The sequence below is a fragment of the Gemmobacter lutimaris genome, assembly GCF_003570715.1.
Taxonomy (GTDB): domain Bacteria; phylum Pseudomonadota; class Alphaproteobacteria; order Rhodobacterales; family Rhodobacteraceae; genus Gemmobacter; species Gemmobacter lutimaris.
This window is the reverse complement of sequence record NZ_QXXQ01000003.1, coordinates 56032-112148: the sequence shown is the minus strand read 5'-3', so window position 1 is coordinate 112148 and position 56117 is coordinate 56032. Positions and strand designations below refer to the sequence as shown.

The 56117-nt window shown below is 64.4% G+C and carries 53 protein-coding genes and 2 pseudogenes (1 of these 55 running past the window's edge); 26 read left to right on the top strand and 29 right to left on the bottom strand.

The window, feature by feature from the left end; translation table 11 throughout:
- The 3 genes from D2N39_RS07055 to D2N39_RS07045 all read right to left on the bottom strand — a co-directional run.
- Positions 1-526, bottom strand: the 5' portion of a protein-coding gene (locus D2N39_RS07055) for a DNA translocase FtsK (RefSeq protein WP_119134078.1). 2942 nt of this gene lie to the left of the window's left edge; 526 of the gene's 3468 nt are visible here — the first part of the coding sequence; its start codon is at positions 524-526; the stop codon falls past the left edge of the window.
- 8 nt (positions 527-534) lie between these two features.
- Positions 535-1713, bottom strand: a complete 1179-nt coding sequence (locus tag D2N39_RS07050) for an aminotransferase class I/II-fold pyridoxal phosphate-dependent enzyme (RefSeq protein WP_119134077.1) — start codon at positions 1711-1713, stop codon at positions 535-537.
- A gap of 128 nt (positions 1714-1841) precedes the next feature.
- The gene (locus D2N39_RS07045; RefSeq protein ID WP_119134335.1) at positions 1842-3170 is read right to left on the bottom strand and encodes an amidase; all 1329 of its coding nucleotides are present in this window, start codon (positions 3168-3170) and stop codon (positions 1842-1844) included.
- Between the two features lie 84 nt (positions 3171-3254).
- On the opposite strand from D2N39_RS07045, the gene D2N39_RS07040 reads away from it, so the two are divergent.
- Entirely contained in the window at positions 3255-4481 is a 1227-nt protein-coding gene (locus D2N39_RS07040; RefSeq protein ID WP_119134334.1) for an FAD-dependent monooxygenase, read from the top strand.
- Between the two features lie 3 nt (positions 4482-4484).
- On the opposite strand, the gene D2N39_RS07035 is transcribed toward D2N39_RS07040, so the two are convergent.
- The 3 genes from D2N39_RS07035 to D2N39_RS07025 are packed head-to-tail and all read right to left on the bottom strand — an operon-like array spanning position 4485 to position 6244.
- Positions 4485-4667, bottom strand: a complete 183-nt coding sequence (locus D2N39_RS07035) for a Trm112 family protein (RefSeq protein ID WP_119134076.1) — start codon at positions 4665-4667, stop codon at positions 4485-4487.
- Positions 4664-5308 carry an LON peptidase substrate-binding domain-containing protein gene (locus D2N39_RS07030; RefSeq protein WP_119134333.1) on the bottom strand — a complete coding sequence of 215 codons (645 nt, stop codon included), beginning with the start codon at positions 5306-5308 and terminating at the stop codon, positions 4664-4666. Before D2N39_RS07030 ends, D2N39_RS07035 begins: the two co-directional genes overlap by 4 nt.
- A 27-nt stretch (positions 5309-5335) precedes the next feature.
- Positions 5336-6244: a thioredoxin family protein gene (locus D2N39_RS07025; RefSeq protein WP_119134075.1), complete on the bottom strand. Its 909-nt coding sequence runs from the start codon at positions 6242-6244 to the stop codon at positions 5336-5338.
- A gap of 113 nt (positions 6245-6357) precedes the next feature.
- Here D2N39_RS07025 and D2N39_RS07020 point away from each other — a divergent pair, with 113 nt between their 5' ends.
- The 3 genes from D2N39_RS07020 (at position 6358) to D2N39_RS07010 (ending at position 8923) form a co-directional block, all read left to right on the top strand.
- Entirely contained in the window at positions 6358-6996 is a 639-nt protein-coding gene (locus D2N39_RS07020; RefSeq protein ID WP_119134074.1) for an SGNH/GDSL hydrolase family protein, read from the top strand.
- 146 nt (positions 6997-7142) lie between these two features.
- Positions 7143-7421, top strand: a complete 279-nt coding sequence (locus D2N39_RS07015) for a hypothetical protein (RefSeq protein WP_147373456.1) — start codon at positions 7143-7145, stop codon at positions 7419-7421.
- A 38-nt stretch (positions 7422-7459) separates the two neighbouring features.
- Positions 7460-8923: a multicopper oxidase family protein gene (locus D2N39_RS07010; protein WP_119134072.1), complete on the top strand. Its 1464-nt coding sequence runs from the start codon at positions 7460-7462 to the stop codon at positions 8921-8923.
- Between the two features lie 6 nt (positions 8924-8929).
- Here the strand turns inward: D2N39_RS07010 and D2N39_RS07005 are convergent, their stop codons facing one another.
- Entirely contained in the window at positions 8930-9943 is a 1014-nt protein-coding gene (locus tag D2N39_RS07005) for a C45 family autoproteolytic acyltransferase/hydolase (RefSeq protein ID WP_119134071.1), read from the bottom strand.
- Positions 9944-10043: 100 nt separating this feature from the next.
- On the opposite strand from D2N39_RS07005, the gene radC reads away from it, so the two are divergent.
- The gene (radC, locus tag D2N39_RS07000; RefSeq protein ID WP_119134070.1) at positions 10044-10814 is read left to right on the top strand and encodes a RadC family protein; all 771 of its coding nucleotides are present in this window, start codon (positions 10044-10046) and stop codon (positions 10812-10814) included.
- Here the strand turns inward: radC and D2N39_RS06995 are convergent.
- The 3 genes from D2N39_RS06995 to secA form a co-directional block, all read right to left on the bottom strand.
- Positions 10786-12309, bottom strand: coding sequence for a phosphate ABC transporter substrate-binding/OmpA family protein (locus tag D2N39_RS06995; RefSeq protein WP_119134069.1), 1524 nt, complete (start codon positions 12307-12309; stop codon positions 10786-10788). The two genes, radC and D2N39_RS06995, sit on opposite strands and share 29 nt — an antisense overlap.
- Before the next feature lie 14 nt (positions 12310-12323).
- A complete protein-coding gene (locus D2N39_RS06990; protein WP_119134068.1) occupies positions 12324-13325 on the bottom strand; it encodes a hypothetical protein in 1002 nt (333 codons plus the stop codon).
- Between the two features lie 103 nt (positions 13326-13428).
- The gene (secA, locus tag D2N39_RS06985; RefSeq protein WP_119134067.1) at positions 13429-16140 is read right to left on the bottom strand and encodes a preprotein translocase subunit SecA; all 2712 of its coding nucleotides are present in this window, start codon (positions 16138-16140) and stop codon (positions 13429-13431) included.
- Positions 16141-16329: 189 nt separating this feature from the next.
- Here secA and D2N39_RS06980 point away from each other — a divergent pair, with 189 nt between their 5' ends.
- The 4 genes from D2N39_RS06980 to D2N39_RS23100 all read left to right on the top strand — a co-directional run bounded on the left by D2N39_RS06980 (position 16330) and on the right by D2N39_RS23100 (position 19317).
- Positions 16330-17175, top strand: coding sequence for a peptidylprolyl isomerase (locus D2N39_RS06980; RefSeq protein WP_119134066.1), 846 nt, complete (start codon positions 16330-16332; stop codon positions 17173-17175).
- A 19-nt stretch (positions 17176-17194) separates the two neighbouring features.
- Positions 17195-18592, top strand: coding sequence for a bifunctional glutamate N-acetyltransferase/amino-acid acetyltransferase ArgJ (gene argJ / locus D2N39_RS06975; protein WP_119134065.1), 1398 nt, complete (start codon positions 17195-17197; stop codon positions 18590-18592).
- 80 nt (positions 18593-18672) lie between these two features.
- Positions 18673-19071, top strand: coding sequence for an 8-oxo-dGTP diphosphatase MutT (gene mutT, locus D2N39_RS06970; RefSeq protein ID WP_119134064.1), 399 nt, complete (start codon positions 18673-18675; stop codon positions 19069-19071).
- A 108-nt stretch (positions 19072-19179) separates the two neighbouring features.
- A complete protein-coding gene (locus D2N39_RS23100; RefSeq protein WP_054301359.1) occupies positions 19180-19317 on the top strand; it encodes a hypothetical protein in 138 nt (45 codons plus the stop codon).
- A gap of 67 nt (positions 19318-19384) precedes the next feature.
- Here the strand turns inward: D2N39_RS23100 and infB are convergent.
- The 5 genes and pseudogenes from infB to rimP all read right to left on the bottom strand — a co-directional run.
- A pseudogene (gene infB, locus D2N39_RS06965) lies at positions 19385-21346 on the bottom strand (translation initiation factor IF-2); the annotation flags it as partial.
- A gap of 189 nt (positions 21347-21535) precedes the next feature.
- Positions 21536-22009: pseudogene (locus tag D2N39_RS23675) on the bottom strand (translation initiation factor IF-2 associated domain-containing protein); the annotation flags it as partial.
- Positions 22006-22653 (bottom strand): RNA-binding protein, encoded by a 648-nt coding sequence (locus D2N39_RS06960; protein WP_119134062.1) that lies wholly within the window; start codon positions 22651-22653, stop codon positions 22006-22008. The pseudogene D2N39_RS23675 and the gene D2N39_RS06960, both read right to left, overlap by 4 nt.
- 14 nt (positions 22654-22667) lie before the next feature.
- Positions 22668-24284 carry a transcription termination factor NusA gene (gene nusA / locus D2N39_RS06955; RefSeq protein WP_119134061.1) on the bottom strand — a complete coding sequence of 539 codons (1617 nt, stop codon included), beginning with the start codon at positions 24282-24284 and terminating at the stop codon, positions 22668-22670.
- Between the two features lie 17 nt (positions 24285-24301).
- The gene (rimP, locus tag D2N39_RS06950; protein ID WP_119134332.1) at positions 24302-24913 is read right to left on the bottom strand and encodes a ribosome maturation factor RimP; all 612 of its coding nucleotides are present in this window, start codon (positions 24911-24913) and stop codon (positions 24302-24304) included.
- Between the two features lie 265 nt (positions 24914-25178).
- Here rimP and D2N39_RS22820 point away from each other — a divergent pair, with 265 nt between their 5' ends.
- Positions 25179-27050 carry a calcium-binding protein gene (locus D2N39_RS22820; RefSeq protein WP_158589784.1) on the top strand — a complete coding sequence of 624 codons (1872 nt, stop codon included), beginning with the start codon at positions 25179-25181 and terminating at the stop codon, positions 27048-27050.
- A gap of 25 nt (positions 27051-27075) precedes the next feature.
- On the opposite strand, the gene tspO is transcribed toward D2N39_RS22820, so the two are convergent.
- A complete protein-coding gene (gene tspO / locus D2N39_RS06940) occupies positions 27076-27555 on the bottom strand; it encodes a tryptophan-rich sensory protein TspO (RefSeq protein ID WP_119134060.1) in 480 nt (159 codons plus the stop codon).
- Position 27556: 1 nt separating this feature from the next.
- Complete coding sequence (pip, locus tag D2N39_RS06935) at positions 27557-28540, bottom strand: prolyl aminopeptidase (protein ID WP_119134059.1); 984 nt, start codon at positions 28538-28540, stop codon at positions 27557-27559.
- Between the two features lie 50 nt (positions 28541-28590).
- On the opposite strand from pip, the gene ubiG reads away from it, so the two are divergent.
- Both ubiG and D2N39_RS06925 read left to right on the top strand, forming a co-directional pair.
- A complete protein-coding gene (gene ubiG / locus D2N39_RS06930) occupies positions 28591-29325 on the top strand; it encodes a bifunctional 2-polyprenyl-6-hydroxyphenol methylase/3-demethylubiquinol 3-O-methyltransferase UbiG (protein WP_119134058.1) in 735 nt (244 codons plus the stop codon).
- The gene (locus tag D2N39_RS06925) at positions 29322-30275 is read left to right on the top strand and encodes an Lnb N-terminal periplasmic domain-containing protein (protein ID WP_119134057.1); all 954 of its coding nucleotides are present in this window, start codon (positions 29322-29324) and stop codon (positions 30273-30275) included. The genes ubiG and D2N39_RS06925 overlap by 4 nt, the downstream gene beginning before the upstream one ends.
- A 3-nt stretch (positions 30276-30278) precedes the next feature.
- Here the strand turns inward: D2N39_RS06925 and D2N39_RS06920 are convergent, their stop codons facing one another.
- From D2N39_RS06920 to D2N39_RS06890, 7 genes are all read right to left on the bottom strand, one after another.
- Positions 30279-31121, bottom strand: coding sequence for a calcium-binding protein (locus D2N39_RS06920; protein WP_119134056.1), 843 nt, complete (start codon positions 31119-31121; stop codon positions 30279-30281).
- 60 nt (positions 31122-31181) lie between these two features.
- The gene (gene mgrA / locus D2N39_RS06915) at positions 31182-32213 is read right to left on the bottom strand and encodes an L-glyceraldehyde 3-phosphate reductase (RefSeq protein ID WP_054301368.1); all 1032 of its coding nucleotides are present in this window, start codon (positions 32211-32213) and stop codon (positions 31182-31184) included.
- A 68-nt stretch (positions 32214-32281) separates the two neighbouring features.
- Positions 32282-32584 (bottom strand): DUF4387 family protein, encoded by a 303-nt coding sequence (locus D2N39_RS06910; protein ID WP_119134055.1) that lies wholly within the window; start codon positions 32582-32584, stop codon positions 32282-32284.
- The gene (locus D2N39_RS06905) at positions 32577-33935 is read right to left on the bottom strand and encodes an acyclic terpene utilization AtuA family protein (RefSeq protein WP_119134054.1); all 1359 of its coding nucleotides are present in this window, start codon (positions 33933-33935) and stop codon (positions 32577-32579) included. The genes D2N39_RS06910 and D2N39_RS06905 overlap by 8 nt, the downstream gene beginning before the upstream one ends.
- A gap of 3 nt (positions 33936-33938) precedes the next feature.
- On the bottom strand, positions 33939-35459 hold the full coding sequence (locus tag D2N39_RS06900) for a tripartite tricarboxylate transporter permease (RefSeq protein WP_119134053.1): 1521 nt from the start codon (positions 35457-35459) through the stop codon (positions 33939-33941).
- Positions 35460-35469: 10 nt separating this feature from the next.
- Positions 35470-35910, bottom strand: coding sequence for a tripartite tricarboxylate transporter TctB family protein (locus D2N39_RS06895; protein ID WP_119134052.1), 441 nt, complete (start codon positions 35908-35910; stop codon positions 35470-35472).
- Positions 35910-36875, bottom strand: a complete 966-nt coding sequence (locus D2N39_RS06890) for a Bug family tripartite tricarboxylate transporter substrate binding protein (protein ID WP_119134051.1) — start codon at positions 36873-36875, stop codon at positions 35910-35912. Before D2N39_RS06890 ends, D2N39_RS06895 begins: the two co-directional genes overlap by 1 nt.
- Positions 36876-36992: 117 nt before the next feature.
- On the opposite strand from D2N39_RS06890, the gene D2N39_RS06885 reads away from it, so the two are divergent.
- The 10 genes from D2N39_RS06885 (at position 36993) to D2N39_RS06840 (ending at position 46768) form a co-directional block, all read left to right on the top strand.
- Positions 36993-37658, top strand: coding sequence for a response regulator transcription factor (locus tag D2N39_RS06885; protein ID WP_119134330.1), 666 nt, complete (start codon positions 36993-36995; stop codon positions 37656-37658).
- Positions 37655-39046 carry a sensor histidine kinase gene (locus D2N39_RS06880; protein WP_119134050.1) on the top strand — a complete coding sequence of 464 codons (1392 nt, stop codon included), beginning with the start codon at positions 37655-37657 and terminating at the stop codon, positions 39044-39046. The genes D2N39_RS06885 and D2N39_RS06880 overlap by 4 nt, the downstream gene beginning before the upstream one ends.
- On the top strand, positions 39016-40038 hold the full coding sequence (locus D2N39_RS06875) for an ABC transporter substrate-binding protein (protein ID WP_119134049.1): 1023 nt from the start codon (positions 39016-39018) through the stop codon (positions 40036-40038). Before D2N39_RS06880 ends, D2N39_RS06875 begins: the two co-directional genes overlap by 31 nt.
- Positions 40039-40170: 132 nt before the next feature.
- Positions 40171-40770, top strand: coding sequence for a DUF4893 domain-containing protein (locus D2N39_RS06870; RefSeq protein WP_119134048.1), 600 nt, complete (start codon positions 40171-40173; stop codon positions 40768-40770).
- Positions 40771-40919: 149 nt separating this feature from the next.
- Entirely contained in the window at positions 40920-41762 is an 843-nt protein-coding gene (locus tag D2N39_RS06865) for a glycosyltransferase family 2 protein (RefSeq protein ID WP_233557077.1), read from the top strand.
- Complete coding sequence (locus D2N39_RS06860; RefSeq protein ID WP_119134047.1) at positions 41759-42082, top strand: lipid-A-disaccharide synthase N-terminal domain-containing protein; 324 nt, start codon at positions 41759-41761, stop codon at positions 42080-42082. Before D2N39_RS06865 ends, D2N39_RS06860 begins: the two co-directional genes overlap by 4 nt.
- Positions 42063-43490, top strand: a complete 1428-nt coding sequence (locus D2N39_RS06855) for an ArnT family glycosyltransferase (RefSeq protein WP_158589783.1) — start codon at positions 42063-42065, stop codon at positions 43488-43490. The genes D2N39_RS06860 and D2N39_RS06855 overlap by 20 nt, the downstream gene beginning before the upstream one ends.
- The gene (locus D2N39_RS06850) at positions 43483-44298 is read left to right on the top strand and encodes a phosphatase PAP2 family protein (RefSeq protein WP_119134045.1); all 816 of its coding nucleotides are present in this window, start codon (positions 43483-43485) and stop codon (positions 44296-44298) included. The genes D2N39_RS06855 and D2N39_RS06850 overlap by 8 nt, the downstream gene beginning before the upstream one ends.
- 99 nt (positions 44299-44397) lie before the next feature.
- A complete protein-coding gene (nspC, locus tag D2N39_RS06845; RefSeq protein ID WP_119134044.1) occupies positions 44398-45492 on the top strand; it encodes a carboxynorspermidine decarboxylase in 1095 nt (364 codons plus the stop codon).
- A 40-nt stretch (positions 45493-45532) separates the two neighbouring features.
- On the top strand, positions 45533-46768 hold the full coding sequence (locus D2N39_RS06840; RefSeq protein WP_119134043.1) for a saccharopine dehydrogenase family protein: 1236 nt from the start codon (positions 45533-45535) through the stop codon (positions 46766-46768).
- A gap of 37 nt (positions 46769-46805) precedes the next feature.
- On the opposite strand, the gene holA is transcribed toward D2N39_RS06840, so the two are convergent.
- From holA to D2N39_RS06820, 4 genes are all read right to left on the bottom strand, one after another.
- Positions 46806-47807 carry a DNA polymerase III subunit delta gene (gene holA / locus D2N39_RS06835; protein ID WP_119134042.1) on the bottom strand — a complete coding sequence of 334 codons (1002 nt, stop codon included), beginning with the start codon at positions 47805-47807 and terminating at the stop codon, positions 46806-46808.
- Positions 47804-48289 carry an LPS assembly lipoprotein LptE gene (lptE, locus tag D2N39_RS06830; protein ID WP_119134041.1) on the bottom strand — a complete coding sequence of 162 codons (486 nt, stop codon included), beginning with the start codon at positions 48287-48289 and terminating at the stop codon, positions 47804-47806. The genes holA and lptE overlap by 4 nt, the downstream gene beginning before the upstream one ends.
- Complete coding sequence (leuS, locus tag D2N39_RS06825) at positions 48276-50834, bottom strand: leucine--tRNA ligase (RefSeq protein ID WP_119134040.1); 2559 nt, start codon at positions 50832-50834, stop codon at positions 48276-48278. The genes lptE and leuS overlap by 14 nt, the downstream gene beginning before the upstream one ends.
- Positions 50835-50968: 134 nt before the next feature.
- Positions 50969-51520, bottom strand: coding sequence for a DUF3576 domain-containing protein (locus D2N39_RS06820; protein WP_119134039.1), 552 nt, complete (start codon positions 51518-51520; stop codon positions 50969-50971).
- A gap of 277 nt (positions 51521-51797) precedes the next feature.
- Here D2N39_RS06820 and D2N39_RS06815 point away from each other — a divergent pair, with 277 nt between their 5' ends.
- Entirely contained in the window at positions 51798-52694 is an 897-nt protein-coding gene (locus D2N39_RS06815) for a porin (RefSeq protein WP_119134038.1), read from the top strand.
- Between the two features lie 132 nt (positions 52695-52826).
- Positions 52827-53480, top strand: coding sequence for a YggS family pyridoxal phosphate-dependent enzyme (locus D2N39_RS06810; RefSeq protein WP_119134037.1), 654 nt, complete (start codon positions 52827-52829; stop codon positions 53478-53480).
- Positions 53481-53483: 3 nt separating this feature from the next.
- Here the strand turns inward: D2N39_RS06810 and ribA are convergent, their stop codons facing one another.
- Positions 53484-54587, bottom strand: a complete 1104-nt coding sequence (gene ribA / locus D2N39_RS06805; RefSeq protein WP_119134036.1) for a GTP cyclohydrolase II — start codon at positions 54585-54587, stop codon at positions 53484-53486.
- A 155-nt stretch (positions 54588-54742) separates the two neighbouring features.
- On the opposite strand from ribA, the gene D2N39_RS06800 reads away from it, so the two are divergent.
- Together D2N39_RS06800 and D2N39_RS06790 are read left to right on the top strand one after the other, a co-directional pair.
- Positions 54743-55429 carry a response regulator transcription factor gene (locus D2N39_RS06800; protein WP_119134035.1) on the top strand — a complete coding sequence of 229 codons (687 nt, stop codon included), beginning with the start codon at positions 54743-54745 and terminating at the stop codon, positions 55427-55429.
- A 350-nt stretch (positions 55430-55779) separates the two neighbouring features.
- Positions 55780-56094: a hypothetical protein gene (locus tag D2N39_RS06790; protein ID WP_119134033.1), complete on the top strand. Its 315-nt coding sequence runs from the start codon at positions 55780-55782 to the stop codon at positions 56092-56094.
- Positions 56095-56117 lie beyond the last annotated feature (23 nt).

Genomic DNA, 56117 nt, shown 5'->3' with positions numbered 1-56117 from the left:
ACGCGACGCCCGACAGAAGCGACATCACCTTCAGCCCGAAGGTCGCCTTCACCGGAGCGACGCCCAGCATCGCCCCCAGCACGGTATCCCCGAACAGCCCGCCGATACCAAAGGCATGCGGCCAGTCGGCCCCCGGCACATGGGTCGCTGCGAAGACCGAGGCCATGGCCACCGCGATCAGGGCAAAGACCACGCGGCCCGCCGCACGTTCCGCCCCACGATGCAGCACGAAGCGCATGCCCCAGGCGAACAGGATCAGCGGGATGGCCCAGGCGCCCTTGCCGGTGATGATCATCAGGGTCGAGGCGATGGCCGCCCCGATCCCGCCCAGCCAGTTGCGCACTGGCTGATCGGTCGCGACCATCCAGCCCGGATCCTCGGGCGAATAGCTCAGCAGCATGACAGTAAACAACAACGCGACGGCGATCAGGCCCAGCCCGATCAGCTCCCGCGCGCGGCGCTCCAGCGCGGCCTGGGTGTTCGGGTCCACCAGCGGATCACGTTGACGCATCTGATACAAAGCCATCTGCCACCTCAGCCGTAAATGCAGTCGCGCAGCTTCGTCAGGCCGCGTTCCGTTTCGTCTTTTGGCGCCACCAAGGCGACGCGGATATAGGGCTTGCCCGGATTCTGCCCGCCGACATCGCGCGACAGATACGCCCCCGGCAGCACCCGCACGCCCGTCTCGGTCCAGAGCTTCAGCGCCGCCGCCTCGCCATCTTCGACCGGCAGCCACAGGAAGAACCCGCCTTCGGGCGATTGATAGCCCTGCATGCCGCCAAAGATGCTGTCGGCCAGCGCGAATTTTTCCTGATACAGCGCGCGCGAGGCGGCCACATGTGCCTCGTCACTCCAGGCGGCTTCCGCCACGCGCTGCAAGGGCAGCGGCAGCGGGGCGCCGGCAAAGGCCCGCAGCTTGCGCAGCCGTTCCATGCTTTGCGGTCCGGCAGCCGCGAAGCCCGAGCGCAGCCCCGGCAGGTTTGACCGTTTCGACAGCGAATGGAAAGCCACCACCCGTTCAGGGTCCGCCCCTACCTCGGCCGCGACCTCAAGGATGCCGGGCGGCGGGCTGTTGCGCCAGATCTCGGAATAGCATTCATCCGCGAAAATCTGGAAATCATGCTTCTCGGCCAGCGCGAGCAAGGTTTTCCAGTAGTCGCGGCTGGCCACCGCGCCCTGCGGATTGGCGGGCGAACAGATATAGGCGATTGTCACCCGGTCCAGAAGATCCGGAGAAAGCCCTGCAAAATCTGGCAGATGCCCGGTCGCGGCGGTGGCAGGCACATAGACCGGCTCTGCCCCCACAGTCAGCGCGGCGACGGCATAGACCTGATAAAACGGGTTCGGCATCAGCACAACGGGCTGCTTGCCGTTCTTGGTTTCCGGGCACAGCGCGATACAGGCGTTGAACAGCCCCTCGCGCGTGCCATTCAGCACCATGAAGCGATCCGGCCCCAGCGCCACGCCATAGCGTCGCTGCGTCCAGCCGGAGATCGCCGCCAGCAATTCGGGCGTGCCGTCATTCGGCGGATAGACCGAGAAGCCATCCAGATTCGCCGCCAGAATCGGCCCGACGAAATCGGGCATCGCATGTTTCGGTTCGCCGATCGTCATGGCAACCGGCGCCCCGCCGGGGGGCAAATGATCCAGCAATTTCCGCAGACGCGGAAACGCATAATCCGGCAGGTTCGAGAACCGCTCAGGAAACGCCATTGGTATACTGCCTCATCTCGGGGTCATATCGCCCCGTTTGCGATGAGGATAGCGGGCAAGCCCTGCCCGGTCCAGTAGATCGTGACACAATCGGTTGTATGTGTCGGTAGAATGTGACTTTTGCGCCCTCAGCCCAGCGCGCGTTCCACCGCGGCGCCCAGCCGCAGCAGACGTTCCTCCTGCATCGCGGGGCCCATCAGCGAAATCCCGCAGGACGGCTGGCCAGTTGGAAGGGTCAGCACGCACAGGCCCAGCACGTTACCGATGCGGGTGTTACGCAGCGCCAGCAGGTTCTCAGAGGTGAAATAGGCGTGATCTTCCATCAGCCGCTTCGCATCCGGCGGCAGGATGGGCGAGGTCGGGATCAGCACGGCATCGAAACCGCCAACCCGGCGCTCCCAGATCTTGCGCAGATCCTCCAGCCGCCGCCAGGCCGCGATATAGGCAGTGGCCGTCACGGTGCCCCCGGCGCGGAAGCGTTCCAGCACCGGGGGGAACATTTTGTCTGGCGCCGCCTCGATGGTCTTGCCCCAGATTGCATAGGCTTCGGGGGTGAAGAGGTCGGCAGCCAGCCGCATCGCCTCGGCCACTTCCGGGGCATCGAACTCGTCGATGGTCGCACCCGCATTGGCCATGCGGCGCAAAGCCCCGTCAAACCCCTGCGCCGGTGCGTCGCGCAGATCATCCAGTGCCACGGTCTTCAGCACACCGAAACGCGCGTTGGTCAGGCTCGCCCCTTTCAGATCCGCCGCGCGGCGGGCCGACAGAACGGAAAGGATCAGCGCGCAATCCTCGACAGTGGCGGCAAGCGGGCCGACCGTATCGAAACGGTCGCACAGAGGCACCACCCCCTTGGTGGACAGCCGGCCATGCGTGGTTTTCAACCCGACCAGATCATTCCAGGCCGCAGGCACCCGCACCGACCCGCCGGTATCCGAGCCGATGGCGGCAGGCGCCAGCCCGAAGGCCACCGAAGCCGCCGCACCCGAGGATGACCCACCCGGCACCGCATCAGGGAAGTTGATGCAGGGCGGCGTTGCCGTCACCGGGTTCAGCCCCAGACCTGAAAAGGCCAGTTCCGTCATATGGGTCTTGCCAAGGCACACCAGACCCTGCGTCGTCGCCCCGTGCAGCAGTTCGGCATCGGTTTCCGGCACCCGGCCCTTCAAGAGTGCCGATCCGGCCTCGCAGGGCACGCCCGCCGCATCGAAATTGTCCTTCCAGCTCAGCGGCACACCATCCAGAGGCCCGAAACGGGTTCCCGCCCGTGCACGGCCCACAGCAGACACCGCGGTGGACCGCGCCCGGTCTGCGGTGGTGCGGACATAGATGCGCTTCGCATCAGGGTGGCGGGCGATGGCATCCAGGAAAGCCTCGGTCAGGTCAACCGGGTTGATCTTGCCCGCGTCGATTGCCCGCCCCAGATCCGCCGCACTGCGCCCGAGCCATTTGTCCATCATCGCCGCAAACTCCGCTGTTTGGCGCAGGCTAGCGACGCAAGGGCGCATGGACAATCCCGCTTGGCGCGCCATATTGGGCGCATGATGCCGGATACCGATATTCTGATCGCGGGCGGCGGGCTGAACGGCCCCGCGCTGGCCCTTGCACTGGCCCAAGGCGGGCTGCGTGTCACCGTGGTGGACAGCCGCCCCGCCCCCGCGCGGGCCGAAGCCGGGTTCGACGGCCGCGCCTATGCGCTGGCGCTGGCGTCCAAACGCCTGCTGGTGGCGACCGGCGTCTGGCCGCGCATCGCGCAAAGCCAGCCGATCCTCAAGATCAAGGCCAGTGATGGCGAGGCGGGACAAGGCGCCGCGCCCTGGGTGTTGGGCTTTGATTCGGCCGAGCTTGAGGAAGGCCCGATGGGCTTTATGGTCGAGGACCGGCATCTTTATGCGGCCTTCCTTGACGCCATGCGGGACGAACCCGGCATCACGCTGCTGTCGGGTGAAACCGTCACCGCGCAAGAGGCGGATACGCAGGGCATCACCGTCGCGCTCGCCTCGGGTCAGCGACTAAGCGCACGGCTGCTGGCGGGTTGCGACGGGCGACAATCGGGCACCTGCGCCCGCGCTGGCATCCGCCGCACCGGCTGGGGCTACGGGCAGACCGCGCTTGTCACCGCGATCCGGCATGAAAAACCGCATGAGGGCGTGGCGCATCAGTTCTTCATGCCTTCCGGTCCGCTGGCGATCCTGCCCTTGGCGGGCGGTCACCATTCCAGCATCGTCTGGAGCGAGACTGACGCCACCGCCCGCGCCATACAGGCACTGGACGATGAAGGCTATCTGACCGCGCTGCGCCCGCGCTTCGGCGATTTTCTGGGCGAGATAGCGCTGGCGGGCGCCCGCTTCACCTATCCGCTGAACCTGACACTGGCCACTAGCTTCATCGCGCCACGGGTGGCACTGGTGGGCGATGCTGCGCATGGGGTGCATCCGATCGCCGGACAGGGGCTGAACCTCGGGCTGCGCGACGTGGCCGCGCTGGCGCAGGTGGTGATCGAGGCGCATCGGCGGGGCGAGGATTTCGGCAGCCTGACCACGCTGGACGCCTATCAACGCTGGCGGCGATTTGATTCCACGACGCTGGCGCTTGGCATGGATACGGTCAACCGGCTGTTTTCCAACAGCAACCCCCTGCTGCGGCTGGGGCGCGATCTGGGGCTTGGCGCGGTGAACGCCCTGCCCGGCCTGCGGCGCGGTTTCATGCGGCAGGCCGCGGGCCTGTCGGGCGATCTGCCGAAACTGTTGGATGGCAAGCCGATCTGAGCGTCAGTCCAGCGCGCGGGCTTCGGATACCAGCATGATCGGGATGCCGTCGCGCACCGGAAAGGCCAGCCGCGCGGCCTTGGACACCAATTCGTGCCGCTCGGCATCCCAGGTCAGTTGCGCCTGAGTCATCGGGCAGACCAGCGCCTCCAGCATGCGGCGTTCAGGGGTGTTCTGATCGGTCATTGCAGGCGCTCTCCTTCCGTGCCGCCGCGCAGGGCGATTTCCATCAATGTCACCAGCGTCTCACGCCGGGTCGGCAGCGAGGGGGCCTCCAGCAGCGCCTGCTTGTCCGCCGGATCGAACGGGCACAGCATTGACAGCGAATTGACCAGCAATTCGGCCTCGGCCTCTTTCAGGCTGCCCCAGTCGGAAGACAGGCCCTGACTTTGGAAATACCGCGCCAGCAGATCCAGAAAGCCGTCGCGGTCAAAACCCGGATCGGTTTCCGCCGCACCAAGATCGCGGGCGAAGGGCGCCCAGTCCACCGCCCAGCGGCGATAGGGCTGGAAGCCATGAACTTCTTCCCTCAGGCGAAACCGCGATACGCCCGAAAGGGTGATCATGTAGCGCCCGTCCTCGGTTTCGGAAAAGCCTGTCAGCCGGCCGGCGCAGCCGATGGCATGCAGACGCGGGGCCTCTGCCCCCGGCACCTCGCGCGGCTGAACCATTCCGATCAACCGCTGTTCGGTCTTCATGCAATCGGTCAGCATCGCCAGATAGCGCGGTTCAAAAATATGCAGTGGCAGGCGGGCCCGCGGCAGCAGCAGGGCGCCCGGCAGCGGAAAGACCGGGATCAGGTCGGGCAGGTCGGCAGCTTTGATCATGGCCATCAAACTAGGCCGCTTGGCCGGTCAGGCAAATATCATCGACGAAAGTTTGCGCCGCCCCTTCAGCACGATGGGGTCTTGCGGCTTCAGCGCGTCGAAGATGGTGAAAAGCTGGGCACGCGCGGCACCGTCATTCCATTCGCGGTCCCGGCGGAACAGGTCCAGCAACTCGTCCACCGCCTCGTCCACCTTGCCCGAAGCATTCAGCGCCACCGCAAGATCAAAGCGCGCCTGATGGTCGTCGGGATTCGCCGCGACCGCCGCGCGCAGTTCCGCCTCCGGGCCCGCATTGGCAGCCTGCTTGGCAAGCTCGATCTGCGCCCGAGCCGCCTCGACCTCCTTGGCGTGGGCGATCTTCGCGGGCACACCGGCGAGGAATGCCTCGGCCTGTTCGACATTGCCCGCCGCCATATGTGCACGGATCAACCCGCCATAGGCGGCGGCATTCTCCGGCTCCTCGCCCAGAATTGCGGCAAAGATTTCGGCCGCGCCGACGGCATCGCCATCGGTCAGCGATTGTTCCGCCATCTCCAGCGCCTCGCCCAGTCCGCCGTCACCTGCCATGGCGGCAACGCGCTCGATAAACTTGGTCAGCTCCGACCCCGGCAGCGCGCCCTGAAAGCCGTCGACTGGCTGGCCCTGCCAGAAGGCATAAACCGTCGGGATCGACTGGATACGCAATTGCCCAGCGATCATCTGGTTTTCATCGACGTTGATCTTGACCATCTTGACCCGACCTTTGGCCGCGGTCACAGCGGCCTCAAGCGCGGGGCCAAGCTGTTTGCATGGGCCGCACCACGGCGCCCAGAAATCGACGATCACCGGCACTTCGCGGCTTGTGTCGATCACATCGGCCATGAAGGTGGCTTCCGACGAATCCTTGATCAGATCGGCCCCGGCGGGGGCGGTCTTTTGGGAATCCAGTCCGAACATCGCGTCCTCGTGTCTTGCAGCTTTGCCCCTATATGGGCGCAGTGCCGCAAAAGGCCAAGGGGAATTGCATTTCCTGCGTCCGGCACTAGCCTGCCGGGAAAACGGAGAGTGCCATGCCCGTTCTGATGACCTTCGGCGACAGCAATACCCACGGTTCACCCCCGATGACCGACCGCGTGAGCTATCATCGCTTCGGCCCGGATATCCGCTGGCCGCGCCGGGCGCTGGCGGCACTGGGGCCGGAGTGGGAGTTGGTGGAGGAAGGCCTGCCCGGCCGCACCGCGCAATTCGATGACCCTTGTATGGACGGGCTGATGAACGGTCACCCGGCGCTGCGGCAGGCGCTGCAAAGCCACGGGCCGCTGGATGTGCTGACCATCATGCTGGGCACCAATGACATGAAAACCCGTTTCGGCGCCAGCCCCGAAGCGGTGATGGGCGGCATCGCAGGGCTTCTGGACCTTGCACTCGGGGTCGAGATGCAGACCCGCCACGGCGGCTTCCGGGTGCTGCTGATCTGCCCGCCGCCGGTGCTGGAAACCGGCGTCCTTGCCCCGGATTTCTGGGGTGCCCGCGCCAAATCCCTAGCCCTGCCCCCGCTTTACCGCGCCCTCGCCACTTCTCGCGGGGCAGCCTTTCTGGACGCAGGGGAGGTGATCGCCGTCAGCTCGGTTGATGGCGTGCATTTCGAGGCAGAGGCTCATGCGGTTCTGGGCGCGGCGGTAGCCGAAAGGGTGGCGGCGCTCATGTGAGGCCTTGCCCGATGCGACGGGTAACCTCTTGGCAGTAACCTTGTCCGGTGCCGGAAATTTCATCTGACAGTGTCGTGCCACCGCACTAGATTGCAACCATGGAACTCAGGGCCATTTTGTTTCGCTTGTTGGCTATGGCCGTCTTCATGGCGGCCGTCGGCCTGTGGCCCGGCGCGATGTCCACCGCCCGTGCGATGCCGCAGCCTCATGCGGCGCAGGGCATGACCGCCCCCGATTGCCACGGCATGACACCCGGCCGGATGGATGAAACCTGCCGCCAGCACTGTCTGGGCCAGACGGTGATGACCGAAGCCTTCGCGCCGCTTGGCCCGATGCAGCGTGTCATGCCGTTCGAACCGGCCCCTGTTCTTGCCCTCGCCACCTCCACCAGCCCCGAACCGGAAGGCAAGCCGCCGCGTCTTTGACTCCTGTCCCAAAGTCCCACTTTTGACCGGAGATCAAGATGACCCGATTTTCCCGCCGCGGCTTCATGGCCGCCTCTGCGGCCATGGCCGCTTCGCTTGCGGTTCCTGCCCGGCTGCGTGCCGCCACTGCCCCGCTGTCGCTGACCGCCACCACCCGCGTGATCGAGGTTGGCGGTCGTGCCGCCACCGTCATGGGGCTAATGAACGCGCAGGGTGGCCTTGGCCTGACGCTCGCCCCCGATCAGCGCTTTCGCGTCGATCTGACCAATGCGCTGCCGGTCGAGACGATCATCCACTGGCACGGCCAGATCCCGCCCAATGCGCAGGATGGCGTGCCCAATACCAACCCGATGCTGAAACCGGGCGAGACCCGTGGCTATGATTATGCGCCCCGCCCCGGCACCTTCTGGATGCACAGCCATCTGCCGGAGCAGGAGATCGGTCTTCTGGCCGCGCCGCTGATCCTGCGCAGCACCGAGGATCTGCGCGCCGACCGGCAGGAGGTGGTGATGTTCCTGCACGACTTCGCCTTCCGTTCGCCGGAGGAGGTGCTGGCCGAGGTGACCGGCGGCATGGCGATGGATCATGGCAGCATGAACCACAGCGCGCCGGGTGGCATGGATCACGCTGCCATGGGGCATGGCAGCATGGAAGGGATGGGGGAGATGGCAGGTATGGCTGGCATGGCCATGGACCTCAACGATTTCAACTTCGACGCCTATCTGGCCAATGACCGCACGCTGCACGATCCCGAGGTCATCACAGTCGAACGCGGCGGGCGCATCCGACTGCGGGTCATCAACGGCGCCGCGATGACCGCTTTCTGGGTAGATACCGGCACCCCGGCCCTGCTGGTCGCGGTGGATGGCGAGCCGGTGATGCCGCTGCCCGGCGACCGCTTCTCCATCGCCCCGGCACAGCGGCTGGATATCGAGATCGACCTGCCCGCCGACGGCACCGCACAGCCCATACTCGCCCTGCGCGAAGGCGCGCGCGAACGCACCGGAATCCTTCTTGCCCCACAGGGGGCCACCATTCCCCGGATCGCCGCGCTTTCCGACAAGGCGCATCCGCCGGTTTCCGGCGACATGCGGCAGGAGCTGGCCTTGCGTGCCGTGACCTCACTGCCCGAGCGCCCGGTGCAAAGCCGGCAGATGATCATGCTGGGTGGTGCCATGCAGCCCTATGTCTGGACGATCAATGGCCAGACATGGGACAACCGGACCCCGGTCGTCGCGAAAAACGGCGAGAGGGTGGAACTGATGTTCCACAACATGTCGATGATGGCGCATCCGATGCATCTGCATGGCCATGTATTTCAGGTGGTCGAGGTCAACGGCACCCGGTTCGCGGGCGCGCTGCGCGATACGGTGCATGTGCCTGCCATGGGCAGCGTGACCATTGCCTTCGATGCGGGCGAAGTCGCGCCGTGGATGCTGCATTGCCACCACATGGGCCATCTGGCGACCGGGATGATGACGGAACTCGCGGTTTCTGCCTGAGCCGCCTCAGCCGCCGATCCGGCCCGCGTGGGTCGGCGGCTGTGCGGGATCGTCATAAACCCGCCAGTCGATCCCGCCGCCGTCAAGCCGCATCACCACCGTGGCAAGCGTGTTCTCCTCATCCGGGTCGCACGGGTCGGTGCGGCGGATCGGCAGGCCCGGCCCGGCGGCATCGGCCAGCACCGCCAGCGGATCGCCAGCCAGCAAAGCCTCGGCGCGCGCCTGCCGGTCTGCGGAGGAGCGGGTGATATATTGCGACGCCAGCCCACCCGAATGGTGCAGCGCATGATTGGCATGGGCGAAGGGCGCCGTCACCTCCTGCGCGGTCAGCGCCCCGCCGCCATATTCCACAGACCAGAGCCGCCCGCTGGCGGCCTCGCCCAGCCCGATGTGAAAGCCGCCAGAGTTCGCGCTCTCCAGAAGTGCCACCGCATCTGCCGCTGTGGCGCAGGCCAGCATCGCCCGGCCCAGAACCATGCGTGGCACCGAAGGCTCCACCCCTTGCAGGCGGATATTGTTCACCGTCATCCCCAGCCCCGCTTCGGTCATCGCAAAAGTATGTCCGGGGATGGAGCCCGGATAGCAGAAGCTGACGAAACGCGGCGCACCCTCCGGGGCGAGGTCGGCCAGAAAGCAATGGCCGCGCAGGCTCGGGTAACCATCCTCATTATGTGCCATCACCGCCGGGTTGCCGGGGCGCAGGACCGAGGTGCAGCCCTCGGCTTCAGCAAACGGCGGCAGCGCGGCGAGGATGTCGCCCCGGCATTGCCAGGCAAAAACCTCGGCGAAGGGCAGACCCAGCCCCTCGGCCAGACCCTCGATCTCGGCCCAGATCGCGGGGAAACGGGTGCGCACGGTTTCGGCCATGCGGGCGCGGCGGCCCGCATGCACCGGATCGACCGCTTCGCGCCAGAAGGGGTTGCCGCGCAGATGGGTCAGCACCGCCGCCCGCCCCGCCATGCCCAGCGCCCGCCCGATCTCGCGCGGCGTCCCTTGGGCCTTCAGTTGACCGAGTGTCATGCCGCCTCCTGTTTCATGCCATGGAAGCCGGTGACTGCGCCAAAGGCAAGCCCCGGCGCGGTTAACCGCCCGTTTACGATTCGGGGCGCAAGCTGCGGGCATGACCAGATCCCGCGCCTTCGCTGAAGCCCCCCTGCCCCTTTTCGCCCCGTCGGGTGACGAGGATGAGGCGGTGGGTTACGCCCTTCAGGGGCGCCTGCCCTCGTATATTGCCGACCACCGCAAACGCCTGCGCGCGCGGTTCATGGAAGGCGGCGCCACTGCACTGCCGGATTATGAATTGCTGGAACTTCTGCTGTTCCGTGCCATTCCCCGCCAAGATGTCAAACCACTGGCCCGGCTGCTGCTGGAGAGCTTTGGCGATTTCAATCGTGTGATTGCCGCCCCTGTGCCCCGCCTGCTGGCGGTGAAAGGCGTAGGCGAGGCAGTGGTGCAGGAATTGAAGATCGTCGAGGCGGCAGCGCAGCGTATGGCGCGGGCCAAGGTGATGCACCGGCCGGTGCTGTCAAGCTGGGATGCGCTGCTGGATTATTGCCATACGACCATGGCGCATCGGGAAACCGAGCAGTTCCGTATCCTGTTTCTGGACCGCAAGAATGTGCTGATCGCGGATGAGGAACAGGCACGCGGCACGGTGGATCATGTGCCGGTCTATCCGCGCGAAGTGGTGAAGCGGGCGCTGGAACTGAATGCCAGTGCACTGATTCTGGTGCATAATCACCCTTCCGGCGACCCGACACCCTCGGACGCCGACATCCAGATGACCATGCAGATCCGCGACGCAGCCGAGGTGCTGGGCCTTGTGCTGCACGATCATCTGATCGTCGGAAGGGAACGGGAGATCAGTTTCCGGTCTCAGGGCTATCTGTGAACACCGGGCGCAACCAGACCTCGACCCGGCGGTTTGCACGACGCCCGGCTGCGGTTGTGTCGCAGGCCATCGGCAGCGCCTCGCCGAACGCCTCCACCTCGGGCAGGTGCGCAGGGTCGGTCCCGAGCGGCAGCGCAGAGGACAGCGCGGTCAGCACACCGATGGCCCGGCTTTCAGACAGCCGCATATTGGCGGCCCCGTCGCCCGAACCATCGGAAAAGCCTGCAAGGATCAGCCTGTTGCCCCGGAAGGCATCAACCTCGATCATCCGGGCCAGAAGGCGCAGGTTTTCCCGCGACCTTGCATCCAGCGTGGCCGACCCATCCTCGAACCGGAAGGTCAGCGACGACCGGCTGGCGCCCGCCATGGCATCGGCCAGACGTTTCAGCTCGGCCAGCGGGACATCGCCCCCGGCCCCCTTGATCGCATTCAGCAGGCGTAGCCCGTCCGCTGTCAGCGGCACGGTTTCGGGCGCGCGGTCGATATACCCGGCTTCTGCAACCGCCGCCTCGGCAGCCGGATGGTCCAGAAAATCCAGAAACTCCCGCGCGAAAAGCGGCAGACGGCGGCGCGGGGTCAGGAGGTTGATGGCAAAGGTCAGCGGATAATCCCCCGCCTTCACCAGCGCCCGGTCGGCCAGCAGCGGAAAACCGCAGCTATCGGTCAGCGGCAAGGCCCGTGCGGCACCACGTTGCGCCTGCCCGGTGATCGCCAGTGCCCAAGGGTCCCGCGCCACCGCCGCGGCCAGCGCCTCGGGCGTATCATGGATCACGACCGCAGGCACATCGCGCCCCAGACGCGCCACCAAAGCCTGCTGCACCGAAGTGTCCCTGGCCAGCGCATGCAGCGCCAGCGGCATGTCGGGCCCACCCAGCGCCTGCCAGTTACGAATTTCACCCGACAGCGCCTGAGCCAGATCGGGGGTCGAGATCCGGGGCAGCCGATTGTCATGCGCGACAATCGGGATCAACGCATCCAGCGCCATGGCCCGTGCACCGAAACCCTTGTCGGCTGTCGCCGAAACCGCAAGTTCGGCCGCGCCGGACAGCAGCGCCGCGCGCGCCTCCTCGGGTGAGGTCGGGCTGAAGGTGATGCGCGCCAGCACCTGATCGGTTCCGGTTTCCGACAATGCCGCGATGAAACCGGCGCCCTGAGGCTCCAGCTTCAGGGCCAGCGCGCGCGTTTTCGCATAGGCGGCCAGCAGCGGCGGCAGCAACGCCTTGCCCGGTGCCTCAGCCCCGGCAATCCGCAGAACGGCCAGTGTTGCGGTCATGTCAGGGCAGCCCGGACCGTCGCAGATCACGCCCTCGCCATCCACCGTCAGCATACCGAACCGGGTTTCAACCCGGTAGAATTCACCATCAAACCCCATCAGCGTGCCGTCGATCGACAAGGATCCGTCGCGCGCCGTCAGGGTGACATCCTGCGCCTGTGCCGCCTGCCCGCAAAACGAGAGCGCGGCGAAAACCGCCGCGCACCAAAGCATCAAACGCATGTCTGGCCTTCAAGTTACCTTGTGGCGAGTTTCGTTCCCGGCACGAGGTTTTTCAATACCAGAATATCACCCGAAGCCCCGCAATCCGGCATGGCGAGCGTCAGTTCGGAGGTCGCGCTTTTCCCACCTTCCGATGTCACCGTTTCCCCCAGCAGTTCGCGCCCGCAGGTTGTCTCTGTCACCACCGCCTCGACCACCACATCAGCCGTGCCCGTCGCGGGGAAGGTATAGACCTCGGCCAGCATCGGCAGATCGACCGAATCGTCGCCCAGCAGGGTCAGGAAGCCGCCAGCCAAGGGCTTGCCCGGCACCGGCGTATGCGGCGCATTGGCCGAAACATTGCCGGGCTGGCCATAATCGGCACCGTTTTCGAACGCCTGCACCTGAAAGGCATCGCGGTCCAGCCATTGCACGGCAAAGCGGCGCAGACCGGCGACTTCGGGGATCGGCTGCCTCGCTTCGACCCGCGTGCCGTCGGCGAGTTTCGCCGTCACAGTGCCATCGGCCGTCATCGCGGGAAGATCCACGAACAGCGTGCCGGTCGCCGAGGTTTTTCCGGTGATCGCCAGACCGCCATGCTTGATCACCACGCGGGCATCCGGCTGACAAGGGGCCAGTAAGGTCAGGCCCAGCATCGCGTGATCCTGCGCTGCAAGGTCCAACGTCACGGGGCAGGCCTTGGCCTCAACCTGCGCGGAAGAATCCGGCAAAACGGTAGGTGCAGGATCGGGCGTCGGCAGGGCAACCAATTCCGGTTTTGGCGCAGGGGCCGGTGTCAACATCGGTGCAGCGGGCAAGGCCGCGGCTTTTGCCTCTGGCGGACGCACCGACGCCAATGGCGCCGGATCGGACTCGGCCGCCAACGGCACAACGCTGGTCGCCCGGACCTTGACTGCCGCAGCTTCGCGCTGCGCAGCCAGCCGTTCGGTCGCGGCACGGTTCTGCACAAAGTGGCCCGCGCCAAGACCCGCAGCCAACAGCGCGGCGGCAAGCGCGATTCGACGTTTCATGTCCATCGGAAGGCTCCCGAGTTTCTGTCCCGGTCAGGACTAGTCAGGAAACCGGGCCATTCCGTGGCGAAAGCGGGGAATGTTTCCAGCAGCGCGCCGGTAGACCGCCTCAGACGAGGCGGCCGTGGCAATGCTTGAACTTCTCGCCCGAGCCGCAGGGGCAGGGATCGTTGCGCGAAGGGTTGCCCCATGTCGAAGGGTCGGCCTCGTCGAAGCCCGCAGCGGCGATATGTTCCACCGCCTCATGGCTGCCCGTAGCTGCCGCAGCATCGGCGGCTTCCTGTGCCGCCTGCTGCTGGGCCAGATACTGCGCCATCATCTGTTGCTGTTCTTCCTGCGTCACTGGCCGGATCAGCGCGAGCTTCTGCGTCACGTCCTGACGCAGCCCGTCCAGCATGGATTCGAACAGCGCGAAAGCTTCGGTCTTGTATTCCGACAGCGGGTCACGCTGGGCATAGCCCCGGAACCCCACGACCGAGCGCAGATGTTCCAGCCGCAGCAGGTGTTCGCGCCACTTGCCGTCGATGGTCTGCAACAGAAGCTGTTTTTCGATATTGCGCATGGTTTCCGGCCCGAAGCTTGCCAGCTTCTCGGCCATCATGGCATCGGAGGCTTTCTCAAGCCGTTCGCGGATCACGTCCTGATCGACACCCTCTTCCTTGGCCCAGTCGATCACCTTCACGTCCAGCGCCATCTTTTCCAGCAGCGCGGCGTAAAGCCCGGTCGTGTTCCACTGTTCGGGGTAGGTCTTGGCGGGCATGAACTGTTCGACCAGATCGTCGATGACCTGATAGCGCATGTCCTGCGCGATTTCCGACAGATCCTCGGCCTGCATGATCTCCAGCCGCTGACCGAAGATCACCTTGCGCTGGTCGTTCATCACATCGTCGAACTTCAGCAGTTGCTTGCGGACGTCGAAGTTGCGGCCCTCGACCTTCGCCTGCGCGCGTTCCAGCGACTTGTTGACCCAGGGGTGAACGATGGCCTCGCCTTCCTTCATCCCCAGTTTCGACAGCACGCTGTCCAGCCGTTCCGACCCGAAGATGCGCATCAGGTCATCTTCCAGCGACAGGAAGAAGACAGAGCGGCCAGGGTCGCCCTGACGGCCCGAGCGGCCGCGCAACTGGTTGTCGATGCGGCGGCTTTCGTGGCGTTCGGTGCCCAGAACGAACAGGCCGCCCGCCTCGATCACCTTCTGCTTTTCTGCGGCATGTTCCGCCTCGACCTTGGCGCGCACCTCGTCGGGGTGCAGATGCGGGTCGGCGGTGATGGCCTGCATCACCTTCATCTCGACATTGCCGCCAAGCTGGATGTCGGTGCCGCGCCCGGCCATGTTGGTGGCGATGGTCACCGCGCCGAAGCGCCCTGCATCCGCCACGATCTGCGCTTCCTGTTCGTGCTGCCGCGCGTTCAGCACGTTATGCGGCACGCCAGCCTTCTTCAGCAGATCGGAGAGGAATTCCGATTTCTCGATCGAGGTGGTGCCGACCAGCATGGGCTGGCCCTTTTCATGCGCCTCGCCGATGGCCTTGACCACACCCTCGTATTTCTCGCGCGCGGTGCGATAGACCTGATCGTGTTCGTCCTTCCGCGCGACCGGGCGGTTGGTCGGCACTTCGACCACGCCGAGCTTGTAGATTTCCATGAATTCTTCCGCCTCGGTCTGGGCGGTGCCGGTCATGCCCGACAGCTTGTCATAAAGGCGGAAGTAGTTCTGGAAGGTCACAGAGGCCAGCGTCACGTTCTCGGGCTGGATCGACACGCCTTCCTTGGCCTCGATCGCCTGATGCAGCCCGTCCGACAAGCGGCGGCCGCGCATCATCCGGCCGGTGAATTCGTCGATCAGCACCACCTCGCCATCGCGCACGATATAGTTCTGGTCGCGGTGGAACAGCTTGTGGGCACGCAGCGCCTGATTGATGTGGTGCACCAGCGTGGTGCTTTCGGGGTCGTAAAGCGTCTGACCTTCCGGCAGAAGGCCGGACTGGCGCAGCCGGGCTTCAATGAACTCGTTGCCTTCTTCGGTATAGGTCGCGTTACGGCCCTTTTCATCCAGCTTGAAATGCGCCTCGGTCAGTTCGGGCATCAGCGTATCGACGCGGGTGTAAAGGTCGCTGCGGTCCTGGCTGGGACCGGAAATGATCAGCGGTGTGCGCGCCTCGTCGATGAGGATCGAGTCGACTTCGTCCACGATGGCGAAGAAATGGCCACGCTGCATCATCTCTTCGATGCTGCCCTTCATGTTGTCACGAAGGTAGTCGAAGCCCAGTTCGTTGTTCGTTGCATAGGTGATGTCGGCGCGATAGGCCGCGTGTTTCTCGGCCTCGGGCTGGTAGGGATAGACCACGCCGCAGGTCAGGCCAAGCTGGGCAAAGACCTTGCCCATCCATTCGGAGTCGCGCTTGGCAAGATAGTCGTTCACCGTGACGACATGCACGCCCTTGCCGGCCAAGGCGTTCAGATAGGCCGGGAAGGTCGCCATCAGCGTCTTGCCCTCACCGGTCTTCATCTCGGCGATATTGCCCTGATGCAGGAAGATCCCTGCTTTCAGCTGCACGTCGAAGGCCCGCAGGCCCAACGCGCGGCGCGCGCCTTCACGGCAGTTGGCAAAGGCTTCGGGCAGGATGCTGTCAAGGCTTTCGCCCTTGTTCTGCACGCGGTCCTGAAGGGCGCGGGTGCGCGCGATCAGTTCCTCGTCGCTCAGCGCCTGAAACTCTGGCTCCAGCGCGTTGATCCTGGCGACCATCGGGCGAACCGATTTGACCTTCCGGTCATTGGGCGTGCCAAAAACCTTCCGCGCGAGCGTTCCGAGACCAAGCATGTTTTCTCCGGTGTCCGGTTGCTGACAGAAACGTGCGAGACGGGGGCCTTGCCCGCCTCACCCAGCTTTCATAGAAGAACCCGGAAAGGCGCGGAAGGTGCCCCGTCTCGCGCGACCTTCGCGGATGTAAGGGGGCGGAAGCGCCAAGTCAACGTGGCGCGACATGCGCCCCGATCAGGAGACGGTGATATGGCGAAAATGACAACGATCCTTGGGGCGTTTGCGCTGACGGTGGCCCTTGCCGCCCCGGCCCTCGCTGCCGACCCCACGGCCGAAACCGTTGTGGCCGATGTGAACGGCACCCCGGTGACGCTGGGGCAGATGATCGCCATGCGCGCCTCGCTGCCGCCGCAATATCAGGCGCTGCCCGATGACGTGCTGTTCAAAGGTATCCTTGATCAGCTTGTGCAACAGACGCTTCTGGCACAATCGGTGGAAAAGAACCTGTCGAAGCGCGACCAGATCACGCTGGAAAATGAACGCCGCGGCCAGATTTCGGCCATCGCGCTGCAACAGGTGGTGACAGCGGCGGTGACCGATGCCGCGCTGCAAGCCGCCTATGATGCCAAGTACAAGGACTTCCAGCCCGGCACCGAATACCGGGCCGCGCATATCCTCGTGGACAGCGAGGAGAAGGCCAAGGACATCAAGGCCCAGATCGAAGGTGGCGTCGATTTCGCCGATGCGGCCAAGACCCACGGCACCGACGGCACCGCCGCCAATGGCGGGGATCTGGGCTGGTTCGGTCCCGGCATGATGGTCAAACCCTTCGAGGATGCCGTGGTGGCGATGAAGCCGGGCGAATTGGTCGGCCCGGTGAAAACCGATTTCGGCTGGCACCTGATCAAGCTGCTCGAAACCCGCCCCTCCGCCGCGCCCGCGCTGGACGACGTGCGCGACGAACTTGCAGCCGAAATCGAGAAAACCGCGATCACCGATCACCTTGCCGCGCTGGAAAAGGATGCGAAGGTCGAGAAACCGGGCGAAGGGATTGACCCGACCGTCCTGAAAGACGAGAGCTTGTTGGACAAGTAATCTCTGCCGGAGTTGCGCCATGAGCAAGACCGACTGGAAGGCCGAAGCCAAGGCCCTCAAGAAGAAGCTGAAGAAGAAGGTCGCCACCCTAACGGCGCAACTGGAAGAGGCGGCAGAAACCGCCAAAGACCGCGCCGAGGATTTGGCCGAAGCTGCGGTCGCGGCGGTGACGAAGGCAGTCAAGCCGGTGTCGCCGCTGGCCCCCGCGGCTTTCCCGGTGCTGCCGGTCATCAAGGGTGCGGCTTTTTCCGCAGTCGGCGCCGGGATCAAGTATCAGAACCGGCGCGACGTGATGCTGGTCAGTCTTTGCCCCGGCACCACCGTCGCGGGGGTGTTCACCCGCTCCTCCACCCGCTCGGGCTGCGTGCGCGACTGCCAGGAGAAACTGGCGATGAAGGCGCCGGCCGATGCCGGCGCCGCCATCGTGGTGAACTCGGGCAATTCCAATGCCTTCACCGGCAAGATCGGGGACAAGGCGGTGGCCGAGGTGACCGACGCCGCCGCGACCGCACTGGGCCTGCCTTCCAGCAGGGTGTTTTCCTCCTCCACAGGGGTGATCGGCGAACCCCTGCCCTATGAGAAGATCACCGCCGTCATGCCCGAACTGGTGGGCGGCCTGACGGAAGAGGCGATCCAATCCGCTGCCGAAGCCATCATGACCACCGACACCTTCCCCAAGGGCGCCAGCGCCGTGATCGAAGGGGAAGGTGGCCCGATCCATATCTCGGGCATCGCCAAGGGCTCGGGCATGATCGCGCCAGACATGGCGACGATGCTGGTCTATATCTTCACTGATGCGAAGATCAGCGCCGCCAATCTGCAAAAGATGCTGTCGCGCAACGTGGACGAGACCTTCAATTCGATCACCGTGGACAGCGACACCTCCACCTCGGACACGTTGCTCCTCTGCGCCACCGGCCAGAGCGCGGCGGCAGAGGTCAAGGCCACAGGACCTGTTGCCAAGGCATTCGAGACTGCGCTGCGCAGTGTGATGATGGATCTGGCGCATCAGGTTGTGAAGGATGGCGAAGGCGCCACAAAATTTGTGGAAATCCGGGTCACCGGCGCCGCCTCGGCCGAAGATGCGCTTCGCATCGGCAAGTCCATCGCCGACAGCCCGCTGGTCAAGACCGCGCTGGCCGGGCAAGATCCGAACTGGGGTCGTATCGTCGCCGCTATTGGAAAATCCGGCGCTGCGGCAGACCGCGACAAACTGCGCATCACCTTTGGTGATCTGGTCGTGGCCGAAAAAGGCTGGCGCAACCCCGACTACCGTGAGGAAGACGGCGCCGCCTATTTCCGCCGCTCTGAACTGGTGATCGGTGTCGATCTGGGGATGGGCCGCGCCAAACGCTCGATCTGGACCTGCGATCTGACCAGCCGCTACATCGAGATCAACGCGGATTACCGCTCCTGATTTCATCTGTTCGAAAATATCCCACAGGGGGTCCGGGGGACGTGAAGTTCCCCGGCGCCAGCCAGAAGCGGAACGATTCCATGAAAATCCTGCTCGTCGCCGCTGTGGCGCTGATCGACGCCGATGGCCGTGTGCTGCTGGCCCAACGTCCCGAGGGCAAGTCACTGGCCGGATTGTGGGAGTTTCCCGGTGGCAAGGTCGAACCAGGGGAATCGCCCGAAGCCTGCCTGATCCGCGAGTTGAAGGAAGAATTGGGCATCGACACCTGGAAAAGCTGCCTTGCGCCGCTGACTTTCGCCAGCCATGCCTATGAGGATTTCCACCTGCTGATGCCACTTTTCGCCTGCCGCCGATGGGAAGGCATCCCCACCGGCCGCGAAGGGCAGCGAATCGCATGGGTGCGGGCTCAGGCGCTGAAGGATTACCCGATGCCCCCTGCAGATATTCCGCTGATCCCGATCTTGCGCGACTGGCTTTGATTTCAGTGGATAACTAAATTTTTAGTCGCAGATATAAAATAATCTTAGTAGCCGATTAACCACTTCCCCCCTATTCTTTTGCTGTTCTGGCTGAATTTGGGGGGAGAGATGCTGAGAACGATCGCCTTGGGCTCCTGCGTATCCGTGCAGGGCATTGTTGTCGGCTCGACACAGGACGGAAAGCTGATGGTTCGCGTCGATGACAAGACCTTCGTTGGCTACCCGGTGTCTGGCGCGCGCAACTGAAACGACCGATAAAAAAAGCAAAAGGCCGGGCGATTTGCCCGGCCTTTTGCTTTGCGTGTCGCCAGCCTTAGACCAGCGAACGCTGCACTTCTTCGCGTTCGAAGATCTCGATGACATCGCCAGCGCGAATATCCTCGTAGCGTTCGAAGGCCATGCCGCATTCCTGACCGGACTGCACTTCCTTGACCTCGTCCTTGAAGCGCTTGAGCGTCTTGAGCGTGCCTTCGTGGATGACCACGTTGTCGCGCAGCAGGCGCACACCTGCCGAACGGCGTGCCACGCCCTCGGTGACGATACAGCCCGCCACATTTCCGGCGCCGGTGATGCGGAAGACTTCCTTGATCTGCGCATAACCGATGAAGTTTTCGCGCACCTCGGCCTTCAGCAGACCCGAAGCCGCCGACTTGATGTCGTCGATCAGGTCATAGATGATCGAGTAGTAACGGATCTCGACACCCTTCTGCTGCGCCGAATTGCGCGCGGTCGCATTGGCCCGGACGTTGAAGCCGATGACCGGCGCGTTCGACGCTTCGGCCAGACCCACGTCGGTATCGGTGATCGCACCCACACCATAGTGCAGTACGCGCACGCGCACCTCGTCGTTGCCGATCTTTTCCAGCGCCTGAACGATGGCCTCGGCAGAACCCTGCACATCGGCCTTCACCAGCACAGGCAGCTCCGCCACATCGGCATCGGCCTTCGCCTTCGCCATAAGCTGTTCCAGCGTGGTCGCAGCCCCGGCGGCAGCGCGCTTGTCCTTGGCGGCCTGTTCGCGGTAATCCGCGATCTCACGCGCCTGCGCCTCGGTCGAAACCACGTTCAGCACGTCACCCGCTTCGGGCGTGCCATTCAGGCCCAGAACCTCGACAGGAACCGACGGACCGGCTTCGGTCACGGTTTCGCCCTTGTCGTTGATCAGCGCGCGAACCTTGCCCCACTTCTCGCCCACGACGAAGATGTCGCCGCGTTTCAGCGTGCCGTTCTGCACCAGAACGGTGGCAACCGGGCCGCGGCCCACGTCCAGCTTGGCCTCGATCACCGCGCCCATGGCGGGGCGATTCGGGTTGGCCTTCAGCTCAAGGATCTCGGCTTGCAGCGCAATGGCTTCCAGCAGGTCATTCAGGCCCTTGCCGGTCTTGGCTGAAACCTCGACATCCTGCACGTCGCCCGACATCGCCTCGACCACCACTTCGTGCTGAAGCAGGTCGGTGCGCACCTTCTGCGGGTTGGCATCCGGCTTGTCGCATTTGTTGATGGCGACAATCATCGGCACCTTCGCCGCCTTGGCGTGGGCGATGGCTTCAATCGTCTGCGGCATCACGGCGTCATCGGCCGCGACCACCAGAATCACGATATCCGTCACCTGCGCGCCACGGGCACGCATCGAGGTGAAGGCCGCGTGGCCGGGCGTATCGAGGAACGAGACCAGCGAACCGTTGGGCGTTTTCACCTGATAAGCGCCGATGTGCTGGGTGATGCCACCGGCCTCGCCCGACACGACGTTGGCCTTGCGGATCGCATCCAGAAGCGAGGTCTTGCCGTGGTCAACGTGGCCCATGATGGTCACGATCGGCGGGCGCGCTTCCAGATCCTCGGCCTTGTCCTCGACGGTATCGATGACCTGTTCCACGTCGGAATCCGACACGCGGACGGCGCGGTGACCGAAATCCTCGATGATGATTTCGGCGGTATCGGCGTCGATGGTCTGGTTCATGTTGACCATCATGCCCATCTTCATCAGCGCCTTGACCACGTCGGCGGCGCGTTCCGCCATCCGGTTGGCCAGTTCGCTGACAACAATGGTTTCAGGCAGCTGCACGTCGCGGGCCTGCTTTTCGGCCTTCTGACCGAAACCCATCGCCTTGTTGCGGGCTTTTTCCTGCTTGCGCTTCATCGCGGCGAGCGAGCGGGTACGCCCACCCTCGCCATCCAGCGCGGCAGTCAGGGTCAGCTTGCCGGAACGGCGTCCGTCGTCGCCCTTGCCCTTGGCGCCACGATCACGGTCACGCTCTTCGCGCTCGCGGTCGGTCTTGCGCGGGCTGATCGTCGTGGCGGGTTGCTTGTTGGCACCGCCCCGCGTGTCTTCTTCGGTGGCGGCAGCGGCCGGAGCAGCAGCATCGCGCGCCTTGGCCGCAGGCTTCGCAGCCTCGGCAGCGGCGCGCGCCTCTTCCTGTTCACGCTGGACCTGTGCACGCGACTTGGTGCCAAGAATGTCGGCCTTGCGCTGCGCGGCAGCGGCAGCCTTGGCCTCCGCCTCGGCGCGGGCCTGACGCTCTTCCTCTTCCAGCCTTGCCTTGATGGCGGCTTCGCGCTCGCGCTCCTCGCGCTCCTTCGCCTCGATTTCCTCGCGGCGGCGCTGGCGATCTTCCTCGCGCTGACGCTCTTCCTCGGCACGGCGCGCGGTATCCTCGGCCTCGCGGGCCTTGGCGGCGCGCAGCGCGGCCAGACGCCGTTCCATCTCGGCGTCGGAAATGCCGGCAGGGCGTTTCGACGGATCGCCCAGATGCGAGGCCGAGCCGCCACCTGCGGCACCACCTGCGGTGCCGGGCTTCGGCACCACCACGCGCTTGCGCTTGGTCTCCACCACCACGGTGTTGGTCCGGCCGTGGCTGAAGCTCTGCTTCACCTGACCCGGGCGCTTGCCAGCGCCGCCACCAAGCCCGAGGGGTTTTTTACCGTCCGTATCGCTCATACCGTCTTCGTATCCTCTCCGGCGGTCTCGCCGCCGTCATGCTGTCCAGCGACTCCACCCCGGAGCCCGGCCAGCCTTGCCGCTTCCTCTACAACACGGTCGCTGAGTCCACCAGCCGCAAGCGCGCCGTGTATGGCACTTTCGCGGCCAAAAGCCAAACCGATTTCCTGTCCGGTCAGGCAGCCGATGAACAGCCCCGTCTTCATGGGCGGGCGGAGCTTCGATTTGCCCCGTTCCGACCCGTCACTAGCCTGGATCAGCACGGTCGCAGTGCCATCCACCAGCCAGCCCTTCACCTTCTCGTAGCCGGTCACTGCCAGCCCCGCCTTGCGGGCAAGGCTCAACAGTTCCACGACCCGCCGCGCCAGCATCGCCTCCAGCAGATCCGCCAGCGCCGCAGGGGGCGTGACCTTCGCACGCGCCGCACGCGAGAAAAGGCCCTTTGCCGCTGCACGATCCAGCGCCTCGCGGGTGGAAGTCACCCAGAAGCCCCGGCCCGGCAGCTTGCCCAGAAGATCGGGCACCACTTCGCCATCCGGCCCCGCGACGAAACGGATCAACCCGGCCGTCGGCCCGGATTCGCCCGAAACGATACACCGCCGTTCCGGTCCATCCCTGTCGTCCTTGCGGCCGCCGCGCGTCATGGGGAACCCGAGGCTCAGGCCTCGGCCTCCTCGGTATCGCCTTCGTCTTCTTCCGTCTCTGCCGACGCCAGCTCGGTCGGATCGACCCAGCCCAGCATGACACGCGCCGTCATGATCATGTTCTGCGCCTCTTCCAGAGAGACCTCGAACTTTTCAAGCACGCCGTCGTCTTTCTTGCGCTGGCCGTTTTCGGTCGTCCAGCCGCCCGCCAGTTCCCAGTCGGCACAAGTGGCGAAGTCTTCCAGCGTCTTGATGCCGTCCTTCGCCAGCGCCTCGATCATCTGGGGCGTCAGCCCCTCGAAGTTGAACAGGCTGTCATCGACACCCAGCGCACGGGCATTCTCGATCGCCTTGCGGTTCTGTTCCTCGATGTAATCGCGGGCGCGGGCTTGCAGTTCCTCGGCGGTGCCTTCATCGAAACCGTCGATGGACAGAAGCTCGTCCTGATCGACATAGGCCACTTCTTCCAGATTGGTGAAGCCTTCCGCCACCAGAAGCTGGGCCATCATCTCGTCGATATCAAGGGTATCCATGAACAGTTTGGTGCGCTCGGCGAATTCGGCCTGACGACGCGCCGATTCCTCGGCCTCGGTCATGATGTCGATATCCAGCCCGGTCAGTTGCGAGGCCAGACGCACATTCTGACCGCGGCGACCGATGGCGAGCGAAAGCTGCTCGTCCGGCACCACGACCTCGATCTTCGCGGCTTCCTCGTCGAACACGACCTTGCTGACCTCGGCCGGTTGCAGCGCATTCACAAGGAAGGTGGCGGTATCGCCATTCCACGGGATGATGTCGATCTTTTCGCCCTGAAGCTCGTTCACAACGGCCTGCACGCGCGAGCCGCGCATACCGACGCAGGCACCCACAGGGTCGATGGAGTTGTCATAGCTGATGACGGCGATCTTGGCGCGCGAACCGGGGTCACGGGCCACAGCCTTGATCTCGATGATGCCGTCATAGATTTCCGGCACTTCCATCTTGAACAGTTCCGCCATGAACTGCGGATCGGTGCGCGACAGGAAGACCTGCGGGCCGCGGGTCTCGCGGCGCACATCCTTGACGTAGCAGCGGATACGGTCGTTCGGGCGATAGCTTTCGCGACCGATCTTTTCGTTCCGGCGCAGGATGCCTTCGCCCCGGCCAATATCAACGATCAGGTTGCCATATTCCTCGCGCTTCACCACGCCATTGATGATGGTGCCCTTGCGATCCTTGAACTCGTCATACTGACGATCCCGCTCGGCCTCGCGCACCTTTTGCAGGATGACCTGCTTGGCGCTTTGCGCGGCGATGCGGCCAAGATCCACGGGGGGAACCTCGTCGATCACCTCGTCACCGACCTGCGGGTCTTTCAGATAGGTCTTTGCCTGCTTGACGGTCAGCTGGGCGTGATGATTCTCGTATTCCTCGTCCGGCACCACGGTGCGGATGCGGGCAAAGGTGGCGCGGCCCGTCTTGCGGTCAATCTTCACCCGGATGTCCAGTTCAGCGCCGTAACGCGACTTGGCGGCACGGGCGAGGGATTCCTCCATCGCCTGAATCACCAGATCCGGGTCGATCATCTTTTCGCGCGCCACCGCCTCGGCGGTTTGCAGAAGCTCCAGCTGGTTCGCAGACGTAATCGCCATGATGTCCTCTTGGCCTGTCAGTGTTTCGTCGCGGGGGGTTCGAGGTCGTCGTCCTCATCCCCTTCGGTTTCTTCGATTTCGTCGAACTTCGACTCGTCGATGACGCCGGCTTCCTTGCGCTGGCGCAGAACTTCGGCGATCAGCTCGTCGGTCAGCAGCAGCTTGGCATCCGACAGCCAGTCGAATTGCAGCCCGATGGTCAGCGTCTCGCCGCCTTCCTCGATCTCGATCAGCACCTCGTCGCCTTCGGTGCCTTGCAGAACACCCTTGAAGCGACGGCGGCCGTCGATCAGCTCGGTCGTTTCCAGCCGCGCCTCGTATTCGACCCACATGTCGAAATCCTTCAGGCGGGTCAGCGGGCGGTCGATGCCGGGGGACGACACTTCAAGGACATAGTTGTCCTCGATCGGGTCTTCCACGTCCAGCAGGGCCGAAACTGCGGTGGAGACGGCGGCGCATTCGTCCACCTCGATCCCGCCATCCGGGCGGTCCACCATGATTTGCAGGGTCCGCGTCTTGCCGCCCATCAGGCGGATGCGCACCAGTTCGAATCCCAGCCCTTCGATGACCGGGCCGACAATGTCGGCCAGTCGGCGGTCGATGGCGGTCTTGGCGATGAGATCGGTCATCCGGGTTCCAAAAAGCAAAAAACGGGCTCGCGCGGCCCGTTTACATCTTTCGATGGGCTGCCGGTTTGGACCCGACAACGCCGCTGTTGAGAGGCATATAGGGCGTTCCTCCCCGAAAAGCAAGGCGGAATGCCACATGCCCCGCATGACGATTGAGAGGCGCCCGGAAGCCTGCTAGCCTGAGCGGGCTGCAACACCGTATTTGATTTTCCCGCAGCCGATACTTCCCTGACCCCGTTCCATTTTAATGACAAGGAGTTCCATTATGGCCACGCGCAAGATCACCCTGAACGGGAGCACCGCCTTTTCGGCCTTCGGATACAGCTTCAAATGGGACGCGGCACAGATCAACTCTGTCTACATGAACAACGAATCGACCGGCGGCTCCGATACGCTGGCGCTGAAGCTGACCGGGCAGCCCTGGACGATCCGGCGGCTTGCCCTTGACAGCGCCGCATCCGATACGCCGTTGTCGCTGACCATCACCGATGCGGATGACGGCGTAGTCGGGCGGCGGCTGGATCTTGTGCAACTGCCGACAGCCGGAGATGTCAGCATCACCCTGCATGACACGCGCATCCGGTATCTTTCAGGCGGCGCCGATGCCGATGTCACGCTCACCCTCGGCTCCCAGCAGACCAAACATGTCGAACTTTATGACGCCCGCCAGACCAACATCACTCTTGGCGCAGGCTCTGTTCAGGCCCTGCTGCTGAGCGAGGGCAATGACACCGTGACCGGCGGCGACGGCTATGTCGGTTTCATCGACTTCGACGAAGGCAACAACACGCTGATCGGCGGTACGGGATATATCGGCTCTATCCGCTCCAACGGCAACAACACGTTCGAATTGAAGGGCGGCGCGGACAGTGTCAGCCTTGGCTCTGGCACCAGCACCGTGACGGTCAGCGGCGGCTTCGTCGGCGCGATCACCAGCTATTCCGGCAAGAACACGGTGAACGTCAACGAAGGCGGAGAGGTGCGCAGCATCGGCTTTTCAGGCGGCGTGGACAAGGTGACCGTCGCGGGCAAGGCAAACCAGATTTCGCTCGGCTCCAACAACGATTCGCTGACCCTCACCGGAGACGGGCGCGTCGATCAGGCCGATCTGGGGGACGGCAACAACAGCCTGCGCATGGATGGCGACCGGGTGAATTCGGTGGTCGCCTATGACGGCAACGACAGCTTCACCATCACCTCGGGCAATATCAACCAGATCGCGGCAGGCGGCGGCACCAACAAGTTCATCGTCAAGGGTGGTTGGGTCGGCTCCATTCAGGGCTACAGCGGCAATGATACCGTCACCCTGTCCGGCGACGGGCAGGTGAATACGCTACTGCTGGGCGATGGTGTGAACAAGGTGAAGACCGGCAGTCAGTGGGTCGAACATATCGGCACCGGCATCGGCAATGACCGCATCACCCTCGGGACGGGCGGCGCCGGTTCGGTGACCAGCGGCGACGGCAATGACGTGATCCGCACCGGAGCGGGCTGGGTGGACAGCATCACCACCGGCGGCGGCAACGACACGGTGACGCTGGCAAAGGGTGGCACCGGCGTTACGCGTCTGGGCAGTGGCGACGACCGGGTGGTCGTGCTGGCCCAGGACCCGGCGAACGGGCTGATCCTGTCAGCCGGTCAAGGCATCGACACGCTGGACCTCGGCAAGTTTTCCAAGGGCATCGTGATCACGCTGAACAACCTTGGCGCATGGCAGAACCCCGCAGCCAAGAACGGCAACATTGACGGCACCGGCAAGGGCTATCTTGCGATCAGCGGGTTCGAGAATGTGCAGGGTTCCGCCGGAGCCGACCGGATCGAGGGCAACGAGCTTGCAAACCGTCTGTCAGGCGGAAAGGGCAATGACACGCTGACCGGCGGCGCGGGCAACGACACCCTGCTGGGCGGCGGTGGAAACGATGTCTTCGTCTTCGGTGCAGGCAGCGGGACGGACCGGATCGAAGGCTTCACTGCCGGGGCGGACCACATCCAGATCACGGGCGCCGACAAGCTGTCGGATCTGACCTTCACCAGCGTTGGCGTCAATGAAACCCGCATCGACATGGGCGCAATCCACATCACCGTCACCGGCCTGTCACTGAACGCCCTGCGGGACGAGGCGAATTTCCTGTTCTGAAACCGGAAAGGAAAGGGCCGGGCGTTCAGGCGCCCGCCCCTGCCCCGCGATTGTCGCGCCAGACCCGCCAGTTCAGCGGCGCAGCCAGCGCCAGCCAGATCGCATAGGGCAGGATCAGCAGGAAGGCGAGGCCGTCGAGGGGCCAGAACGTCCACAGCATACCGAGAACCGCAGCACAAAGCGCGGCCATGACCATGACAGACAGCCCCATGCGCCGCGCGCCGAAGAATGTGGGCGTCCACAGGGTATTGAGCGCGATCTGCACGGCCCAGAACCCCATGGCGAAGGCATTGCCCGGCTGCACGGCGATCCGCGTGGCTGCTAGGCTCGACAGGACATAGATCGTGGTCCATGCGACCGGGAACATCCAGTTCTTTGGCCGCCAGTCGGGTTTCACCAGCCCTTCATACCAGTCACCCGGCTTGAACATCCAGCCGGTCAGCCCGGCCGCAAGGCTCGCGCCCATGAACAACGCGAACAGCCCCCAGTCGAATGCGACATCCATTCTACAGATCCTTCATCAGCGGCCGCAGCCCGTTCATCACCGATACAAGCCCGGCCGAGATGCCCGGTTCCGAAAGTGCATGTCCCGCCATACCGACCATGCGCAGATCGCAGCGCCGCCAGCCCTGCGCCAGCCGCCACGCGGCCGCAGGCGGACAGATCATGTCATAGCGCCCCTGCACGATGGTTGCGCCGATCTGTTCGATGCGCGAACGGTTCTTCATGATCCAGCCATCGCTTTCCAGAAAGCAGCCGTTGACGAAATAATGGTTCTCCAGCCGTGCAAAGGCACGGGCGTAGTCTGACGGGCTTTCATGCCAGGCCCCTTCGACCGAAACCGAGGCCAGCGCATTTTCCCATTGCGCCCATATGCGGGCAAAGCGCATCTCTTCCAGCAGGTTGCCGGAAAACAGGCGGCGGTGATAAGCGGCGATCAGGTCGCCCCGCTCTGCCTCGGGGATCGGTTCGACGAAGCGCGCCCAGAGATCGGGAAAGAACGCCCCCGCCCCACCGCCGTAGAACCAGTCCAGTTCCGACCGCGTGCCCAGAAACACGCCACGCAGCACCATGTGTCGCACACGCTCGGGGTGGGTGATCGCATAGATCAGCGCCAGCGTGGCACCCCAGCTACCGCCGAACAGCACGAAACGGTCGATCCCCAGCAGTTCGCGGATGGTTTCGATGTCCGACACCAGATGCCATGTGCTGTTCGCAGCCACTGCCGCCGTCGGACGCGAGCGGCCACATCCGCGCTGGTCGAACAGGATCACCCGATAAACCTCGGGGTCGAAATAGCGCCGCATCGCCGGGCTGCACCCGCCACCCGGCCCGCCATGCAGCACCAGAACCGGCACACCATCGGGACGACCGCATTGTTCCACATAGATGCGATGCCCGTCGCCCATGTCGATCTGGCGCTGGTCGAAAGGCTCGACCGGCGGATAAAGATACTCGACTGCGCGCTTTTGGCCTGATCTGTGATCCATGATCGTATTATATAACCGCCCGGAACCATTCCGCCACGGGAGAGAATGCCATGATCACCACCATCGACCCCGGTGAAGTCGCAAAATTCGAGGCGATGGCCGCCGAATGGTGGGATCCCTCCGGGAAATTCAAGCCGCTGCACCAGATGAACCCCTGCCGGCTGCATTACATCACCAGCCAGATTTCCGCCGAGTTCGACCGCAACCTGACGCAGCCGCTGCCCTTTGCCGGGCTGCGCATCCTCGACATCGGTTGCGGTGGCGGGCTTCTGTCGGAACCGATGGCACGACTGGGCGCCGAAGTGGTGGGAGCCGATGCCGCGCCGCGCAACATCCCGGTGGCGCAGCTGCATGCCGAGCAGTCGGGCCTGACGATCGACTATCGCAACACCACGGCCGAGGCGCTGGCCGAGGCTGGCGAACAGTTTGACGTGGTGCTGAACATGGAGGTGGTAGAACATGTGGCCGATCCGCTGGCCTATCTGACCGCCTGTCAGACCCTGCTGAAACCCGGCGGGCTGATGATCTGTTCCACCCTGAACCGCAACGCCAAAAGCTTTGCCATGGCGATTGTCGGTGCCGAATGGGTGATGCGCTGGCTACCCAAGGGCACGCATGACTGGGCCAAGTTCATCACCCCGGACGAGCTTTACGAGCTGATCCGCCGCGCCGGTCTCGACCCGGTAGATCGCAAGGGCATGGTGTTCAACCCGGTCAGCTGGAACTGGAGCCTGTCGGCCCGCGACCTTTCGGTGAACTATGTCACCGCGAGCGTGAAGCGGTGAAAACCGTGCTGTTCTGGGCGCTGCTGGTTCTGGGGTCGGCATGGGCGGGCACAGCACTTTGGGTGCAGTTTCCGCAGGCCCGGCCCGTGGCGCTTGGCCTGTTCGCGCTGCTGGTCGCCGGGGTGGTCTGGGCAAGGCTTGGCCCCGGCTGGGGATGGAGTGCGCTTGCCCTGTCCGCGCTGGTCATCGGCGGCTGGTATCTGAGCCTGCGCCCCCAGCAGAACCGCGACTGGGCGCCGGATGTCGCCCATATCGTGCGGGGCGACATCATGGGCGACAAGGTGACCCTGCACAACGTCCGCGCCTTCCGCTGGACGGACCCGGCCCATGCTGCCGAACTCTGGGAAACCCGCAACTACGACCTGTCGCAACTGACCGGCGCGGACATGATCACTTCGGTCTGGGACAACCCGAAGATTGCGCATCTTCTGGTCAGCTTCGGCTTTGCCGACGGTGGCCATGTGGTGTTCTCAGTCGAGATCCGCCGCGAGAAGGGCGAAGCCTTCAGCAGCCTCGGAGGCTTCTTCCGGCAGTTCGAACTGTCTCTGATTGCTGCCGACGAGGCGGATGTGGTGAAGCTGCGCACCAACTTTCGCGGCGAGGAGGTGCGGCTTTACCCCCTGCGCCTGACGCCCGATCAGCTGCGCGCGGTGTTCCTGCGGTATGTCGAACTGGGCAATGCGCTGAACGAAAAGCCGCGCTGGTATAATACGGTCACCGCCAATTGCACCACGGTCGTCTGGCAGTTGACGCGCGTGCTGAACCCCGACCTGCCGCTGGACCGCAGCCTGCTTCTGTCGGGCTATCTGCCAGACTGGCTCTATCGCATGGGCGTTCTGGCCGATGACGGCTCGCTGGAGGACATCCGCGCCCGTGCCGTCATTTCGGAACGGGCGAAAGCTCTGCCCGAAGGGGCGGATTACTCTGCCGGGATCCGGGCAGGGCGATAGGATCTACAGAAAATCATCTGCCCCGATCTGGTCAATCGTCAGGCCCTTCAGCAAGACGGTTCCATTGCCATGGTCCACCAGAACGCCCGCAGCCTTCTGCGTCAGATTATAGCTGCCCCGCACCGACAGATGGTCGATGCCATCCTGAAAATCGGTAATCGTGTCGGCCCCGCTACGCGCGCCGAACACAAAGAGATCGGCCCCGCGCCCGCCGGTCAGCACGTCGCGCCCCCCGCCACCATCCAGCCGGTCGGCACCGTCGTCACCTGACATACGGTCATTGCCAGCGCCACCTTGCAGCCGGTCATTGCCCCGCCCGCCCGAAAGTGCATCGCGGCCACCGCCACCCAGCAGCGTATCGGCCCCGTTGGCACCGGACAGGGTGTCATTACCCCCCAGCCCGTCCAGCCGGTCATTGCCGCGCAGCAGGAACAGCCTGCCGGGCGCAAGTGTGTCGTCGTCGGCCGAGCCCGTCACCTCGTAGCTTTGTGCATTGACGGCGCGCACTAGCGCCGACTGGCCATAGGTCACATAGACCCCGCCCGCATCGCGATGGTGCAGCGGAAACACGCTGTCGGCATCGACACGGAAACCGTCGATCTTCAGCAGAGTTTTGAAACCGCCAGAGAAATGTGTAAGCGCCGCATAGTCGAAGCTGCCGCTTAGCGCAGTGTCGCCACTTTGCTGGATCACCGCACCATCGCCGGAAAGACCCGCATAGTAGAAATCGCCGATATGGACGGAAATCGCCCGGCCATAGCCCAGATAGACCGTCGAATTGCCGTATCCAGACAGAAGCTTGTCGCTCAACCCGGCCAGATCGCCGGTCACTGATACCGTTGCCATGTCACCCCTCACGAATCGCTGCACGCAATCTGCCAGAACCGCGTGCAGCGTCAATTCGGGTTACACGGCCTCGGACGATCTCGCCCAGAGGTTGATGTCCTCATCCGAGGCGATGCGGTCGATCTCGGCCAGTTCCTCGGGCGTGAAGGTCAGGTTGCCGATGGCGCCCGCGCAATCGACAACCTGTTCTGGTTTCGATGCCCCGATCAGCGCGGTGGTGATGCCACCGTCGCGCAGCACCCAGGCAATCGCCATCTGCGCCAGCGTCTGCCCGCGCTTTTGCGCCAGCGCATCCAGCGCCCGCACGCTGTCCAGCGCGCGCGGGGTGATGGTTTCGGGCGCTAGGCTCTTGCCCTGCGCAGCGCGACTTCCCGCCGGGATTCCGCCCAGATATTTCTTGGTCAGGATGCCCTGCGCCAGCGGCGTGAAAGCAATGGAACCAACGCCCAGATCGGCCAGCGTGTCCTTCAGCCCGTCGCGTTCCACCCAGCGGTTCAGCAGGTTGTAGCTGGGTTGATGGATCAGCAGCGGCGTGCCCAGATCCTTCAGGATCGCCACTGCCTCGCGGGTGCGCTGGCTGTTGTAGCTGGAAATCCCGACGTAAAGCGCGCGCCCCGAGCGGACTATGTGATCCAGCGCCATCATCGTTTCTTCCAGCGGCGTTTCCGGGTCGAAACGGTGGGAATAGAAGATATCGACGTAATCTAGACCCATCCGCTTCAGCGACTGATCACACGAGGCAATCAGATACTTGCGGCTGCCCCATTCGCCATAGGGCCCGGCCCACATATCATAACCTGCCTTGGACGAGATGATCAGTTCGTCCCGGTAGCCCGCGAAATCGGTGCGAAGAATTTCTCCGAATGCCTCTTCGGCGCTGCCGGGCGGCGGGCCATAGTTGTTGGCCAGATCGAAATGGGTAATCCCAAGGTCAAAGGCAGTGCGGCAGATGTCGCGCTTCACCTGATGTGGTGTGTCGTGGCCAAAGTTGTGCCACAGGCCAAGGCTGACAGCCGGAAGCTTCAGCCCCGAGTGGCCGCAACGGCGATAGATCATGCGGGAATAGCGGTCATCCGCCGGGCGATAGGTCATGGCATCCTCCGTGTTCGCGCAGGATGATAGCGCTACCGCCCGACAGGGGAAAGACCACCGGGGAAGGATCAGGCGATCTCCATTTCCTCGACCAGCACGGCCCAGCCGGCGCCGTGCATGTCGCGGTCGGCACGGGTGCCCTGCACCACCGGGCGCGGCACCGACAGCTTCACCACGTTCAGATCAGGGATGTCGAAGCGTTTCATGGCCTGCGGCTCCACCCCGAACAGATGCGCGACGCGGGCGGTCTCCAGCCCCGTCGTGACCCGCGCGAAAGCCTCCGGGCTGCCGCAGAAGATGTCCACCGTCAGCCAGAACGGTCCGGCGTTCTTCGACCGGACCTTTTCGACCAGCGTTCCCAGTTCAGCCATGGCCCACCTCGTGCACATCCAGACGGAAGGCCGACATCGGATCGTCCAGCCGCATCACATGGTTCAGACAGAATTCATACAGCGCGCCGCGCTGCATTTCCGCCGGCGAGAACGGGAAGGCGAAGGTCGGCATCGGCTCGTTCTCGGTCAACGCGTGGTGCAGCAGATAGGGGTTGAGCATCTTGCCCGCCTCAGCCGCCTGCGCCTCAGTCGGGCAGGTGACGATGCCCAGAACCCCCACCTCGACCGGGGTGGTCGTGCGGTTTTCCAGCGGGCCAAGCGTCGCATCCATCCCGATCAGTCGCAACTCCAGCGTGAAATCCTCGGGTGCCAGCCCCATGCGCTCCACGATCTGCGCCGCGACGCGGGCCTGCACATCCGCCGCCCATTCGCGGGCATGGCGCACATAGCGGCGGTCGCGCAGCAGGGCCAGCGCGACGGTCTGGTAGCCCGCGACGCGCGCGCCTTCCAGCTTCACCGTATAGTCGCCCTTGATCCACTCCGAGCCTTCGACCCGCACCCGCCGCGCATCCAGCGCAGTATAGCGGGCGCCGGTGACATCCAGATGCCCGCCCGGCTCATGCAGCACGAAAGGATCGGAGTTTTCATACAGCATATGCGCCGACACCGTGTAGGGCGTGGCGGCGGCGGTCAGGGCCATCGGCTCCATGGTAAAGCCGGTGGCGTCAAAGTCGATCTGAATGACGCCCGTGGCCGGCTGGGTGGTGGCGATGGCGCCGCATTCACCGATCTTGGCCCCGTGCCAGCAGGCGCCGGGATGATCGCCGCTCACCAGTGGCAGCGCGGCGATGATGGCCGTATCGGTGGTGCGCCCGGCAATCACGATGTCGGCGCCGGTCGCCAGCGCCCCCGCGATCTGTTCCGCCCCCGCCAGCGCTACGATATTGCTGCATGCGTCGATCAACGCCTCCGAAATGTCAGGCGCCGGGAACAGCGGCGCGATGCGCCCTTCGGCCAGCGCCGCTTTCACCGCAGCGGCGGATTGCCCGCTTTTCAGCGTGGCCACGCGCAGGGTTTGCCCGGTTTCGGCCGCGATCTCGCGGGTGATTTCCAAGAGCCAGTCCACCGCGCTGTCGGCGCCGCAAGTGCCCGCCGTGCCGATGACCAGCGGCACGCCCGCCTCGGCCCGCGCCTGCATCAGCCCGCGCCATTCCGCCTTGGTCGAGGTGCGCGAATATTTCGACACCCCCCGCCCAAGGTAAGAGGGCCCGCTGTCCGTGGACCCGCCGTCAACCGCGATGATGTCCGGTCGGTTGGCGATACCGCGCGACAAGGCCGCGCGGTCATAGCCAAGTCCCAGTGCCCCGGTGGGGATCAGAACCCGTGTCATGTTTCAGTCCTCGTTCACATCCATCACCGGCACCGGCGGCTTCTTCAGCACACCGCGCAGGAACAGCGGCGCAACGAAACCGGCGATGGCCGCGATCCACAATCCGATGGCGATGGGGCTGGAGAACAGGAAAGTCCAGTCACCGTCCGAAATCACCATGGCGCGGCGCAGACTGTCCTCCATGTTCGATCCCAGCAGGATACCAAGGATCACCGGCACCGTCGGCACATCCAGTTTGCGCAGGAAATAGCCCAGCACACCGAAGACCACCATCAGCAGAAGATCGAAGGTGCTTCCCGACAGTGAATAGATGCCGACGAAGCTGATCATCGTCACCATGGGCAGCAGCACCCAGGCCGGGATCATCAGAACGCGGACGAACAGCTTCACCAGCGGCACGTTCATGATCAGCAGCACGACGTTGGCGATGAACAGGCTGGCAATCAGACCCCAGACCACCTCGGGCCGTTCCTTGAACAGCAGCGGGCCGGGGGTGATGTTCAGCGTCAGCAGCAGCGCCAGCATGACCGCCGTGGTGCCCGAACCGGGAACACCCAGCGTCAGCATCGGCACCATGGCGCCACCGGCGGCGGCATTGTTGCCCGCCTCGGGGGCGGCCACACCGCGCGGATCGCCCTGACCGAAGCGGCCACGCGAACCAAGGATGCTCTTTTCCGCCATATAGGCCATGAAAGACCCCAGCGAGGCGCCTGCCCCCGGCAGAACGCCCGAGACAAAGCCAATGCCGGTGCCACGCAGCATGGTGCCGGTCGAGGCCTTGAGGTCCTTCCACGGAATCGTCAGCTTGCCCAGCGTCACGCCGATGGCACTGTCACGGCCATGGCTTTCGATGAAGATGAAGATTTCGGAAATGGCGAACAGGCCCACGATGGCGACAAGGAAGTCGATCCCGTCCATCAGGTGCATGTTTCCGCCGGTAAAGCGCGGCAGGCCGGTGGAGTTATCCAGCCCGATCATCGCGATGCCCAGCCCCAGACAGGCCGCCACCGCCGCCTTGGCCTGGTTCTTCGATGCAACGCCGCCAAGCGTGCAGAAGGCCAGCAGGTAAAGCGCGAAATATTCCGCCGGACCGAACAGATAGGCGATGCTGGCCAGCAGCGGCGCCATGACGACAAGGCCAACGGTCGAAAGAAAAGACCCGACGAAGGAGGCGACGCCCGAAATCACCAGCGCATCGCCCGCGCGACCCTGCCGCGCCATCGGAAAGCCGTCCAGCGTGGTCATCATTGCAGGCTCGTCGCCCGGAATGTTCAGCAGGATTGAACTGATCCGCCCGCCATACATGGTGCCGTAGTAAACCGAGGTCAGCAGCACCAGCGCCTGTGTCGCATCCAGCCCCATGGTGAAGGCAACGGGAATGAGGATCGCCACGCCATTGGCCGGCCCAAGGCCGGGCAGCGCGCCGAAGATCGTGCCCAGAAAGCAGCCGACCACAGCCAGCAGCAGCGTGAACGGGGTCAGCGCAACGCCGAACCCCATGACGAGGTTGGAAATCGTGTCCATCAAAGCCCCCTCAACCCATCATCGCTTTCGGCAGGGCGACCAGCCCGAGGCCCAAGGCGTATTTGAACAGCACGAACAGGCCCACCGACAGCGCAACCCCGGTCAGGGCAGCCTTCGCCGGTTGCGGTGCAATCATGTAGCTGACACCAGCCGCTACCAGCGCGGTCGGGATCAGGAAGCCCAGTGGTGCAAGCATGTAGGCATAGGCGGTCAGGATCACGACCGTCACCGCCATCTTCAGCCAGACCGGCAGCGGCGGCCATTCGGGTTCGGCATCGGGTTTCCACAGCATCGTCAGGCCGCACAACAGGCCGACCACGGCGATCATCATGGGAAACACCCGCGGCCCCACCGGGTCCGACAGAAAGCTGGTCTGGATCTGGAAGGCGCCCGCGAGATACGCGAGCGCCGAGATCACGACGACCAGACCGAAGATCCGGTCGCTGGCCATTACTGGATCACCCCGATTTCCTTCGAGAGATCGGTGGTCTGGGCCACGACATCATTGACCCAGTTCTGGAAGTCGGCACCGACCTTGGTGAAGGGCGCAAGGCCGTTCGATTCCATCACCGCTTTCCACTCGGCGCTGTCAGCGACCTTTTGCAGCTTGTCGGCCCAGGTGTTGAAGGCGTCATCGCTGATGTCATGCGGCACATAGAGACCGCGCCAGTTCACCACCTCGACGTCGAAGCCCTGTTCCTTGGCGGTCGGGATGTCCTCGAAGCCGGGCACGCGCTCGGCCGTCAGAACGGCCAGCGGGCGCACATCGCCAGCCTTGATGAAGCCCACGATTTCCGACATGTCGCCGGTCATCGCTTGGGTGAAGCCGCCGATCGTCTGGGTAATCGCCTCGGCGCCGCCGTCCATGCCGATGTATTTGACCTTGGCCACATCGGTGAAGCCCGCGGCCTTCAGCACCATCAGCGGTTTCAGGTGGTCAAAACCGCCTGCGGCCGAACCACCGGCAAAGGCAACCGAACCCGGATCGGCCTTGATCGCCTCGACCAGATCGTTCAGCGACTGATAGGGGCTGTCCTTCGCCACCACGATCACACCCGGGTCACCCCCGATGGCGCCGACGAACCGGACCTGATCGGCAGTCGCACCGCCATAGGCGTTCTGCGCCAGACGGGTGGTGGTCGCCGACGAGGCCGCGACGATCAGGTCGGCATCTTTGCCGCGCTCGGCCACGACATGGCTGAAGGCAAGGCCGCCACCGGCGCCCGCCATGTTGGTCACCTGAACCGGCTGATCCACCAGTTTCAGGTCGTAAAGGATCTTGCCGATCTGACGGCAGGTGAAATCCCAGCCGCCGCCGGCATCGGCCGGGGCAATACATTCGGTCGCGAAAGCCGAGGTGGCGCCAAGGCCAAGGGCGGCGCTGGCCAGCAGCGCGCGGAACAGGGTCGATTTCATGCGTGTCCTCCCGAGACATCGTTATCACCGCCGGGCCAGCCTCCACCGGCCCTTGCGGGAGACACGATTCGCTGAAAAGCTGACACGAACCTGTCATCAACGATGAAATCGACGGCAATGCGCTTTCTTCTGGTCGAGGATAACGACGATCTGGCCCGTTCCGTCGCCGCGCGGCTGGCGCTGGACGGCCATGCGGTGGACCGCGCGGCGGGTATCGCCGAGGCCGAGGATTGCCTCGGTGCCGCCAGTTATGATCTGATCCTGCTGGACATCGCGCTGCCCGATGGCGATGGGCGCGACTTTCTGGTAGCCCAGCGCCGCGCCCGCCGCGACACGCCGATCATCATGATGACCGCCCGCGCCGCCGTTTCGGACCGGGTGGATGTGCTGGACCTTGGCGCCGACGACTACATCACCAAACCCTTCGACTTTGCCGAGCTGGAGGCCCGTTGTCGCGCCGTTCTGCGACGCAGGGGCGGCGCCTTGCAGACGGTGCGCGACTATGCGGGCGTCACCTTCAACCCACTGACTGCGACGGTCAGCATCGCGGGCGAAACACGGGAATTACGCTCGCGCGAGTTGCGGCTGCTGGAAATCCTGCTGTCCGCGCCGGGGCGGATCTTTTCCAAGGCGCAACTTTGCGACCGGCTGTTTTCCTATTCCGAGGCGGTGACGGAAAATGCCATCGAGGTCTATGTGGCCCGACTGCGCAAGAAACTGGAAGGGTCGGAGGCGCGGATCGAGACGCTGCGCGGCGTCGGCTACCGGCTGACCGGCGGATGACGGGCTGGCGGATGGCGCGGGCGCCGCTGTCGCTGCGCCAAAGGTTGTTGCTGCAATTGCTGGGCATTGCGGCGATGCTGGCGGTGCTGCTGTATTTCACCGTGCGCACCGTGGCGGGGCAGGCGGCGGAGGCAACGCAGGACGGCATTCTGGGCGCGGCCACCACCGCGATTGCGGAACAGCTGCGCGCGGGCACAGAACAGGTGGAGATTGACCTGCCCTACGACGCCTTTTCGGTGCTGGGCTCGATTTCCGAGGACCGGGTATTCTACCGCATCGACGTGGGCGGCGAGACAGTGACGGGCTATGAAGACCTGCCCCCACCGCCCGAGGCCACCGGCAAGGTCGGCCCGCAATTCTACACCCGGCCCTTCCGCGATACCGAGGTGCGCATCGCCGCTGTGACGCGGCAGGTGGTGGTGGCGGGGCAAGCTTTGCCTGTGCTGGTTCTGGTCGCGCAGACCCGGCAGGGGCAGGACGCGATTGCCGAACGCATCGCCAACCGCGCGGCGGGGCTTGGGCTGGGCTTCTTCACACTGGCGCTGCTGTTGTCGCTGGTCGCCGCAGGCTCGGTGCTGTCTCCTATCGACCGACTGGCCGAGGCGGTGGCGCGGCGCGGCCCCGAGGATCTGCGCGCCGTCGATGCCAGCGCCCCGCGCGAGCTGGTGCCGCTGGTGGGCGCACTGAACGGCTTCATCGCCCGTCTGCGCGCCGCACTGGGCCGCACCGAAACCTTCATCACCGAGGCCGCGCATCACATCCGCACACCCTTGGCCACCGTCCGCACGCAGGCCGAAATCGCGCTGCGCCAGTCCGACAACGAGGCGACGCGCCAGACCCTGCGCGGCGTCATCCGCGCGGTGGAAGAAAGCGCGCGATCCGCCACGCAACTGCTGGATCATGCCATCGTCGTCTATCGGTCTGACCGCATGACCTCGGACGCGCTGGAGTTTGGCGCGCTGGTCGCAGGCGTGGTGGCCTCCATCGAACCCGCCGCCTCGTTGAAGGATGTCGATCTGCGGCTGTCACCCGCACCGCAGCCCCTGCCGGTGACAGGCGACCGGGCGCTGCTGGAAAGTGCGGTGCGCAATATTCTGGACAATGCGGTGAAATATTCACCCGAAGACAGCGTGGTCCGCCTGTCGCTTGCGGCCGAGGATCGCCGCGCCGTGCTGCGGGTCGAGGACCGCGGGCGCGGCCTGTCGGGCCTTGACCCGGCCAGCCTTTCGGGCCGCTTTCGCCGGGGCGGCAATGTGGCCGATGTGGTGGGTTCGGGCCTTGGCCTGACCATCGTGACCGAAGTCGCCGCAGCCCATGACGGGCGGTTCAGCCTGACGGAACGTGAAGGAGGGGGCGTATGCGCCGAATTCTCTGTGCCCTTGCAGTAATCCTTGCGCCGCTGGCCGCCGCCGCCTTCCCCGTGGAGGAGGAGCACGTCTTTCCCGGCACCGGCACGGGATCGGAGCTGTGGATCCTGTCCACCACCGACACCGAATATTTCGCCCCGCTGCTGACTGCCTTTCAGGCGCGCCACCCTTCCGTGACCATCCGTTACACCGTGACTGGCAGCGCCAGCGTCTATACGGCGGTGGCGGACGAGGGCGTGGCCTGCGATCTGGCGATTTCCAGCGCGATGGACTTGCAGATGAAGCTGGCGAATGACGGCCTCGCCCTGCCCCATGCCAGCACCGCGCAACTGCCCGACTGGGCGCAATGGCAGGATCGCATCTTCGGCTTCGCGCAGGAGCCGGTGGTGCTGGTCACCTCGCGCAAGGCGCTGGAGGGGCTTGCACTGCCCCGCACCCGGCGCGACCTGATCGACCTTTTGCGCGATCATCCCGGCCGCTTCGAGGGGCGGATCGGCACCTATGACCCGCTGCAATCGGGCGCCGGTTATCTGTTCGCCACGCAGGAGGCACGGCAATCCGACAGTTTCTGGCGTCTGGCCGAGGTGATGGGCGCCAACCGCCCCCGGCTTTACGCCAGCACCAAGCCCATGCTGGACGATCTGGAAAGCGGCAGCCTCGCGCTGGCCTATAACGTGCTGGGCAGCTACGCCGCGACCCGAGCCGCGCATGACCCGGATATGGCGTTGATCGAATTCGAGGATTTCACACTGACGCTGCTACGCACCGCCCTGATCCCGAAAGGTGCACAAAACCCCGAACTCGCGGGGATGTTCATCGACTTCCTGCTGTCACCCGAAGGCCGACGCTTGTCCGGCCAACAAGGTGGCCTGCCGCCGGTGAACGAGGCGGCGCTGGTGCAGACGCCGCGCCTGCGCCCGATCCGGCTGGACCCCGGCTTGCTGGTTTATCTGGACCGCATCAAGCGCCGCGCCTTTCTGGAAGAATGGGCGGCCGCGGTGAAACAGCCCTGAGACGCCGCCATGCGGCTTGCCCTTGCCAAACGGCTTTGAAACACTCGACCGCATTGAGCCCAAGCTTTCATCGCGCAGCCGCGTCACAGGAACAGCCCCCTGCCGGGCATTATCGTTTCGGAGGTATCAGAGATGACCCGTTCACTCCGCCGATTTTCGGCCCTTTTTGTCGCGCTGCTGGCGACCCTGCCTCTTCATGCCCAGACTGCGGACGAGATTCTTACCCCGGCGCAGACGGAGGCACTTGCAAATGCCGAGACCGATCTGCGCGCCAGCCTTGCACCACATGCCAGTGGGCAAGATGCGGCGACGGCGACCGACATCCTTGCCGTGATCGGTGGTGAACGCCTGCCGATGCCCGACCGGCTGAGCCTTGCCGGAGCGCCCTGCAAGGTGCGCAGCCTGCAAGTCACTGCCGATATTGCTATCGCCTACCCGTTCTTTTCCTGTGCCTTCCGGCAGGAAGGCCCGGCCGGTCTGGTGTTGCAGAAGGATTCCGGCTCGCAGCGGCGTCTGGGCCTGCTTGCTCCGGGGGAGGACGGCACGAGCCTCATCTTCATTGGCGGGCGCTATTATGGTTACGAGGCACCACGCGGGTTCAGTGGGTTCGGCAGCGGCGATCCCGCTTTTGACAGTCTGGGCCTGATGTATCGGGGCGGGACGGATCGCTACTACATCATCTTCGCGCCGACCGAGGGGCGCAGCGAGGTTTATGAAATCCTCACCCGGTAAGCGATGGCCGGGCGGTCGGGGACACCCCTGCCTTCGGCGCAGGCCGCTGCGGGCGTCCACCCGTCACAACAGGCGCGACCGATACCGCCACGAAGTCGTCATCTGACAGCAATATAACCCTTACAGACTTGGTGTTGACTGCGGCGCAGATGACCTCGCCGCAGTCAGCCTGCGGCATCACTGCGCTTGCCAGAGGGCTGCACAAGATGAATGCTGTCCATCCCGCCCGCCTCGCCCCGCATCTGATCGAAACCGTGCCGGTCGTGTCGGTCGTTGTGCCGCTGCATGACGAAGCCCTGAATATCGCCCCCTTGGCGACCCGGATTCTGGACATTCTCGACGGGCAGGCTTTCGAACTGATCCTGGTGGATGACGGGTCGCGCGATGCGACGCGGGCAGAGATCCTCGGGCTGGCCCGGCAGGATCGCCGTATCCGGGTGCTGGTTCATGATCGCGCGGCAGGCCAGTCTGCCGCCGTCCATTCCGGGGCCCGCGCAGCGCGTGGTCGCATCGTGGTGACGCTGGACGGTGACGGCCAAAACCCGCCGGTCAACATCCCGGCCCTGATCGCACCCTTGATGGCCCCCCGCCGCGACCCGGCGCTGGCGCTGGTGGCAGGCCAGCGCGTCGGACGCCGCGATACCATGGGTCGTCGTCTGGCATCGCGTTTTGCCAATGGATTGCGTGGCTGGCTTCTGGGCGACAGGACACGCGATACCGGCTGCGGGTTGAAGGCCTTTGACCGCGCCGCCTATCTGGCGCTGCCCTATTTCAACCATCAGCACCGCTTCCTGCCGGCGCTGTTCCTGCGGGATGGCTGGCAGGTCGCCCATGTCGAGGTCACCCATGCGCCGCGTCTGGCCGGGCGGTCGAAGTATACCAATCTCGGGCGGGCACTGGTGGGAATCACCGATCTGGCGGGCGTGGCCTGGCTGATCCGCCGCCGCAAGCGCGAAACCCCGCGCGAGATCACCCCGGAGGCGGGCGCATGAGCCGCGAAGCGGTCTGGGCCGCCCTGCATGTCACTGACTGGACCGAGTTCACCTGGGTGATGATCGGCCTTGGCGGGCAATTGATGTTCACCATGCGCTTTCTGGTGCAATGGATCGTATCGGAACGCACGCGCCGGTCGGTCATCCCGGTCGCATTCTGGTATTTCTCGATGGCCGGCGGCCTGGTGCTTCTGAGCTATGCGCTGTGGCGGCGTGATCCGGTCTTCGTGTTCGGTCAGGCGACCGGGCTGGTGATCTATTCCCGCAATCTGTGGCTGATCCATGCCGAAAGGCAGTCGCATGCCCAAGGCCGTGCCTGATTTGCGGCGGGTCGCGCTGCTGGCCATTGCCGCGCTAACGCTGTGGCGGGTGCTGATGCTGGCCACGATGCGGACCGAGCTTTGGACGGACGAGTCGCAATACTGGCTGTGGGGGCAATCGCTGTCTTTCGGTGCCTATTCCAAGCCACCGCTGATCGGCTGGCTGATCCGGGCCACGACCGAGCTTGCGGGCAATACCCCGTTCGGCGTGCGCCTTGCGGCGCCGGTGCTGCATGGGGTGACGGCAGGAATGGTGATGGCCCTGGCGGCACGGCTGGCCAATGCGCGTGTGGCCGCGCTGGCCGGGCTGACCTATGCAACGATGCCCGCGGCCACGCTGGGCGCGATGATGATGACGACCGACACGCCCTTGCTGTGCGCCATCGCGGCGGCGCTGCTGATGCAGCACCGGCTGGCCGCGCGCGCTTCGACCCGCGATGCGGTGCTGCTGGGGCTGGCGCTGGGGCTGGGGTTCCTGTCGAAACATGCGATGCTGTTTGCCATGGCCGGAATGGGCATGGCCGCGCTGGTATCCCCGGCATGGCGGATCACCCGCCGCGATGCGACAGTTGCGGTGGCTGTTGCCCTGTTGCTGGCGCTGCCGAACCTGCTGTGGATCGCCAGCCACGGTTTTGTGACCCTGCATCATCTGGCCGAAGATGGCGCTGCCAAAGGCTTTGGCCTGCATCTGGCTGGCGCCGCGCGCTTTCTGGCCGAACAATTCGCGGTGATGGGGCCACTCGCCTTCGCGGCTTTCCTGCTGGGCCTTCGAGACACCCACCCGCCAATCCGCGGCGCGGCTGCGGTGGCACTGGTGATCCTTGGCATCGTCACACTTCAGGCGCTGACCAGTCGGGCGCTGGCAAACTGGGGCGTCGGCTTCACGGTTGCGGGCACGATCATCGCCGCACATTGGCTGGCGCGGCACCGGGCGCTGGCCTTTGCCTCGCTGGCACTGGGCGCGGCGGTGGCGATAGCCCTGCCGCTGATTGCCACCTTCGGCACCGGCTGGCGGATCGGGGAAGGGCCGCTGATCCTGTCGCGCTATCTGGGCCGGGCCGAGGTCAGCCAGCGCGCGATGGATTTCGCAACGCGCAATGGTGCTACCGTGATTGCGGCCTCGGATCGCGGCCTGCTGGCCGATCTGAGCTGGCAGAGCCACGGCACCGGACTGGAAATCGCTGCCGCCCCGCATGACGGACCACCGCGCCACCACTGGGATCTGGCACTGCCGCTACAGGCCGATCCGGACACGCCGGTTGCGCTTCTGATGCAGGGAACCGAGCCGCCCTCCTGCGCTACCGGCCCGTCAGAGCGCTGGATCGCCGGGCCGGGCTTTGCCGAGGGGCGGCAGATGTCGCTGGTCCTGACCACCCCCGAATGCCTGACGGAGGCCAAGGATGACTGACCCCACCCTCGCCCGGCTGCACCATGCAGCGCTGATCGCAACGCTGGTTGTGCTCTGCCTGTTCAGCGCCGAACCGGCGCTGGACATTGCGCTTTCGGCACAATTCCTTGATGCACAAGGCGACTTTGGCCTGCGGGGAAACCCCATGATCACCACCCTCAACGATACCCTGCGCTGGGGTTTGACGGTATTTGCCCTGCTCGCCGTCACCCTGCCCGCTTTGGCCCAACTGACCGGCTTCACACCGCAATCCGGCAGGACGGGCTGGCATTTCCTCGCGGCCGTGTTCGTCATCGGCCCCGGCCTGATCGTAAACGGCATCCTGAAGGAACATGCAGGCCGCGCCCGGCCCGCCGACATCGCAGAATTCGGAGGCAACCATCTGTTCACGCCCGTCCTGCAAATCAGCGACCAGTGCAGCCAGAACTGTTCGTTCTCCTCCGGCGAGGTAGCGATGACGGCGACCTTCGCCTTTGCCCTGCTGGCCCTGACATGGCCACATCTGCCGAAACAGCGCCGGTGGCTGGCCATCGCGGCCGCCATCACGCTGATCGGGGCAAGCCTGCTGCTGCGCGTCGGCATGGGGCGGCATTTCACCTCGGACGCGCTGGCCTCGGTCGCCATTTCGGCCTTCGTGGTGATGGGCGGCTACCGGCTGTTCAACCTTGGCACCGCGCGGCAACAGATGACATGGCAGGCGATCCACAGTGACGGGCTGGCACTTTCCGGGCATCTGCACCGGCGGATGCGGGGGACCATCGCCCAGATGCGGCGCCTTCTCCCGCTGACCATGGCAGAGCGACGCTGACAGGCAGGGCGGCAACAGAATGTCACAAAGCTTGCACCCGCAGGGCTTAGGCCCTATGTGGACCGCTCTTGTCCCTTTTGGCCCCGGGGGGGATTCCTGATGATCCAGACACCTTACTACCTGATCGACCGGGCGAAGCTTTCGCGCAACATGGAAATCATCGACCGGCTGCGCGCGCAGTCCGGCGCCAAGGCCCTGCTTGCGCTGAAATGTTTCGCCACATGGCCGGTGTTCGACCAGATGCGCGAACATATGGATGGCACCACCTCCTCCAGCCTCTATGAGCTGCGGCTGGGGCGCGAGAAGTTCGGCAAGGAAACCCACGCCTATTCCGTTGGCTGGTCCGACCACGAGATCGCCGAGGCGGTGGGCTATGCCGACAAGATCATCTTCAACTCCATCGGTCAGCTTGAACGCTTCGACAACCAGTCAGCGCAGATCGAACGCGGGCTGCGGCTGAACCCCCGGTTTTCGACCTCGGGCTTTGACCTGGCCGATCCGGCCCGCCCCTTCAGCCGTCTGGGCGAATGGGACCAGAAGAAGATCGAAACCGTGATGGACCGCATCTCGGGCTTCATGATCCATTACAATTGCGAAAACGCGGATTTCGACCTGTTCGACACCCAGCTTGCCCGGATCGAGGATGAGTTCGGCGACCTGCTGAAACGCCTGAAATGGGTCAGCCTCGGCGGCGGCATCCATTTCACCGGCGAGGGCTATCCCGTGGACAAGCTCGCGGCCCGGCTGCGCGCCTTTCAGGATCGGTTCGGGGTTCAGGTCTATTTGGAACCGGGCGAGGCCGCGATCACCAATTCCGCCAGCCTTGAGGTGACGGTGATCGACACGCTGAACAACGGCAAGGATCTGGCCATCGTGGATTCCTCGGTCGAGGCGCATATGCTCGACCTGCTGATCTATCGCCAGCCGGCGAAGATGGAGGTGTCGGGCGATCATCCCTGGATGATCTGCGGCAAATCCTGTCTTGCGGGCGATATTTTCGGCGAGTTCAACTTCCCCACACCGCTGTCGGTGGGCGACCGGCTGTCGATTGCCGACGCGGCAGGCTATACGATGGTAAAGAAGAACTGGTTCAACGGCGTGAAGATGCCCAGCATCGTCGTGCGCGAACTGGATGGCTCGCTGAGCCTGAAACGAGAATTCGGCTATGCCGATTACGAGAGCAGCCTTGGCTGAGACTCTCCCTTCCATCTGTCCTTAAAGGAGACGGTTCGAAGTGAAACGGAACGTGTTGATCATCGGCGCCGGTGGCGTGGCTCAGGTCGTGGCGCATAAATGCGCGCAGCATAACGACCGGCTGGGCGATCTGCATATCGCCAGCCGCACCAAGGCGAAATGCGAGGCGATCATCGCCAGCGTCCATGAAAAGAACGCGATGAAGGTGCCGGGCACTTTCGCGGCCCATGCGGTCGATGCGATGGACAGCGCCGCCGTCGCCGCGCTGATCCGCGAGACCGGCGCGCAAATCGTGATCAACGTGGGTTCGGCCTTCGTGAACATGACAGTGCTGGAAGCCTGCATCGAAACCGGCGCCGCCTATCTGGACACCGCGATCCACGAAGACCCGGAAAAGATCTGCGAAACGCCGCCGTGGTATGGCAATTACGAATGGCAACGCCGCGACCGCTGCAAGGCGGCGGGTGTGACCGCGATCCTTGGCATCGGCTTCGATCCGGGCGTGGTGAACGCCTATGCCCGCGTGGCCGAGGGCATGCTGGACAAGATCACCTCCATCGACATCGTGGACATCAATGCCGGGTCGCATGGCAAATGGTTTGCCACCAATTTCGACCCCGAGATCAACTTCCGCGAATTCACCGGCACGGTCTATTCGTGGCAGAACGGCGGCTGGCAGTCGAACAAGATGTTCGAGGTTGGCCAGACCTGGGATCTGCCGGTTGTGGGCGAACAGAAAGCCTATCTGACCGGCCATGACGAGGTGCATTCGCTGTCGGCGCGCTACAAGGATGCCGATGTGCGGTTCTGGATGGGCTTCGGCGACCATTACATCAACGTGTTCACCGTACTGAAGAACCTTGGCCTGCTGTCGGAACAGCCGGTGAAAACCGCCGAGGGGCAAGAGGTCATTCCGCTAAAGGTGGTGAAGGCCGTGCTGCCCGATCCGGCCAGCCTCGCGCCGAACTACACCGGCAAGACCTGCATCGGCGATGTGGTGAAGGGCGTGAAGGATGGCCAGCCGGCGGAGTTGTTCATCTACAACGTCGCGGACCATAAAGAAGCGTTCGAGGAGGTCGGCTCGCAGGGCATCAGCTATACCGCCGGTGTGCCGCCGGTCACCGCCGCGCTGCTGATCGCCGATGGCACCTGGGATGTGGGCACGATGGTCAATGTCGAAGAGCTGGACCCCAAGCCCTTCATCAACCTTTTGAACACCATGGGCCTGCCGAGCCGCATCAAGGATGCGCAGGGCGACCGCCCGCTGGAGTTCTGAAATCCGAAAGGCCCGGTCTGAACGCCGGGCCTTTTCCTTATCGCCGCATCATCGCCAGCCGGATCAACGCGCGCTCCATCAGCGCCATGGCAGGCGCGCGCGAGGCCGACCGCAGCGTCAGGTCGGTTTCCACCAGCAAGGCCAGCGCATCCTCCAGCCGCCGCGCGCCCCAGCTTTCGGCCTGCCGCATCGCCCGATCCTTGCGCGGCCCGCGCAGCCGGAACGAGGCCGGTCCGCGCGGATCAACCGCCAGCGCGTGCAGATTGCGGAAATGGCGCATGGCAAAGATGCAAAGCGTGACGGGCTGCACCCCCTGCCCTTCCAGCCGCCGCATCAATTGCCCCACGGCAGCCCCACGACCTTCGGCCACAGCCTCCACCACGTCATCCACCTCGGCATCCACCGTGGCGGGGGCCATGGCCATGACATCGGCGGGCGTCAGCGGGCTGCTGTCGCCCCATTTATACAATGCGATTTTCTCGACCGTCTGGCGGAAATCACCGGGGTCGAGTTCCTTCGCCAGAGACAGAAGATCGGTCATCGCCTCTGGCGCGATGTCGCGCAACCCGCTTTTGCCCAGCGTGCTCTCAATTTCCTCGCGCGAGGGGGGATCGTCATAGATGCCAAGGCTGCGCGCCGTTGGATGCGATTCGAACAGCTTCACCAGCGCCGATTTCGTGGTCAGCCCGCCCGCCGTCACCACGATCTGCGCATCGCCGGGACGCCAGTCGCGGAACGCCTCGGTCACCGCCGGGGCGATGGTGTCGGTCGCTTCCTCCACAAACACCACGCGCGGACCGGGAAAGAAACCCTGCGCCTTCATCGCGTCCATCAGAAGCGCCGGTTCCTTGCGCACATCACCGCCCGACAGGCGCGCAAGCCGCATCTCGGCCTCGCCCTCCAGCCCGATCAGGGCAGCAATCGCCTCCTGCCGCCGCAGTGAAACGCGCATGGCGTCCTGCCCATACAGCAGCAGCCCCGCCGCCGCCGGATCGGGCTTGGCGCAATAGGCCGCCCCCGCCGCGCCAGTCAGCTTCACAGGAAGCTTCCCGCCGTCGCCAGAAGCCGCGTGACGATCTGGTCGGCCAGAATCCGCATCAGCCGGTAAGCCGCGTCTTCCTCTGCCGTCAGCCCTGCAACGGTCGACCCCGTGGCCGACCATGAGGTGAAGCTCGCCGCCGTGCCCTCGGCCAGCGGGGTGCCTGCGGCATTCTTCAATACCCAGTCCACCGTGCCGCGCAGGTTATAGCGCGTCGTCGCGTTTTCGGGCGTCACACCCACCCCGATGCTTTCAGTGCGGATGGCGTAGGACAGGTGATAGCGGTCACCCTGCGGACGGCCCAGCCGTTCTTCCAGCCGCTCGACCAGATCGAAGGCGTTCTTGTCGGACGGCGCATCGACGCGGATCGCACCTTGCAGCGCGGCGGCAGGCCCCCCCGGCGCATAGGCCGGGGTGAAGGTGCAGCCCGTCAGGGCCGCACCGGCAAGCGTTATGAACTGGCGGCGTTTATACCACGACATTGATGATGCGACCCGGCACGACGATGATCTTCTTCACCGGCTGACCGGCCAAGAACTTCACCACATCCTCGTTCGCCAGCGCGATCTTTTCAACCTCTGCCGCCGCCATATCCTTCGGCACGCTGATTTCCGCCCGCCGCTTGCCGTTGATCTGGATCGGCAGCGTCACGGTATCATCCACCAGCAGCGCCGGATCGGCCTTGGGCCATGCGGCCTGCGCGCAAAGGCCCGCGCCGCCCTGATAGCTCCAGATCGATTCCGCGATATGGGGGGTCATCGGCGACATCAGTTGCGCCAGCGTGCGGATCGCCTGTTTCATTACCGGGGTCGAGGCATCGGCCTTCGCCAGCACATTGGTAAAGGCGTAAAGCCCGGCGATGGCCTTGTTGAAGGCAAAGCCGTCAATGCCTTTCGTCACCTCGTCCACCGCCTTCGCCGTGGCTTTCAGCAGCGCCGCATCGTCCTTGCCCTGATGGTCCGCAGGCAGTTCCCCGATCCGCGAACACAGGTTCCACACGCGGGTCAGGTGCTTGAAGGCCGCCTCCGCGCCCGAAGCCGTCCATTCCACGTCACGCTCCGGCGGGCTGTCCGACATGACAAACCACCGCGCGGTATCGGCACCGTAAGAGGCGATGATATTCATCGGATCGACGACATTCTTCTTGGATTTCGACATCTTGGCCGAGGGGATAACCTCGACCACTGTGCCGTCCTTCAGCGTAGCGCCGGTTTCGCTGCGCAGAATGTCCTCTGGCAGGTGATAGACCGGACGCCCCTTGTCGTCGCTGGTCTTGTAAATCTCGTGCGTCACCATGCCCTGCGTGAACAGCGCATTGAACGGCTCGCGCGCCTTGGCGGGCAGGTGGCCGGTCTCGTTCATCGCACGGGCGAAGAAGCGGCTGTAAAGCAGGTGAAGGATCGCGTGCTCGATGCCGCCGATATACTGGTCGACGTTCATCCAGTATTCGGCATCCTCGGCCACAGTCGGCGTGGCGGCGCGGGGCGCGGTGAAGCGGGCGTAATACCAGGACGAATCGACGAAGGTGTCCATCGTATCCGTTTCGCGCCGAGCCGCTGCCCCGCATTTCGGGCAGGCGGTCGCGGCCCAGGTCGGGTGGCGGTCCAGCGGGTTGCCGGGCTTGTCGAAGCTCACGTCATAAGGCAGCTCGACCGGCAGGTTTTCCTTCTTCTCGGGCACCACACCACAGGTCGCGCAATGCACCACCGGAATCGGGCAGCCCCAATAGCGTTGCCGCGAAATACCCCAGTCGCGCAGACGGAATTTGGTGACACCCTGGCCAAAGCCCTTGGCCTCGGCCAGCGCGATCGCCTCGGCCACACCCTCGTCGCCGGTCATCGGCTTGTTGCCGGCGATGCCGCGAACATATTGAACCCGCTCGGACTTCATCGGCACAAAGGCATCAGTCAGCGGCGCATCCTCCGCGCCTTCGGCCAGATATACCGCCTTGATCGGCAGGCCGTATTTGGTCGCGAATTCGAAATCGCGCTGGTCATGCGCCGGGCAGCCGAAAATCGCGCCGGTGCCGTAATCCATCAGGATGAAATTCGCGATCCAGACCGGCAGCTCCCAGTTCGGGTCCAGCGGGTGCTTCACCCGGATGCCGGTATCCATGCCCAGCTTCTCGGCGGTTTGCAGGGCCTCTTCGCTGGTGCCGATGCGGCGGCATTCGGCGACAAAGGCGGCGATCTGCGGATTGGTCTTTTCCAACTCCTTCGCCAGCGGGTGATCCGGGCTGATCCCGGCGAAAGAGGCGCCCATCAGCGTGTCGGGGCGGGTGGTATAGACCTCCAGCCGGTCAAAGCCCGCCGGCGCCGCCACGGTTTCAAAGCCGAATTGCAGGCCGCGCGACTTGCCGATCCAGTTGGCCTGCATCAGGCGCACCTTTTCGGGCCAGTCCTTCAGGCCATCGAGCGAGTCGAGCAGATCGCCCGCCATGTCAGAGATCTTGAAGAACCACTGGGTCAGCTCGCGCCGTTCCACCACGGCGCCCGAGCGCCAGCCCTTGCCGTCGATCACCTGTTCGTTGGCCAGAACGGTCATATCGACAGGGTCCCAGTTCACCACCGCCGCCTTGCGATAGACCAGACCCTTTTCCATCATGTCGATGAACATGGCCTGCTGCTGGCCGTAATATTCCGGGTCGCAGGTGGCGAATTCGCGGCTCCAGTCGATCGACAGGCCCAGCGGCTTCATCTGCCCGCGCATGTCGGCGATATTGCCATAGGTCCAGTCCTTCGGATGGCCGCCGCGCTCCATCGCCGCGTTTTCGGCGGGCATCCCGAAGGCATCCCAGCCCATCGGATGCAGCACCGAAAACCCGCAGGAGGATTTGTAGCGCGCCACCACATCGCCCATCGTGTAGTTGCGCACATGGCCCATATGGATGCGCCCCGACGGATAGGGGAACATCTCAAGCACATAATATTTCGGCTTGGCCGCATCGCGCCGGGCGGTGAACACCCCGGCCTTGTCCCAGGTCTCTTGCCATTTCGGCTCGATCTGGCTCGGTTCATAGCGCGACATGCTGGCCTCATCTCATCGGTTCAACGCGCGCGAATTAAACCGACCGGGCCGGAACAGTCCAGCCCGCGCAGCTTTTACCTTGTCTCAAATATCCCGGCGGAGGCGCGGCGGGGGCAGCGCCCCCGCTTGCGGCGTCACAGACGGCTGTCGCGCACGCGGATTTCCCGCGCGCGAGTCAGAATCGCATCCTCGATCGCGCGCTGGGTCTGCGGCGAAACCGCGGCACCGCCACGGCCCTGCAAGGACACCCGCAGCGAACGCGCATCCAGAGCCGGGTCGCTGATATAGATCGTCGCGCGATAGGCGCGGCCGCCGCCGGGCGGTGTGCCATAGCCCGTAACGATGACCCCGGTGAACGGATCAACCGATTCGATGGGCAGGAAGTTCAGCACGTCCAGCGAGGCCTGCCACAGATAACGGTTCACCTCGACCGTAGTATTCGGATCGGCACCGCCGCCGAACAGGTCCCAGATCTTCCGCTGGCGCGATTCATCGGCCATTTCGCGGGTGGCGGTTGTGCTGCGCGCCTTGCCGGGGGCCACGACAGCCTCGGTCTGCGAATGGTCCACCGGCTGGGTCCTCTTGCGGAACAGGCCGGAATCGCCGCTTCCGATGCCGCCACAGGCCGCAAGGGCAAGAATCAGGCTGCCGGACAGCGTGAGGCGCGCAAGGCTGGGCAAGGACATTCGCAACTCCCGTCAATATAAAGGCTGTCTAGCCGAGCCTCCGGGACCGGACAAGGCTTTTCCCTCAGGCCTTGTTACCCTGCGCCTGCCCACCCGCACGAGGCAAGCATGTCGGCCCCGCGGCAGGACTGTGACATTGGTGCACCATACCCCGCCGCGATTCCCCGCAAGCCGCCACTGCCGATTGCAATTCGAGGCCCATCAGCAGAAATAGAGGCCATACCCAATTCGGATTCCCCTGAGTTGGGCCGCACCTTTGAGTCAACGAGGGAAAACGATGAAAAAGATCCTTCTCGCCACCACGCTGCTGGCTTCGACCGCCACCGTGGCTTCGGCTGAAACCGGCGTCACCGTTTCGGGCTACGGCCGTTTCGGTCTGGAATACCTGGAAGGCCGCGCCGAAGAAACCCAGATCGCTTCGCGTCTGCGTTTCAACATCGACGGCAAAACCGAAACCGACTCGGGCGTGACCTTCGGTGGCCGTCTGCGTCTGCAGTCCACCGACGGTGGCGCTGCTTCGACCAACGCCGCGCTGTTCTACGCTTCGTATGAAGGCTTCCGCGTTGAAGTCGGCAACGTGAACACCGCGTTCGACTCGGCTGGCCTGATCTACAACTCGGAAATGGGCTTCCAGGACTCGTCGTACGGCGATCCGCAAGGCGCCTTCTTCGCCTACAACTCGACCGGCGCTGTCGCTCCGGGCGCTGGCATCTTCGCTTCGTACTCGATGGGCGACTTCACCGGCCGCATCTCGTATGTGAACCCGGACCAGATGACCGGCGCTTCGACCGACGCTGAAGTCGGCGTGTCGTTCGACTACGCTTCGGGTCCGTTCGCTGTGTCGCTGGCCGCTTACCAAGACGGCGCTGGCGTTGCTGGCAACGACGGTTTCTTCCTGGGTGCCGCCTACACCATCAACGACGCGGCCACCGTTGGCCTGAACTACATGGATGAAGATGCTGCCGGTGGCCGCGTCGTCACCCTGTACGGCAACTACACCATGGGCGCCACCACCCTGCGCGCCTACGTTGCTGACCTGGACGTCGCCGGTGCTGACACCGCTTACGGCCTGGGCGCTGACTACGACCTCGGCGGCGCTCGTCTGTCGGGTTCGGTCCAGCAAGGTTACGCTGGTCAGACCTACGCCGACGTGGGCGTGCGTTTCGACTTCTGATCTGACGATCAGTCGATACGGGAAGGGCGGGGTTTACCCCCGCCCTTTTCCTTTTTCGCCCCCGGTTTCCGCCGGGGGCCTTTTCTTTTCCGGACTGCTGTGGCCATCTGCGGCCCAAAGACGGAGGCACAGATGGGTCTGGCAGAGATCAAGGCACGGATAACGGTGGCAGAGACGGCCGCAGGGCGCACAGCGGGCACGGTTACGCTGATCGCCGTATCCAAGGTGCAGCCGCTGGACCGGGTGATTGCCACACTGGAACAGGGCCAGCGCATCTTTGGCGAAAACTATGTGCAGGAGGCCGCCGGGAAGTGGCCTGACCTCCGGCTCCGGTTTCCCGGCACCGCTGTCCACATGATCGGTCCCTTGCAGACCAATAAGGCCAAACTGGCCTTCGATCTGTTCGACGCGATCCACACCCTCGACCGTGCTTCACTTGCAGAGAAACTTGCCCGGCTCGCGCAGACGCAGGGGCATTGCCCGACGCTGTTCGTGCAGGTGAACACCGGGGCGGAGCCGCAGAAGGCGGGCGTTCTGCCCGATGACGCTGATGCCTTCATCGCCGATTGCCGGGCCAAGGATTTGCCGGTCGCGGGCCTCATGTGCATCCCGCCCGAAGGTGAAGACAGCACGCCACATTTCACGCATCTGGCGCAGATCGCGGCGCGGAACGGGCTGGACCAGCTTTCCATGGGGATGAGCGGCGATTTCGAGGCCGCAATTGCCCAGGGCGCCACCCATGTGCGCGTCGGCAGCGCGATTTTCGGCGCCCGCAATTACGGCTGACGCTTACAGCAGGTGCCCCGATTTTGCGGCCTTGGTGGCAAGGTAGCCGCGATTTTCCGGGGTTTCACCCACGCGCAACGGCACACGCTCGGCCACACGGATGCCCTGCCCTTCCATCATCGTGATCTTGCGGGGGTTGTTGGTCAGCAGGCGCACCGCTGCAAACCCCATGGTTTTGAGAATGCCCGCCCCCAGGCGGAAATCGCGCTCGTCATCCTCGAACCCCAGCCGGTGATTGGCTTCGACGGTATCAAAGCCCTGATCCTGCAAGGAATAAGCGCGCATCTTGTTCGCAAGCCCGATGCCCCGGCCCTCTTGGTTCAGATACAGCAGCACCCCCGCACCCTCGGCCCCCATCTGCGCCAGCGCAGCACGCAACTGCGGGCCGCAGTCGCATTTCAGGCTGCCCAGCACATCGCCGGTGAAACAGGCCGAATGCAGCCGGGCCAGCACGGGCGCCTTGCGGTCGGGCTGACCGATCTCGATGGCGTAATGTTCCTCGCCCCCATCCTCGGGGCGGAAGATATGGACGCGCCCCGCACGACTGGCGGCCATGGGCAGGCGGGCCGAAACCACCTCGGCCAGCGGCGAGGCACGGCCCAGTTCTGCCGCCGCCTCGTCAATGTCGATGACGGTCAGGTCAGCCGCTCGGGCAAGCGCCGCCCCCTGTTCCACAGGAACCACCACCACCGCAGGCAACAGCCGCGCAGATTTCGCCAGCGTGATCGCCGCGCGATGCAAGGCGGGCACCCCACCGCGTATTTCATGGAACGGCCCCTTCATCGGCAGGCGCAGGTCATCCGCCGGATCAGCCATCGATGACAGCCAGTCCAGCCCCGCATCGGCGGGCAAGGCGAGCCGCGCCAGATCACCGTCATAGACCCGGATCTTCAGCGTCTCGGCCCGCCGCACGGTCAGCGCAAGTTCCGGGTGGCCCAGACGGCGCAACTCTGCCAGCCGCGCGGAGCTGAGCGTTTCCACCGGAACGGCCACCGCCGCCGCCTCGCCCCCCGTCAACATCACGGGCACACCCATGCGCAAATCGCCGCGCGCGCGGGCGAGCCGTTCGATGATGCCGGGCGCGGCGATGGCGGGGGTGCTGGTCATGTGATGCGTCCTCTTGGCCTCTATGTAACGATCTGACCGGGAAAGTGAAACATTTCCCCCCGCTGCGACACGAGGGCGTGAGCCTTTCGTTGCAAATCTTGCCGGAACCATGAAGCGGGCGCATGTGTTGGGCAAGCAATCACGGAGGCCGGACCATGGCAACGCTGCGCAAAATTCTTCTGGTCGATGACGACGACGATCTGCGCGAGGCGCTGAGCGAGCAACTGGTGATGACCGAGGATTTCGACGTGTTCGAAGCCTCGACCGGGCTGGAAGGGCTGGAGAAGGCCAAGGCAGGCGGGCATGATCTGGTGATCCTCGACGTCGGCCTGCCCGATACAGATGGCCGCGAACTCTGCCGCCGCATGCGCAAGGCCGGGGTAAAATGTCCGATCATGATGCTGACTGGCCACGATACAGATTCCGATACGATCCTCGGGCTTGATTCGGGTGCAAACGATTATGTGACCAAGCCGTTCAAGTTTCCGGTTCTTCTTGCCCGCATCCGGGCACAGTTGCGGCAGCATGAACAATCCGAAGATGCCGTGTTCCAGCTTGGTCCCTACACGTTCAAGCCCGCGCAGAAGCTTCTGGTGGACGAAAAGGAACGCAAGGTCCGCCTGACCGAAAAAGAGACCAATATCCTGAAATACCTCTATCGGGCGCAACAAGGGGTTGTGGCGCGTGATGTGCTTCTCCACGAGGTTTGGGGGTATAATGCGGGCGTGACCACCCATACGCTTGAGACCCACATCTACCGCCTCCGGCAGAAGATTGAACCCGATCCGTCGAATGCGCGGCTCTTGGTGACCGAGTCGGGCGGTTATCGGCTGGTGGCTTGACCGGATGGAAAAAATCTGGCGACGATGGTCTTATTGTCGCCGGATTGCATGACTATATCATGCGACAGGTTCCCCTTGCCGCGCCGGGGTCATGACGCGGCATCCTCCCTGTTGGACTGGCCGGGCTTATGCCCGGCCTTTTTTTTCCGAACGGATGTGATACAATCAAAAGATGTGTCGAAGGGGGTATATCTCGCCTTTGCCGCATTCTCCCTGTTGGAAGCCTGGCCGGGCCTTGTGCCCGGCACCTCTTCCGCCCTGACGCGGCGGCAGATCGTGCCGTGCTGTTGGAATCCCTTCGGGTCTGCCCTACATAATATCGGTCTGCGGCGCTTGCCCGAGGAGATGTGATGTCAATGCGGTTTTCCCTGTTCTGCCTCGCCTTTGCTGGCATGGCGCTTCCGGCCGCGGCCGAAAGCCTGTCTTTCACCTTGTCGAACCAGTCCAACGCCGATCTGACCGAATTCTACGCCTCGCCCGTCGGCACCGACTCGTGGGAGGAAAACATCCTCTCGACCGGCGCATTGCCGGCCGGGGCCAGCGGCGACATCACCATCGCCGAGGCAAAGGGCTGCGAGTATGACTTCCGCATGGTGTTTGCCGATGGCGACGTGCTGGAGGACCGCAGCAACGTCTGTGACAGTGGTGCCTACACCATCCAGTAACGCCGCAAGGCTTTACCTCGCGG

Coding starts and splice junctions, on each gene's coding strand:
- D2N39_RS23100 (WP_054301359.1), top strand. CDS start 19,180: ATGCTGAGAACGATCGCCTTGGGCTCCTGCGTATCCGTGCAGGGCATT.
- D2N39_RS07005 (WP_119134071.1), bottom strand. CDS start 9,943: ATGACACTCGGTCAACTGAAGGCCCAAGGGACGCCGCGCGAGATCGGG.
- leuS (WP_119134040.1), bottom strand. CDS start 50,834: ATGTCGCGCTATGAACCGAGCCAGATCGAGCCGAAATGGCAAGAGACC.
- D2N39_RS06895 (WP_119134052.1), bottom strand. CDS start 35,910: ATGGCCAGCGACCGGATCTTCGGTCTGGTCGTCGTGATCTCGGCGCTC.
- D2N39_RS06890 (WP_119134051.1), bottom strand. CDS start 36,875: ATGAAATCGACCCTGTTCCGCGCGCTGCTGGCCAGCGCCGCCCTTGGC.
- D2N39_RS06880 (WP_119134050.1), top strand. CDS start 37,655: ATGACGGGCTGGCGGATGGCGCGGGCGCCGCTGTCGCTGCGCCAAAGG.
- D2N39_RS06820 (WP_119134039.1), bottom strand. CDS start 51,520: ATGTCCTTGCCCAGCCTTGCGCGCCTCACGCTGTCCGGCAGCCTGATT.
- D2N39_RS06810 (WP_119134037.1), top strand. CDS start 52,827: ATGGGTCTGGCAGAGATCAAGGCACGGATAACGGTGGCAGAGACGGCC.
- D2N39_RS06920 (WP_119134056.1), bottom strand. CDS start 31,121: ATGGCAACGGTATCAGTGACCGGCGATCTGGCCGGGTTGAGCGACAAG.
- D2N39_RS06850 (WP_119134045.1), top strand. CDS start 43,483: ATGACTGACCCCACCCTCGCCCGGCTGCACCATGCAGCGCTGATCGCA.
- ubiG (WP_119134058.1), top strand. CDS start 28,591: ATGATCACCACCATCGACCCCGGTGAAGTCGCAAAATTCGAGGCGATG.
- D2N39_RS06855 (WP_158589783.1), top strand. CDS start 42,063: ATGCCCAAGGCCGTGCCTGATTTGCGGCGGGTCGCGCTGCTGGCCATT.
- D2N39_RS22820 (WP_158589784.1), top strand. CDS start 25,179: ATGGCCACGCGCAAGATCACCCTGAACGGGAGCACCGCCTTTTCGGCC.
- D2N39_RS06900 (WP_119134053.1), bottom strand. CDS start 35,459: ATGGACACGATTTCCAACCTCGTCATGGGGTTCGGCGTTGCGCTGACC.
- D2N39_RS07010 (WP_119134072.1), top strand. CDS start 7,460: ATGACCCGATTTTCCCGCCGCGGCTTCATGGCCGCCTCTGCGGCCATG.
- D2N39_RS06815 (WP_119134038.1), top strand. CDS start 51,798: ATGAAAAAGATCCTTCTCGCCACCACGCTGCTGGCTTCGACCGCCACC.
- D2N39_RS07015 (WP_147373456.1), top strand. CDS start 7,143: ATGGCGGCCGTCGGCCTGTGGCCCGGCGCGATGTCCACCGCCCGTGCG.
- D2N39_RS06885 (WP_119134330.1), top strand. CDS start 36,993: ATGCGCTTTCTTCTGGTCGAGGATAACGACGATCTGGCCCGTTCCGTC.
- pip (WP_119134059.1), bottom strand. CDS start 28,540: ATGGATCACAGATCAGGCCAAAAGCGCGCAGTCGAGTATCTTTATCCG.
- mutT (WP_119134064.1), top strand. CDS start 18,673: ATGAAAATCCTGCTCGTCGCCGCTGTGGCGCTGATCGACGCCGATGGC.
- D2N39_RS07025 (WP_119134075.1), bottom strand. CDS start 6,244: ATGTTCGGACTGGATTCCCAAAAGACCGCCCCCGCCGGGGCCGATCTG.
- D2N39_RS06995 (WP_119134069.1), bottom strand. CDS start 12,309: ATGCGTTTGATGCTTTGGTGCGCGGCGGTTTTCGCCGCGCTCTCGTTT.
- D2N39_RS06990 (WP_119134068.1), bottom strand. CDS start 13,325: ATGGACATGAAACGTCGAATCGCGCTTGCCGCCGCGCTGTTGGCTGCG.
- D2N39_RS07035 (WP_119134076.1), bottom strand. CDS start 4,667: ATGACCGATCAGAACACCCCTGAACGCCGCATGCTGGAGGCGCTGGTC.
- ribA (WP_119134036.1), bottom strand. CDS start 54,587: ATGACCAGCACCCCCGCCATCGCCGCGCCCGGCATCATCGAACGGCTC.
- D2N39_RS07030 (WP_119134333.1), bottom strand. CDS start 5,308: ATGATCAAAGCTGCCGACCTGCCCGACCTGATCCCGGTCTTTCCGCTG.
- tspO (WP_119134060.1), bottom strand. CDS start 27,555: ATGGATGTCGCATTCGACTGGGGGCTGTTCGCGTTGTTCATGGGCGCG.
- D2N39_RS07045 (WP_119134335.1), bottom strand. CDS start 3,170: ATGGACAAATGGCTCGGGCGCAGTGCGGCGGATCTGGGGCGGGCAATC.
- rimP (WP_119134332.1), bottom strand. CDS start 24,913: ATGACCGATCTCATCGCCAAGACCGCCATCGACCGCCGACTGGCCGAC.
- nspC (WP_119134044.1), top strand. CDS start 44,398: ATGATCCAGACACCTTACTACCTGATCGACCGGGCGAAGCTTTCGCGC.
- mgrA (WP_054301368.1), bottom strand. CDS start 32,213: ATGACCTATCGCCCGGCGGATGACCGCTATTCCCGCATGATCTATCGC.
- secA (WP_119134067.1), bottom strand. CDS start 16,140: ATGCTTGGTCTCGGAACGCTCGCGCGGAAGGTTTTTGGCACGCCCAAT.
- radC (WP_119134070.1), top strand. CDS start 10,044: ATGACCAGATCCCGCGCCTTCGCTGAAGCCCCCCTGCCCCTTTTCGCC.
- D2N39_RS06860 (WP_119134047.1), top strand. CDS start 41,759: ATGAGCCGCGAAGCGGTCTGGGCCGCCCTGCATGTCACTGACTGGACC.
- D2N39_RS06910 (WP_119134055.1), bottom strand. CDS start 32,584: ATGGCTGAACTGGGAACGCTGGTCGAAAAGGTCCGGTCGAAGAACGCC.
- D2N39_RS06800 (WP_119134035.1), top strand. CDS start 54,743: ATGGCAACGCTGCGCAAAATTCTTCTGGTCGATGACGACGACGATCTG.
- argJ (WP_119134065.1), top strand. CDS start 17,195: ATGAGCAAGACCGACTGGAAGGCCGAAGCCAAGGCCCTCAAGAAGAAG.
- D2N39_RS06870 (WP_119134048.1), top strand. CDS start 40,171: ATGACCCGTTCACTCCGCCGATTTTCGGCCCTTTTTGTCGCGCTGCTG.
- D2N39_RS07040 (WP_119134334.1), top strand. CDS start 3,255: ATGATGCCGGATACCGATATTCTGATCGCGGGCGGCGGGCTGAACGGC.
- D2N39_RS06980 (WP_119134066.1), top strand. CDS start 16,330: ATGGCGAAAATGACAACGATCCTTGGGGCGTTTGCGCTGACGGTGGCC.
- D2N39_RS06905 (WP_119134054.1), bottom strand. CDS start 33,935: ATGACACGGGTTCTGATCCCCACCGGGGCACTGGGACTTGGCTATGAC.
- D2N39_RS06790 (WP_119134033.1), top strand. CDS start 55,780: ATGTCAATGCGGTTTTCCCTGTTCTGCCTCGCCTTTGCTGGCATGGCG.
- D2N39_RS07020 (WP_119134074.1), top strand. CDS start 6,358: ATGCCCGTTCTGATGACCTTCGGCGACAGCAATACCCACGGTTCACCC.
- D2N39_RS06865 (WP_233557077.1), top strand. CDS start 40,920: ATGACCTCGCCGCAGTCAGCCTGCGGCATCACTGCGCTTGCCAGAGGG.
- D2N39_RS07050 (WP_119134077.1), bottom strand. CDS start 1,713: ATGGCGTTTCCTGAGCGGTTCTCGAACCTGCCGGATTATGCGTTTCCG.
- D2N39_RS06960 (WP_119134062.1), bottom strand. CDS start 22,653: ATGACGCGCGGCGGCCGCAAGGACGACAGGGATGGACCGGAACGGCGG.
- lptE (WP_119134041.1), bottom strand. CDS start 48,289: ATGTCGTGGTATAAACGCCGCCAGTTCATAACGCTTGCCGGTGCGGCC.
- nusA (WP_119134061.1), bottom strand. CDS start 24,284: ATGGCGATTACGTCTGCGAACCAGCTGGAGCTTCTGCAAACCGCCGAG.
- D2N39_RS06875 (WP_119134049.1), top strand. CDS start 39,016: ATGCGCCGAATTCTCTGTGCCCTTGCAGTAATCCTTGCGCCGCTGGCC.